Source organism: Microbacterium paludicola, from assembly GCF_015235415.1.
GTDB classification, from domain to species: Bacteria; Actinomycetota; Actinomycetes; order Actinomycetales; family Microbacteriaceae; genus Microbacterium; species Microbacterium paludicola.
In genome coordinates this window covers 1-56785 of record NZ_JADGLL010000010.1, presented here as the reverse complement: position 1 = coordinate 56785, position 56785 = coordinate 1, and the positions used below count along the sequence as shown (strand labels likewise).

Annotated in this window: 49 protein-coding genes, 1 tRNA gene and 1 pseudogene (1 of these 51 cut by a window edge); 21 read left to right on the top strand and 30 right to left on the bottom strand. The window is 70.9% G+C overall.

What is annotated here, in order from left to right; translation table 11 throughout:
• Nucleotides 1-537 carry the 3' portion of a factor-independent urate hydroxylase gene (pucL, locus tag IR155_RS06360; RefSeq protein ID WP_135114008.1) on the top strand. Its footprint begins 396 nt before the window's first position, so the window shows 537 of its 933 coding nt (coding positions 397-933); the start codon falls outside the window, past its left edge; its stop codon occupies nt 535-537.
• A gap of 47 nt (nt 538-584) precedes the next feature.
• Here pucL and IR155_RS06355 read toward each other — a convergent pair whose 3' ends face one another.
• The 5 genes from IR155_RS06355 to IR155_RS06335 form a co-directional block, all read right to left on the bottom strand.
• Nucleotides 585-1430, bottom strand: coding sequence for an ABC transporter permease (locus IR155_RS06355; protein ID WP_135114007.1), 846 nt, complete (start codon nt 1428-1430; stop codon nt 585-587).
• Between the two features lie 2 nt (nt 1431-1432).
• Nucleotides 1433-2245, bottom strand: coding sequence for an ABC transporter permease (locus IR155_RS06350; protein WP_135114006.1), 813 nt, complete (start codon nt 2243-2245; stop codon nt 1433-1435).
• Nucleotides 2235-3059 (bottom strand): ABC transporter ATP-binding protein, encoded by an 825-nt coding sequence (locus IR155_RS06345; protein ID WP_135114005.1) that lies wholly within the window; start codon nt 3057-3059, stop codon nt 2235-2237. Before IR155_RS06345 ends, IR155_RS06350 begins: the two co-directional genes overlap by 11 nt.
• Nucleotides 3060-3096: 37 nt before the next feature.
• The gene (locus IR155_RS06340; RefSeq protein ID WP_135114004.1) at nt 3097-4155 is read right to left on the bottom strand and encodes an ABC transporter substrate-binding protein; all 1059 of its coding nucleotides are present in this window, start codon (nt 4153-4155) and stop codon (nt 3097-3099) included.
• A gap of 247 nt (nt 4156-4402) precedes the next feature.
• The gene (locus IR155_RS06335; protein WP_135114003.1) at nt 4403-5074 is read right to left on the bottom strand and encodes an arsenate reductase ArsC; all 672 of its coding nucleotides are present in this window, start codon (nt 5072-5074) and stop codon (nt 4403-4405) included.
• Nucleotides 5075-5190: 116 nt separating this feature from the next.
• Between IR155_RS06335 and IR155_RS06330 the strand changes: the two genes are divergently transcribed.
• Complete coding sequence (locus IR155_RS06330) at nt 5191-5916, top strand: aquaporin (RefSeq protein WP_135114002.1); 726 nt, start codon at nt 5191-5193, stop codon at nt 5914-5916.
• 74 nt (nt 5917-5990) lie between these two features.
• The gene (locus IR155_RS06325) at nt 5991-7361 is read left to right on the top strand and encodes an HNH endonuclease signature motif containing protein (protein WP_135114001.1); all 1371 of its coding nucleotides are present in this window, start codon (nt 5991-5993) and stop codon (nt 7359-7361) included.
• Nucleotides 7362-7441: 80 nt separating this feature from the next.
• Here the strand turns inward: IR155_RS06325 and IR155_RS06320 are convergent, their stop codons facing one another.
• Nucleotides 7442-7954 carry an adenine phosphoribosyltransferase gene (locus tag IR155_RS06320; RefSeq protein WP_233441127.1) on the bottom strand — a complete coding sequence of 171 codons (513 nt, stop codon included), beginning with the start codon at nt 7952-7954 and terminating at the stop codon, nt 7442-7444.
• 31 nt (nt 7955-7985) lie between these two features.
• Here IR155_RS06320 and IR155_RS06315 point away from each other — a divergent pair, with 31 nt between their 5' ends.
• Together IR155_RS06315 and IR155_RS06310 are read left to right on the top strand one after the other, a co-directional pair.
• Nucleotides 7986-8576, top strand: coding sequence for a hypothetical protein (locus tag IR155_RS06315; RefSeq protein WP_135113999.1), 591 nt, complete (start codon nt 7986-7988; stop codon nt 8574-8576).
• Nucleotides 8577-8709: 133 nt separating this feature from the next.
• Entirely contained in the window at nt 8710-8979 is a 270-nt protein-coding gene (locus IR155_RS06310; protein WP_135113998.1) for a GlsB/YeaQ/YmgE family stress response membrane protein, read from the top strand.
• A 230-nt stretch (nt 8980-9209) separates the two neighbouring features.
• Here the strand turns inward: IR155_RS06310 and glgB are convergent.
• The 3 genes and pseudogenes from glgB to IR155_RS06290 all read right to left on the bottom strand — a co-directional run bounded on the left by glgB (nt 9210) and on the right by IR155_RS06290 (nt 16592).
• Nucleotides 9210-12871 (bottom strand): annotated as a pseudogene (glgB, locus tag IR155_RS16330) (1,4-alpha-glucan branching protein GlgB).
• Nucleotides 12868-14628, bottom strand: coding sequence for a maltose alpha-D-glucosyltransferase (gene treS, locus IR155_RS06295; RefSeq protein ID WP_135113995.1), 1761 nt, complete (start codon nt 14626-14628; stop codon nt 12868-12870). The pseudogene glgB and the gene treS overlap by 4 nt, the downstream one beginning before the upstream one ends.
• Complete coding sequence (locus IR155_RS06290) at nt 14625-16592, bottom strand: maltotransferase domain-containing protein (protein WP_135113994.1); 1968 nt, start codon at nt 16590-16592, stop codon at nt 14625-14627. Before IR155_RS06290 ends, treS begins: the two co-directional genes overlap by 4 nt.
• A gap of 122 nt (nt 16593-16714) precedes the next feature.
• Here IR155_RS06290 and glgP point away from each other — a divergent pair, with 122 nt between their 5' ends.
• Nucleotides 16715-19285, top strand: a complete 2571-nt coding sequence (glgP, locus tag IR155_RS06285; RefSeq protein WP_135113993.1) for an alpha-glucan family phosphorylase — start codon at nt 16715-16717, stop codon at nt 19283-19285.
• Between the two features lie 671 nt (nt 19286-19956).
• Here the strand turns inward: glgP and glgX are convergent.
• The 5 genes from glgX to dnaK all read right to left on the bottom strand — a co-directional run bounded on the left by glgX (nt 19957) and on the right by dnaK (nt 26211).
• Nucleotides 19957-22107 carry a glycogen debranching protein GlgX gene (gene glgX, locus IR155_RS06280; RefSeq protein WP_135113992.1) on the bottom strand — a complete coding sequence of 717 codons (2151 nt, stop codon included), beginning with the start codon at nt 22105-22107 and terminating at the stop codon, nt 19957-19959.
• Entirely contained in the window at nt 22104-22559 is a 456-nt protein-coding gene (locus IR155_RS06275; RefSeq protein ID WP_135113991.1) for a heat shock protein transcriptional repressor HspR, read from the bottom strand. The genes glgX and IR155_RS06275 overlap by 4 nt, the downstream gene beginning before the upstream one ends.
• Before the next feature lie 105 nt (nt 22560-22664).
• Nucleotides 22665-23645: a DnaJ C-terminal domain-containing protein gene (locus tag IR155_RS06270; RefSeq protein WP_135113990.1), complete on the bottom strand. Its 981-nt coding sequence runs from the start codon at nt 23643-23645 to the stop codon at nt 22665-22667.
• Between the two features lie 11 nt (nt 23646-23656).
• Entirely contained in the window at nt 23657-24352 is a 696-nt protein-coding gene (grpE, locus tag IR155_RS06265; protein ID WP_135113989.1) for a nucleotide exchange factor GrpE, read from the bottom strand.
• A complete protein-coding gene (gene dnaK, locus IR155_RS06260) occupies nt 24352-26211 on the bottom strand; it encodes a molecular chaperone DnaK (protein WP_135113988.1) in 1860 nt (619 codons plus the stop codon). Before dnaK ends, grpE begins: the two co-directional genes overlap by 1 nt.
• A gap of 207 nt (nt 26212-26418) precedes the next feature.
• Here dnaK and IR155_RS06255 point away from each other — a divergent pair, with 207 nt between their 5' ends.
• Entirely contained in the window at nt 26419-27855 is a 1437-nt protein-coding gene (locus tag IR155_RS06255; RefSeq protein WP_135113987.1) for an MFS transporter, read from the top strand.
• 64 nt (nt 27856-27919) lie between these two features.
• Nucleotides 27920-28867, top strand: coding sequence for a helix-turn-helix domain-containing protein (locus IR155_RS16215; protein WP_135113986.1), 948 nt, complete (start codon nt 27920-27922; stop codon nt 28865-28867).
• A gap of 3 nt (nt 28868-28870) precedes the next feature.
• Here IR155_RS16215 and IR155_RS06245 read toward each other — a convergent pair whose 3' ends face one another.
• On the bottom strand, nt 28871-30085 hold the full coding sequence (locus tag IR155_RS06245) for an MFS transporter (RefSeq protein ID WP_135113985.1): 1215 nt from the start codon (nt 30083-30085) through the stop codon (nt 28871-28873).
• Between the two features lie 83 nt (nt 30086-30168).
• The gene (locus tag IR155_RS06240; RefSeq protein ID WP_233441126.1) at nt 30169-30684 is read right to left on the bottom strand and encodes a MarR family winged helix-turn-helix transcriptional regulator; all 516 of its coding nucleotides are present in this window, start codon (nt 30682-30684) and stop codon (nt 30169-30171) included.
• Between the two features lie 89 nt (nt 30685-30773).
• On the opposite strand from IR155_RS06240, the gene IR155_RS06235 reads away from it, so the two are divergent.
• The 4 genes from IR155_RS06235 (at nt 30774) to IR155_RS06220 (ending at nt 35544) form a co-directional block, all read left to right on the top strand.
• Entirely contained in the window at nt 30774-31400 is a 627-nt protein-coding gene (locus IR155_RS06235; RefSeq protein WP_135113983.1) for a hypothetical protein, read from the top strand.
• A 206-nt stretch (nt 31401-31606) separates the two neighbouring features.
• A complete protein-coding gene (locus IR155_RS06230; protein ID WP_135113982.1) occupies nt 31607-33898 on the top strand; it encodes an immune inhibitor A domain-containing protein in 2292 nt (763 codons plus the stop codon).
• Between the two features lie 257 nt (nt 33899-34155).
• Nucleotides 34156-34524, top strand: a complete 369-nt coding sequence (locus IR155_RS06225; RefSeq protein ID WP_135113981.1) for a YchJ family protein — start codon at nt 34156-34158, stop codon at nt 34522-34524.
• A 153-nt stretch (nt 34525-34677) separates the two neighbouring features.
• Nucleotides 34678-35544 carry a glycerophosphodiester phosphodiesterase gene (locus tag IR155_RS06220; protein WP_233441125.1) on the top strand — a complete coding sequence of 289 codons (867 nt, stop codon included), beginning with the start codon at nt 34678-34680 and terminating at the stop codon, nt 35542-35544.
• A gap of 61 nt (nt 35545-35605) precedes the next feature.
• Here IR155_RS06220 and IR155_RS06215 read toward each other — a convergent pair whose 3' ends face one another.
• The 3 genes from IR155_RS06215 to dcd form a co-directional block, all read right to left on the bottom strand.
• Nucleotides 35606-36778 (bottom strand): zinc-binding dehydrogenase, encoded by a 1173-nt coding sequence (locus IR155_RS06215; protein ID WP_233441124.1) that lies wholly within the window; start codon nt 36776-36778, stop codon nt 35606-35608.
• Between the two features lies 1 nt (nt 36779).
• A complete protein-coding gene (locus IR155_RS06210; RefSeq protein WP_135113980.1) occupies nt 36780-37505 on the bottom strand; it encodes an HAD family hydrolase in 726 nt (241 codons plus the stop codon).
• Nucleotides 37506-37824: 319 nt separating this feature from the next.
• Nucleotides 37825-38427, bottom strand: a complete 603-nt coding sequence (gene dcd, locus IR155_RS06205; protein WP_135113979.1) for a dCTP deaminase — start codon at nt 38425-38427, stop codon at nt 37825-37827.
• A 163-nt stretch (nt 38428-38590) separates the two neighbouring features.
• Here dcd and IR155_RS06200 point away from each other — a divergent pair, with 163 nt between their 5' ends.
• The 3 genes from IR155_RS06200 to IR155_RS06190 all read left to right on the top strand — a co-directional run bounded on the left by IR155_RS06200 (nt 38591) and on the right by IR155_RS06190 (nt 40052).
• A complete protein-coding gene (locus IR155_RS06200) occupies nt 38591-39091 on the top strand; it encodes a hypothetical protein (protein WP_135113978.1) in 501 nt (166 codons plus the stop codon).
• 201 nt (nt 39092-39292) lie between these two features.
• Nucleotides 39293-39366: transfer RNA gene (locus IR155_RS06195), tRNA-Gly, on the top strand.
• Nucleotides 39367-39434: 68 nt separating this feature from the next.
• The gene (locus IR155_RS06190) at nt 39435-40052 is read left to right on the top strand and encodes a hypothetical protein (protein ID WP_135113977.1); all 618 of its coding nucleotides are present in this window, start codon (nt 39435-39437) and stop codon (nt 40050-40052) included.
• 4 nt (nt 40053-40056) lie between these two features.
• Here the strand turns inward: IR155_RS06190 and IR155_RS06185 are convergent, their stop codons facing one another.
• Both IR155_RS06185 and IR155_RS06180 read right to left on the bottom strand, forming a co-directional pair.
• Nucleotides 40057-40956, bottom strand: coding sequence for a carbohydrate kinase family protein (locus IR155_RS06185; protein ID WP_209306741.1), 900 nt, complete (start codon nt 40954-40956; stop codon nt 40057-40059).
• A 194-nt stretch (nt 40957-41150) separates the two neighbouring features.
• A complete protein-coding gene (locus IR155_RS06180) occupies nt 41151-42089 on the bottom strand; it encodes an NADP-dependent oxidoreductase (protein WP_135113975.1) in 939 nt (312 codons plus the stop codon).
• A gap of 131 nt (nt 42090-42220) precedes the next feature.
• Here IR155_RS06180 and IR155_RS06175 point away from each other — a divergent pair, with 131 nt between their 5' ends.
• Nucleotides 42221-42739, top strand: coding sequence for a MarR family winged helix-turn-helix transcriptional regulator (locus IR155_RS06175; protein ID WP_135113974.1), 519 nt, complete (start codon nt 42221-42223; stop codon nt 42737-42739).
• 9 nt (nt 42740-42748) lie between these two features.
• Here IR155_RS06175 and IR155_RS06170 read toward each other — a convergent pair whose 3' ends face one another.
• A complete protein-coding gene (locus IR155_RS06170) occupies nt 42749-43657 on the bottom strand; it encodes an alpha/beta hydrolase (protein ID WP_233441123.1) in 909 nt (302 codons plus the stop codon).
• 147 nt (nt 43658-43804) lie between these two features.
• Between IR155_RS06170 and IR155_RS06165 the strand changes: the two genes are divergently transcribed.
• Nucleotides 43805-44116 (top strand): hypothetical protein, encoded by a 312-nt coding sequence (locus tag IR155_RS06165; RefSeq protein WP_135113973.1) that lies wholly within the window; start codon nt 43805-43807, stop codon nt 44114-44116.
• Here IR155_RS06165 and IR155_RS06160 read toward each other — a convergent pair.
• Together IR155_RS06160 and IR155_RS06155 are read right to left on the bottom strand one after the other, a co-directional pair.
• Nucleotides 44023-44508, bottom strand: a complete 486-nt coding sequence (locus IR155_RS06160) for a hypothetical protein (protein ID WP_135113972.1) — start codon at nt 44506-44508, stop codon at nt 44023-44025. The two genes, IR155_RS06165 and IR155_RS06160, sit on opposite strands and share 94 nt — an antisense overlap.
• Nucleotides 44509-44548: 40 nt before the next feature.
• Nucleotides 44549-45343 carry a glutamine amidotransferase gene (locus tag IR155_RS06155; RefSeq protein ID WP_233441122.1) on the bottom strand — a complete coding sequence of 265 codons (795 nt, stop codon included), beginning with the start codon at nt 45341-45343 and terminating at the stop codon, nt 44549-44551.
• Between the two features lie 201 nt (nt 45344-45544).
• On the opposite strand from IR155_RS06155, the gene fdhA reads away from it, so the two are divergent.
• From fdhA to IR155_RS06140, 3 genes are all read left to right on the top strand, one after another.
• Complete coding sequence (gene fdhA / locus IR155_RS06150; RefSeq protein ID WP_135113969.1) at nt 45545-46765, top strand: formaldehyde dehydrogenase, glutathione-independent; 1221 nt, start codon at nt 45545-45547, stop codon at nt 46763-46765.
• A 94-nt stretch (nt 46766-46859) separates the two neighbouring features.
• On the top strand, nt 46860-47363 hold the full coding sequence (locus IR155_RS06145) for a MarR family winged helix-turn-helix transcriptional regulator (protein WP_135113967.1): 504 nt from the start codon (nt 46860-46862) through the stop codon (nt 47361-47363).
• A gap of 75 nt (nt 47364-47438) precedes the next feature.
• Entirely contained in the window at nt 47439-47792 is a 354-nt protein-coding gene (locus tag IR155_RS06140) for a hypothetical protein (protein WP_135113965.1), read from the top strand.
• A gap of 62 nt (nt 47793-47854) precedes the next feature.
• On the opposite strand, the gene IR155_RS06135 is transcribed toward IR155_RS06140, so the two are convergent.
• The 5 genes from IR155_RS06135 to IR155_RS06115 form a co-directional block, all read right to left on the bottom strand.
• Complete coding sequence (locus tag IR155_RS06135; protein ID WP_135113963.1) at nt 47855-48586, bottom strand: glutamine amidotransferase; 732 nt, start codon at nt 48584-48586, stop codon at nt 47855-47857.
• A 5-nt stretch (nt 48587-48591) separates the two neighbouring features.
• On the bottom strand, nt 48592-49512 hold the full coding sequence (locus IR155_RS06130) for an NAD(P)H-dependent flavin oxidoreductase (protein WP_135113962.1): 921 nt from the start codon (nt 49510-49512) through the stop codon (nt 48592-48594).
• Between the two features lie 76 nt (nt 49513-49588).
• Nucleotides 49589-50473, bottom strand: coding sequence for an EamA family transporter (locus tag IR155_RS06125; protein WP_135113960.1), 885 nt, complete (start codon nt 50471-50473; stop codon nt 49589-49591).
• Nucleotides 50470-51723 carry a serine hydrolase domain-containing protein gene (locus tag IR155_RS06120; RefSeq protein WP_233441121.1) on the bottom strand — a complete coding sequence of 418 codons (1254 nt, stop codon included), beginning with the start codon at nt 51721-51723 and terminating at the stop codon, nt 50470-50472. The genes IR155_RS06125 and IR155_RS06120 overlap by 4 nt, the downstream gene beginning before the upstream one ends.
• Nucleotides 51724-51781: 58 nt before the next feature.
• On the bottom strand, nt 51782-53164 hold the full coding sequence (locus IR155_RS06115) for an ATP-dependent RecD-like DNA helicase (RefSeq protein WP_406917666.1): 1383 nt from the start codon (nt 53162-53164) through the stop codon (nt 51782-51784).
• 118 nt (nt 53165-53282) lie between these two features.
• On the opposite strand from IR155_RS06115, the gene IR155_RS06110 reads away from it, so the two are divergent.
• The gene (locus IR155_RS06110; protein WP_135113954.1) at nt 53283-54398 is read left to right on the top strand and encodes a hypothetical protein; all 1116 of its coding nucleotides are present in this window, start codon (nt 53283-53285) and stop codon (nt 54396-54398) included.
• Nucleotides 54399-54617: 219 nt separating this feature from the next.
• On the opposite strand, the gene IR155_RS06105 is transcribed toward IR155_RS06110, so the two are convergent.
• Nucleotides 54618-56618, bottom strand: coding sequence for a cytochrome c oxidase assembly protein (locus IR155_RS06105; RefSeq protein WP_135113952.1), 2001 nt, complete (start codon nt 56616-56618; stop codon nt 54618-54620).
• Between the last annotated feature and the right edge of the window lie 167 nt (nt 56619-56785).

Here is a 56785-nt window from a genome sequence, read left to right as displayed (position 1 = left end):
GGGCAGGGAACCCGCCTCGCCGCCGTGCAGGTCATCGACGGCGCGACGCACGTGATGGGCGGCGTGAAGGACCTCACGGTGCTGAAGTCGACCGGATCCGAGTTCTGGGGCTACCCGAAGACCGAGTACACGACCCTGCCCGAGACGACAGACCGGATCATGGCCACGTCGGTCACCGCCCGCTGGCGCTACCTTCCCGACGCCGTCGCCGCCGGCATCGACTACAACGCACTGCACAACGAGGTGGTCGCGGTGCTGCTGGAGCAGTTCGCCGTCGTGCACTCGCTCGCGCTGCAGCAGACGCTGTTCGAGATGGGCCGCGCCGCGATCGCCGCGCGACCCGAACTGGCGGAGATCCGCTTCGCGATGCCGAACAAGCACCACTTCGTGTACGATATCGCCCGTTTCGGCCTCGACAACGCGAACGAGGTGTTCATCGCCGACGATCGTCCCTACGGGCTGATCGAGGGAACCGTCGTGCGCGACGGAGTGGCGGACGCGCCCGACGCCTGGCGCGACGTCCCGAGCTTCATCTGACGGGTCGGCCGCGCGCCGACCGAGGCGCGGCGCGCGGGCGACCGGCCTCAGACGTTCTTGAGCGGGTGCATCCCCATGCGCGTCAGCGCTACGTCCTCGATGACCTGCATGAGGTTGTACAGGATGAGCGCCGCCGCCGTCACGAGCACAACCGACGCCCACACCTCGGGGAACTTCGACTGCGAGATCGCCGGACCGATGCCGCCGCCGATGCCGTCGCTCGTCGCGAGCCATTCGGCCAGCAGCGCGCCCGTGATCGCACCGGGAACGGAGATCCGGACCGCCGCGAAGAACGCCGGAAGCGACGACGGCAGCGCCACCTTGCGCAGCGCGGTGAACGCGGATCCGCCGTAGACGTGCACCACGTCGGTCATCTGCGGCGAGGCCGAGCGCAGTCCGAACACGATGTTCACGAGCGCCGGGAAGAGCACGACGATGCCGCCGATCACTGCGACGGTCCAGAGGTCGCGGCCGAAGACGAGCGTGATGACGGGCGCCATCGCGACGAGCGGCACCGAGCGCAGCAGCATCGCGAGCGGCATGAGCGCGTGCTCGACGCCGCGGTTCAGCTGGAACAGGATCGCCGCGGCGAGCGCGACGACGAGTCCCGCCGCGAAGCCGATGAAGGCGTGGCCGAGGGTCACCCAGAGGCGGCCGAGGAGCAGGTCCCGGTTCTCGGGCGTCGCGGGAGCCGTGACGAGGAACGCCCAGATGTCGGCGGGTCCCTTGCCGACGTAGGCGTTGACGCCGAAGGCCCACAGCAGCACCTGCCACAGCACGGTCACCACAACGAGCGTCACGGCGAACATCAGCAGGCCCCGGCCGAGGACGCGGGCGGTGGAGGTGGCGACCTCGCGGCGGAGCGAGGTGGGAGCGTCTGCGATGTCGGTCATCCTCATGCCCCCTTCGACCAGGGTGCGGCTGCGCGCGCGACGAGCCCGACGATCCAGTAGCCGACGAGCGCGACGAGTCCCGAGAGGATCGCGAGCGCCCACACGAGCGGCGGGTTGAAGTCGACCTGGGCGATCATCATCGCCCGCCCGACACCTGCCTGCACCTTGCCGAAGAACTCCCCCAGCACGGCGCCGAGGAACGCGGCGGGCACCGCGATCTGCAGGGCGTTGAGGATGGCCGGCAGCGCCGCGATCAGTCGCACCTTCCGCAGCTGCGTGAAGCGGGATCCGCCGTAGACGGTCACAACGTCGAGCGCGCTGCGGTCGGCGGCCTTGAGCCCCAGCAGCGAGCCCACGACCGTGGTGAAGAACACACTCAGGGCGGCGAGGATCACCGACGTGAGCGACGGGTGCCCTGCCTGCGGGATCGGCAGCATCACGATCAGCACCATCCCGATCGCCACGATCGGCAGGCAGTAGGTGATGGTGGCGAGCTGCATGACGAGGCCCTCGAGGCGCGGCACAACGAGCACGAGTGCGGCGAACACCAGCGCGAGCCCGTTTCCCCACAGGTAGCCGAGGCCCGCCTCGGCGAGCGTCACGCCGAACTGCGGCGCGAAGAACGACCAGCCACGCTGCACGGTCTCGGCGAGCACCTGCGCGGGCGTCGGGATCGGCTGCGCGCAGTTCGGGCCGAGGCACGACAGCACCGTTGCCGCCAGCACCCACCACAGGGCGACGATGCCGGCCACACCCGCGACGCCCCAGACCCACGCGGGGACGGGGCGGCGCGCGGGTCGCGCGTCAGTGCTCATCGGCGTACGCGGCGGCGGGCGCGCCGAACAGCAGGTCGGATGCGTGGTCCACGTACGCGTGGAATTCGGGGGTCCGCATCATCTCGGGCAGGCGGGGACGCGGCAGGTCGATGTCCATGACCTCCTTGATCCGGCCCGGCCGAGGCGTCATCACGGCGACCTTGTCGCTCAGGAAGATCGCCTCGGAGATGCCGTGCGTGACGAGCAGCGTGGTCGCCGGCTTCTCGGTCCAGATGCGCAGCAGCTCGAGGTTGAGGCGCTGGCGCGTCATGTCGTCGAGCGCGCCGAACGGCTCGTCGAACAGGAGCACCTCGGGCTTCATCACGAGCGAGCGCGCGATCGAGACGCGCTGGCGCATGCCGCCGGACAGCTGCGCCGGCTTCGCCTTCTCGAAGCCCGTGAGGCCCACGAGGGCGATGAGCTCGGCGACGTAGTCGCGGTCGACCGGCTTTCCCGCCACCTCGAAGGGAAGCTGGATGTTGGCCTGCACGCTGCGCCAGGGAAGCAGCGCCGAGTCCTGGAACGCGATGCCGAGACTGTTCGACGCGCGCAGCTCCTTGGGCGACTTGCCGTCGACGCGCGTGGTGCCGCTCGTCGGATCCTCGAGCCCGGCGAGGATGCGCAGGATCGTCGACTTGCCGCAGCCGGACGGCCCGAGAAGCGACAGGAACGTTCCCTGCTCGGTGTGGAGGTTCGCATCCTGCAGGGCGACGACGTCGCGACGTCCCTGCCGGAAGGTCTTGTTCAGTCCGCTGATGTGCAGACCGGTGCCCAGGACGTCCTGGGCACCGGTCGCGGTCTCCGTGTGGGTCACGGTGTGGATCTCCGTTGGTTCTGGCGAAGGCCCGGGGTCAGCCGGCGTAGTCGACGAGCTCGGGGTTCTCCGCGTAGACCTCGTCGAGGAGGCTCAGGTCGAAGATGTCCTCGACCGCGACGTCGATGCCGGCGCCGGCGAGGCTGTCGACCGTCGCCTGCTGCATCTCCTCGGTGATGGTGAACAGGCCGTTCGCCTCGGTGTCGGGGGTCGAGATCAGCTCGGCCTGGGCGTTCATCGCCTCGAGGGTCTTGACCGGGTCGAGGTCGGTGCCGAAGTCGGCGACGACGTCCTCGGCCGCCTGCTCGGGGTCGGCGAGCACGTCGGTCCAGCCCTTGATCTCGGCGACCAGGAAGTCCTTGAGCAGCTCGCGGTTCTCGGCGAGGTACTGGTCGGTGACCGAGACGGTCTCGGCGACGAGCGGGAAGCCGTTGTCGGCGAGCGGCAGGTTGGTGATCTCGTTGCCCGCGAGCTTGACGGTGAGGGCCTCGTTCGTCAGGTAGGCGTAGAAGCCGTCGACCTCGCCGTTCGTGAGCGGCGCCGGGTCGTACTGCACGGCGACGATCTCGAGCTCGTCCTGGCCGATGCCGTTCGCCTCGAGGAACGCGTCGAACGCGGCACGGTTCGAGTCCTGCACGCCGATCTTCTTGCCCTTGAGGTCGTCGACCGTGGCGATGTCGGCACCGTCCTTGAGCGACAGCACGGTGAAGGGGTTCTTCTGGAACGTGGCGCCGATCATCTTGATCGTGGCGCCCTCGTTCGCGACCGCGGCGCCGACGGCGAGCGGGTCGTTCAGGGCGACCTGGACGGTGCCGCCCATGAGCTCGGCGACGCCGGTCGAGGGACCCTCGAGCAGCGTGACCTCGTCGAAGCCCGCCTCCTCGTAGTAGCCCTTCGTCGTGGCGTAGAACTCGCCGGCGAACTCCTCGTTCTTGATCCAGCTCTGCTGGACGGTGATCGAGCCGTGACCGGCGTCCTCGCCCTCGGCCTCGGCGGCCGGTGCTGCGCCTCCGGCGCAGGCGGACAGCGCGATGGCGCCGGTCAGGGTGAGGCCGGCGGCTGCGAGGCCACGACGGATGTAAGGGCTGCGGATCATTCGGGTTCTCCACTCATGCGGGGATGGGGCGCGATCCGACATCCGGATGGTACCGGGGGGTCTCGCGCCGGGAGGGACGATCGGCGTGACGTCGGTCGGTCACTCCACCGTAGGTGCGGCGAAAGAAGTCGACCGGACACCAGCGTTTCGGCGATGTAAAACATTCTGCCGGTGCGAAATACCGCCGAACGCCAAATCCGCCGCCCCGCGGTCACAGGTGCATATCGAAGCGCCCGGAGGCGTGCGGTCAGCCCCTCGCGGTCGGCGCGATCTCCGCGAGGAGCTCCTCGACGTGCCGGCGGATCTCGTCGCGCACGCGGCGCACGCCGTCGACGTCGAGCCCCTCGGGATCCTGCAGGTGCCAGTCGAGGTAGCGCTTGCCGGGGTACAGGGGGCAGGCGTCCCCGCAGCCCATGGTGATCACGGCGTCGGCCGCGCGGACCACGTCGTCGGTGAGGGGCTTGGGGAACTCTGCCGACACGTCGGCGCCGATCTCGTCGAGCACCTCCGTGACAACGGGCAGGATCCGCTCGCCCGGCTGCGATCCGGCGGAGCGCACGTGCACCCGGTCGCCGGCGATCATGCGGGTGATCGCGGCCGCCATCTGCGAGCGGCCCGAGTTCTGGACGCACACGAACAGCACCTCGGGCACGGCCTTGTCGATCAGTCCCTTCGACTGCGCGAGCGCGAGCAGCCGATCCTGCGCGAAGTTCTCGGAGAGCGCGGGCAGCAGCCGCGTGACCTTCGCGGTGCGCGCGAGAGCCGCGTACGACTCGAACACCACGCGCTCGACGGTCTCCTCGTTCACGATGCCGTCGAACCGGACGGCGAGGCGCTCAGCCGCGCGGTGGAGCACCGCGTCTGGCGAGAGGAGCCCGCCGCTCTCGTTCGCGCTGCGCCCATCCTGGATCTGAGACATCGGATCCTCCTCGATCGTCGACTCTGCGAGAAGCATAGATCAACATCTATGTATTGGGAATGGCTTCCTCCATCGCTGAGCGAATGTCGGCGCAACCGACCCATAGACTGTTGTCTATGCATCCGGATCGAGTCTCCTCCCGGCCGCTCGTCGGCGAGTTCCTCGGCAGCGCGCTGCTCGCGGCGATCGTCGTGGGGTCCGGGATCATGGCGCAGCGGCTGTCGCCGGGCGATGCGGGCCTGCAGCTGCTGCAGAACGCCTTCGCCACGGCGCTCGGCCTCGGCGTGCTGATCGCGCTGTTCCAGCCGATCTCCGGCGCCCACTTCAATCCCGTCGTGACGATCGCCGACGCCGCCCTCGGCGCCCGCCGCTGGCGCGAGGTCGGCCCCTATGTTCTGGCGCAGATCCTCGGCTGCGTCGCGGGCGCGATCCTCGCCAACGTGATGTTCGCCGCGCCCGCGGTCTCCTGGAGCACAACGGCACGCGCGACGCCCCCGAACCTGATCGCCGAGGTCGTGGCGACCGCGGGACTGGTGCTGGCGATCTTCGTCCTGGTCCGGACGGGGCGGGGCTCGATGGCCGCGCCCGTCGTCGGCGCGTACATCGGCGCCGCCTACTACTTCACGGCGTCGACGAGCTTCGCGAACCCCGCGATCACGATCGGCCGGATGTTCTCGGACACGTTCGCGGGAATCGCGCCGGCCTCGACGCCGTCGTTCATCCTGGCTCAGCTCGTCGGCGGCACGGTCGGTCTCGCGCTGGCGGTGTGGCTGACGCCGCAGCAACGGCCGGCGGTGACGACACGGCATGCCGACCTCGCCCAGGCATCGCCCGACCGATGATTTCTTCGATACTTCTTCTCCACAGGCCCATCTGACATCGAACGAATGTCTGAGGTCCCTGGCAGACTTGTCGCATGGCCGGGACGGGCTTCGCGCAGAGATGGGACCTCGATCCCGCGCGCCGTGACGCACTGAACGCGATCATCGACGGCGTCGCCGCGGCCGACCAGATGATCGCCGGCGTCACCGCGATCAAGGCGAACCTGCTCGCGCGGGCGCAGCTGATGGCCGAAGATCTCATCCACGAGGCGCAGGCTCCGGCGAGGTGGGACCTTCCGGTGCGGGCGATCGCGGCCGACATCGCCGTGGCGACGAATGCCTCCGACCGCACGCTGCGCGCGCGGATGGAAGACGCCACCGTGCTGATCTCGAAGTTCCCAGCCACCTACAGCGCACTGTGCGAGGGGCGGATCTCCCCCGCTCACGCCACCGTCATCGTCGACGAGGGCGAGCGTCTGGACGACGCACACGTCCGCTCCCGCTACGAACGCGTCGTCGTCGAACGCGCCGCCGAGACGACACCCGGACGGCTGCGCCCGATCGCGCAGGCGGTCGCCGAAGAGCTCGAACCGATCCCGTTCGTCGAGCGGCATGAGGCCGCCCTCGAGCAGCGTCGCACCTGGGTCGACGACCTCCCCCAGGGCGTCAGTCACTTCAACGCCATCATCGAGAGCGTGCGCGCGCACGGCATCCAGGACATGCTGACGCAGATGGGGCTGTCGATCATGGATGCCGGTCCACTCCCCGACGACGTGCCTCTCGGTGACGAGAGGGCGGCCGCGACGAGCGCGGACACCCGCACCCTGCAGCAGCTGCGCGCCGACGCGTTCGTCGACTCGATGCTCGCCGGCGCCGCGAAGGCGCTCTCCGGTGATGGCGCGGCCGACACGACGGCGTGCTTCCGGCCGCGTGTGCAGATCACCATCCCGGTCGACACCCTCCTCGGCATCGGCGACGAACCCGCGTTCCTCGCCGGCCACGGCCCTGTCTCACCCGAGGTCGCGCGCCGCCTCGCGGGGCGCACTCACACCTGGGCGCGGCTGTTCGCCGATCCCGACACCGGATGCCTCCGCACCGTCGACACCTACGTCCCGACGGCCGATCAGAAGCGGTTCCTCGCCGCCCGAGACGAGCACTGCCGCTTCCCGGGCTGCCGGCAGCCGGTGTATCGCTGCGACCTCGACCACACGGTCGCGTATGCGGAGGGTGGTCGCACCGAGGTGGGCAACCTCGCGCCGCTGTGTCGCAGTCACCACGTGCTGAAACACAACTCCGACTGGGATGTCGAACAGGGGTTCGACGGGCTGATGGCCTGGATCAGTCCAACCGGACGCCGGAAGACCGACGTGCCTGCCCGGACGGTGAGGTTCGTCGCCGCGATCGAAGCCTCCGCCGACCCGGATCCGCCGCCGGAGCCGGCCTGGCGTGACCCTGCTCCGTTCTAGGCGCCGGGGACGGGGGTCGGCCGGCGCCGCTGAGCCGCGTGAGGCGGTGAACCGAGGCACTGAGCCCAGGCGGTGTGAGCTCAGGCGGTGAAGACCGTGTGCACGTCGCCCACCACGGCGCGGCCGCCGAGGTCGGTGAGCTCGAGGACCACGGCGGAGCCGGCGACGACCGCGCCGAGCTCGGTGACGAGACTCTGCGCCGCCGCGAGCGTCCCGCCGGTGGCGAGCACGTCGTCGAGCAGCAGCACGCGCTCGCCCTCGCGCAGCACTCCGGGCGCCTCGATCGTCGCCGTGCCGTACTCGAGCTCGTACGACACCGCCGCCGCCGGGCGCGGCAGCTTGCCGGCCTTGCGGATCTGCAGCATGCCCACGCCCCCGAGGGCCGCGGCGTAGCCGGCGAGCAGGAAGCCGCGGGCCTCGATACCCGCGACGATGTCGTAGGTGCCCTCGAAGGGCCGGATCAGCTCCTCGATGACCGCGCGCAGCGCCGGGCCGTCCGCCAGGAGCGGCGACACGTCGCGGAACAGCACGCCGGGCTCGGGATAATCCGGGGTCAGGGCGATCAGGGACTCGGCGCGCGTGAGGGCATCCACTCCCCCATCCTCCCGCACGTACCCTGGTGACATGCCCCGACTTCAGGCCGATGCCGACCCCTCGCGCTGGGTCGCCGTGACCGGATCGCTCGGGCTGCGCGGGCGTCGGCACCGCAAGGCGGCGATCCGGATGCTGCTGGGCCAGGGCTCCCGGATGATGGGCGGCCAGGGCCGCGGCAGCGGCCTGCTCGCGTGGACGCTGAGCCAGGCGGCGCCCCTGATGCTCCGCCGTGCCGACGGCCGCGTGCTGGTGTGGGTCTGGAAGGACGATCCCGAGCTCGTGGTGGTCGCGGCGCAGGTTCAGGAGATCACTGCGCAGCTGCGCGCCGCGCGCGCGATGATGCCCATGGAGTACGACGACACCGAACCGTTCCAGGGCGCCTACCTCGGCATGGGCGAGAAGCTCGTGCTCGACCGCCCCGACGCCGCCGGCGCCCCGCCCATGGCGGAGTACACGTGGGACACCGGCGCGCACTTCGTGACGGTCACCGCCCTGTGCGGCGACCCGCAGCGCTTCGGCACCGTGATAGCGGAGGTGGATGCGCTCGCGCGCATCGTCCGACTGACGGACGACCTCCGCGTCACGGAGACGACGGGCGTCCTCCGACTCGGTCCCGCCTGACCTCGCGACCCAAACTCCCGCTCAGCGGAACGTCTAAGCGCATGTTCCCAGCGGATGTCAAGCCCCTGCCGACCTCATCCGCATCTCCGTAACGTGATTGTCGCGGGAGATCCCCGCAGGAAGGGAGCGCGTCATGGGCTTCATCGCATTCATCATCCTCGGACTCATTGCCGGAGCGATCGCGAAGGCGATCCTGCCTGGACGGCAGGGCGGCGGCTGGATCGCAACCCTCATCCTGGGCGTCGTCGGCGCACTGCTGGGTGGTTGGCTCGGCGGTCTGATCTTCGATGCGAACCTCGAGGGATTCTTCGATATCACCACGTGGCTCCTCGCCATCGGTGGCGCGATCATCGTGCTGCTGATCTGGGGCCTCATCACGGGCCGCAACAAGACGGCTCGGTAACACCCAACAGACGTCGGCGCACCCCCTCGTGTCCGACCGCAAGGGGATCCCTCCTTCACGAGCCACCTGACCCCGCGGATCGCGGGTCGGCCCCGGAGGGGCGAGGATCCCGGCAAGCGAACGCCCGTCGCAGATGCGACGGGCGTTCTGCCGTGCACGGGCACGTGCGAAGCACACGGGAGGCACGAAGAGAGCCCGGAGAGGACATCCTCTCCGGGCTCTCGCGCGGATCAGTCAGCCAGCCGGAACCAGACCGTCGCGAGCGGCGGCACCGCGATCTCCGCATGGCTGTCCGCGGGCACGTCGACGCGGCCGAGGTTCCCGACGCCCGAGCCGCCGTAGCCGGAGGCGTCGGTGTTGAGCACCTCGTCCCACGCGCCGGGCTGCGGGAAGCGCAGCCGGTAGCGGTCGTGCGGCTGGGCCGAGAAGTTGCTCACGGCGACAAGCCGCGATCCCTCGCCGTCGGTGCGGGCGAACGCGAACACGTTCGCCCCCGCGTCATCCGCGACGAGCCATTCGAAGCCGGCCGGCTGGGTGTCGAGCGCCCACAGCGCCGGCGTCTCGCGATAGCGCCCGTTGATGTCGCGCATCGCGTGGTGCACGCCGCGGTGGTCGGGAAGGTCGAGCAGCCACCAGTCGAGCTCGCGGGCCTCTGCCCACTCCGACTCCTGGGCGAACTCGCTGCCCATGAACAGCAGCTGCTTGCCGGGATGCGCCCACATGTACGCAAGATAGGCGCGCAGGGTGGCGAGCTGCCGCCAGCGATCCCCCGGCGCCTTGCGCAGCAGCGATCCCTTGCCGTGGACGACCTCGTCGTGCGAGATCGGCAGCACGTAGTTCTCGGACCAGGCGTACACGAGCGAGAACGTCATCTCGCCGTGGTGGTGCATGCGGTGCACGGGATCGCGCTTGAGGTAGCCGAGCGAGTCGTGCATCCAGCCCATGTTCCACTTGAACCCGAAGCCGAGCCCGCCACCGGAGGTCGGTCCGGTGACGCCGGGCCACGACGTCGATTCCTCGGCGATCGTCACCACGCCGGGGACCCGGCGGTAGACGGTCGCGTTCATCTCCTGCAGGAACTGCACCGCCTCGAGGTTCTCGCGGCCGCCGTGGATGTTCGGCGTCCACTCGCCGTCCTTCCGGGCGTAGTCGAGGTAGAGCATCGAGGCGACCCCGTCCACGCGCAGACCGTCGGCGTGGAACTCCTCGAGCCAATAGATCGCGTTCGCGTAGAGAAAGTTGCGCACCGGCGGATTGCCGAAATCGAAGATGTGAGAGCCCCACTCCTTGTGCCAGCCGCGCTGCGGGTTGGGGTCCTCGTACAGCGGGGCGCCGTCGAAGCGCGCGAGCGCCCACTCGTCGGTGGCGAAGTGGCCGGGCACCCAGTCGAGGATGACCCCGATCCCCGCCTGGTGGAGGCGGTCGATCAGGTAGCGGAGGCCATCCGGATCGCCGAAGCGGCTGTCTGGGGCGTAGTACGACGTGACGTGGTAGCCCCAGGACCCGCCGAACGGATGCTGCATCACGGGCATGAACTCGACGTGCGTGAAGCCGAGGTCGCTGACGTAGCCGACGAGCTCGTCGGCGAGCTGCGCGTACGTCTTGTCGCGGCGCCAGGATCCGAGGTGCACCTCGTAGATCGCCATCGGCTTGTCGGTGTGCCCCCGCGCGGCGTCGGCCGCCCGCCGGTCGAGCCACTCCGCATCGCCCCAGCGGTAGGAGGACTCGTGCACGATCGACGCGGTCAGCGGCGGCTTCTCGGCGTAGCCGGCCATCGGGTCGGCCTTCTCGCGCCAGACGCCGTCGACGCCGAGGATCTGGTACTTGTACCTGGTGCCGATGCCGACGTCCGGCACGAACAGCTCCCAGACTCCCGACGAGCCGAGGCGGCGCATCGGGTGCTCGCGGCCGTCCCAGTCATTGAAGTCGGCCTTGACGCGCACGGCTCGGGCGCGCGGCGCCCACACGGCGAACGCCGTGCCGGTGACATCCGGCGCATCGCCCCAGCCCTCGTAGCGGTGCACGTGCGCTCCGAGCACGCGCCACAGCGCCTCGTGGCGCCCCTCGCCGATCAGGTGCTGGTCGACCTCGCCGAGCGTGGGAAGGAAGCGGTACGGGTCGTCGCGGTCGGTGACGATCCGGTCCTCCCCCTCGCCGTACGCGGTCTCGACGCGGTACGGCGGCACGTCACCCGAGGCGACGCCGGGAAGCACCCCGACCCAGATTCCCTCGTGCTCGTGCTCCAGCTCGACCGCTGCCCACCCGTCGGGGAAGCGCCGAGTGGGCGCCGTCTTGTACCGCACCGTCACGCCCGCGGCGAGCGGCTTCAGCACGCGCACCGTCACGCCGCCCTCGTGGGGATGCGGCCCGAGCACGGAGTGCGCGTCGTGATGCAGGCCCGCGGCGACCGCGGTGAGCGTCGGCTTGTCGACGGGCAGGATTGTCGCGTCTGTCATCATCCACCGATCCGTTCCAGCGCGGCCAGCGGGATCGCGATCCACGACGGCCGGTTGCGCTTCTCGTAGACGGCCTCGTACACGGCCTTGTCGGCGACGTACGCGTCGAGCAGCACGCTCTGCTGCGGGGAGAGCTCGGGGCCGTTGCCGAGCGCGGCAACGTACCCCTCGAGGAAGTGGCGCCGCGCGCGGGCCGACCATTCCCGGGCCCGCTGGGCGCGCAGCGGCGCATCCGGATCCTCCCCGCCGCCGGTCGACATCTCGACCACGCGCGCCGCGTAGTCGAACGACCGCAGCATCCCCGCGACGTCGCGCCAGGGCGAATCCGGGAGCGCGCGCTCGGCGAACGGACGTCCGGGCTCTCCCTCGAAGTCGACGATCTTCCAGCCGTGCGAGGTGCGCAGGGTCTGCCCCAGATGCAGGTCGCCGTGCACGCGCTGCACGTCGAGCTGACCGAGCGCGGCGACCGCGTCGTACGCCGCGCTCAGCCGCGCGGCGTAGGGCTCGACCTCCGGCACGACCCGGCGGGCCTGCTCGAGGCGCGCGATCATCGCGTCGGCGAGCTCGCCCGTCGAATCCTCGCCTCGACCCTGCTTCGGGAAGCTGTCGCGCAGCATCCTGTGCACCTCGGCGAGCGCCTCGCCGAGCCGAGTCGCCTCGCCGGCGAAGTCGCCGCCCGACTCCTCGACGCTGAGGTCGAGGTGCGCGAGCAGCGTGCGGACGCTGCCCGTGGCGAGCTCGAAGCCGTCGCTCGCGGTGCGGAGGAACTCCTGCAGCATCGCCAGCTGGAGCACGCCCTCGTCCTCCGGCAGGTCGATCTCGATCCAGCCGTACAGGTCGGCGACGTACTCGGACCCGCCGCGCGTGAGCACCTCGTGGATCTCGATGTCGGGGTTCACCCCGGGCCTCACCTTGCGGAACAGCTTCATGATCGCGGTGTCGTCGAACTTCACCGACGAGTTCGACTGCTCGCCCGTCAGCGGCGCCGACTGCAGCTCGGGGTTCAGCGCGACGCCGGGCACGCGGCGGAACCGCATCCCGCCGAGCTGGGCGGTGCCGGTCGCCTCGGCCTCGACGAAACCCTCGAGCCACAGCGTCATGGCCGCGCGGTCGTGGGCGGCGTCGTACAGGTGGACGGGGTGGCCGTCCTCGCCTTCGACGGATCCCACGAAGGCGTATGCGATGCGCTCCTGCACCTCGTCGTAGCGCGACAGCGGCACGTGGTACTGCTCGGCGCCGCCCTCGTCGTCGGAGTAGTCGACCGTGACGAGGTAGACGGTGACGCGCCCCACACCCTCCGGTGCGGGGTCGACCGGGAGCTCGGCGAACGGGCGGACGCCGCTGACGTGGAACGGCCGGCCCTTGCCGCCGAACCACCGGGTGCGCGACAGATAGCCCTGCCAGAGGGCGTCCTCGTTCTCCAGGGACTCGCTCACAGCAGGCCCACCTCCTCCTCGTCGGCCGGCGCGTGCAGCTGGAACCAGTAGAACGCGTGCCCGCCGAGTGTCAACAGGTACGGCAGCTCCCCGATGCGCGGGAAGGGAACCCCGCCGATCAGCTCGACCGGCACCATCCCCTGAAACCGCCGCAGGTCGAGCTCGACCGGCTGCGGGAACTGCGACAGGTTGTTGACGCACACGATCACGTCGACGGATCCGTCGGGATTCGTGTGCTCACGCGAGTACGACAGCACCGCCGGGTTCGACCCGCCGAGGTCGTTGAAGCTGCCGAGCCCGAACGCCGGGTGGCGCTTGCGCGCCTGGATGATCTGCCGCGTCCAGTGGAGCAGCGATGAGCGGTTCTCCTGCTGCGCCTCGACGTTCACCGACAGGTAGCCGTAGACCGGATCCTGCACCACCGGCAGCGACAGCTTGCCGGGGTTCGCGGTCGAGAACCCGGCGTTGCGGTCGCTCGTCCACTGCATGGGCGTGCGGACGCCGTCTCGGTCGCCGAGCCAGATGTTGTCGCCCATGCCGATCTCGTCGCCGTAGTACAGCACCGGCGATCCTGGCAGCGACAGCAGCAGCGCGGTGAACAGCTCGATCTGATCGATGTCGTTCTCGAGCAGTGGCGCGAGACGGCGGCGGATGCCGATGTTCGCCTTCATCCGCGGATCCTGCGCGTACTCGTTCCACATGTAGTCGCGGTCCTCGTCCGTGACCATCTCGAGCGTGAGCTCGTCGTGGTTGCGCAGGAAGATCCCCCACTGGGTGCCGGACGGGATGGGCGGCGTCTGCGCCAGGATCTCGCTGATCGGGTAGCGCGACTCGCGACGCACCGCCATGAAGATGCGCGGCATCACCGGGAAGTGGAAGCACATGTGGCACTCGTCGCCGCCGGCGTCCGGATTGCCGAAGTAGTCGACGACGTCGGCCGGCCACTGGTTCGCCTCCGCCAGCAGCACCCGCCCGGGGTACTCCTCGTCGACGATGCGTCGCACCTTGCGCAGGAACTCGTGCGTCTCGGGCAGGTTCTCGCCGTTCGTCCCGGGACGCTCGTAGAGGTACGGCACCGCGTCGAGACGGAAGCCGTCCAGGCCCATGTCGAGCCAGAACCGCATTGCGTCGAGCATCGCCTCGTGCACCCGGGGGTTGTCGAAGTTGAGGTCGGGCTGGTGCGAGAAGAACCGGTGCCAGTAGTACTGCTGGCGCACCGGATCCCACGTCCAGTTGCTCGGCTCGGTGTCGACGAAGATGATGCGGGCTTCCTCGTACAGCTCGTCGGTGTCGCTCCACACGTAGAAATCGCCGTAGGGGCCATCCGGATCCGACCGACTCGCCTTGAACCACGGGTGCTCGTCGCTCGTGTGGTTCATCACGAAGTCGATGATCACCTTGATGCCGCGCGCGTGGGCGGCGTTGAGGAACACCTGGAAGTCCTCGACCGTGCCGAGCTCGGGCAGCACGCCCGTGTAGTCGGAGACGTCGTATCCGCCGTCGCGCAGGGGCGACGGAAAGAACGGCGGCAGCCACAGGCAGTCGACCCCGAGCCACTCGAGGTAGTCGAGCTTCTCGATGAGGCCGCGGAAGTCGCCGATGCCGTCGCCGTCGCCGTCCTTGAACGACCGCACGAGCACCTCGTAGAACACGGCGGTCTTGAACCACTCCGGCTCGGTGGCGTCCGGGCTGTCGGGGAAGGGCTCCTGCGAGAGCACAGGGATAGACGAGGTGAACGGGGCCGGCTCGGGGGTCATCCGGCGCTCCTCACGCTCAGGATGTGCGCGACGTCGCCCGCGGGATCCAGCCGCACGTAGTTGTCGGCGCCCCACACCCATTCCGCCCCGGTGAGCTCGTCGCGGACGACGTAGCTCTCGGGAAGGCCCGCGGCGGCGAGGTCGAGGCGCACCGTCGTCTCGTGCGCACCGTGCGGGTCGAGGTTGATCACCACGATGACGGTGTCGTCACCGTGGGTCTTGGAGAAGCACAGGATGTGCTCGTCGTCCGTGGCGTGCACGACGAGGTTCCGCAGCAGCCCCAGGGCGGGGTGGCTGCGGCGCAGCTCGTTGAGGGTGCGGATGTGCGGCATGAGCGTCTTGCCCGACCGCTCCGCGGCCTCCCAGTCGCGGATCCGGATCTGATACTTCTCGCTGTCGAGGTACTCCTCGCTGCCGGGCTTGACGGCCACATGCTCGAACAGCTCGTACCCCGCGTACATGCCCCACGCGGGCGTCGCCATCGCGGCGAGCGTCGCCCGGATCGCGAACATCGCCGGCCCGCCGTACTGCAGGGAGGCGTGCAGGATGTCGGGGGTGTTGACCCAGAAGTTGGGGCGCATCAGGTGGTCGCTCTCGCGCGACACCTCGCGCAGGTAGTCCTCGATCTCGCCCTTCGCCGTGCGCCACGTGAAGTACGTGTACGACTGGTGGAAGCCCACCGATCCGAGCGTGTGCATCATCGCCGGACGCGTGAACGCCTCCGAGAGGAACAGGACATCCGGATCCGTCTCGCGGATGTCGCCGAGCAGCCGCTCCCAGAACGCGACGGGCTTCGTGTGCGGGTTGTCGACGCGGAAGATGCGCACGCCGTGCGACATCCACAGCCGCACCACGCGCGTGACCTCGGCGACGACGCCCTCGAAGTCGTCGTCGAAGTGCATCGGGTAGATGTCCTGGTACTTCTTCGGCGGGTTCTCGGCGTACGCGATCGTGCCGTCGGCGCGCGTGCGGAAGAACTGCGGATGCGTCCTCACCCACGGATGATCGGGCGCCGCCTGCAGGGCGAGGTCGATCGCGACTTCGATTCCCAGCCCGTTCGCCCTCTTCACGAACGCGTCGAAGTCGGCGAACGTGCCGAGATCCGGATGGATGGCGTCGTGCCCGCCGTGCTTCGACCCGATCGCCCACGGCGATCCGGTGTCGTCCGGGCCGGGGGTCAGCGTGTTGTTGCGCCCCTTGCGGTTGATCTCGCCGATCGGGTGGATGGGCGGCAGGTACAGCACGTCGAAGCCCATCGCGGCGACCCGGTCGAGGCTCTTCGCCGCGGTTGTGAAGCTGCCGCTCGTGACCTTGCCGGTCTTCGGGTCGAGCGTCGCGCCCTCCGAACGGGGGAAGAACTCGTACCAGCTTCCCGTCAGCGCCCGCCGGCGGTCGGCGTAAAGCGGGAACGGGCCGGCGACCGTGAGCAGGTCGCGCAGCGGGTGACGCGCGAACATCGCCTGCGTCTCGGGGCTCTCGAGCACCGCCAGCCGCGCCTCGACGGGCCGGATCTCGTCGGTCGCCGCGTCCTCGGCGGCGGTGAGCGCCGCCTCGTCGTCGGCGCTCAGGTCCGTCGCCTCGGCTCGGATGCGCTCGAGCAGCAGACGGGCTTCGAGGAACATCAGCTCGACGTCGACGCCCGCCCGGATCTTCAGGCCCGCGTCGTGCGTCCAGGTCGCCAGCGGATCGGAGAACCCGTGCACCTCGAACGCCCAGTCACCCTCGGCATCGGGCGCGTCCCACGCCTCGTAGCGGTCGGTGCCGCGGACGAGCTCCTTCATGCGCACCGGGGGCCGGCGTTCGCCGTCCGGGCCGATCAGCACGAGCTCGGCGCCGAGCTGGTCGTGCCCCTCGCGGAACACTGTCGCCCGCACCGGCAGCGGCTCGCCGACCGTGGCCTTCGCCGGGCGCGCGCCGCCCTGCACGACGGGGTGGACATCGATGACGGGAATGCGTCCGACCATGTGCCCAACTTGTCACAGACAGGTCACGGGGGCCACCTGGGACGGGGGTCTTGCCACAGACTTCACGAGGGTGTAACCGATCACGACCTGTCGGCGCCGGGTGCTCCCACTAGCGTTGCCCTATGCGTGCGATCCGACGATTCACCGTTCGTCCCGTGCTGCCCGAGCCGCTCGCCGCGCTGGGTGAGCTTGCCGGGAATCTGCGCTGGTCATGGCACCTCGAGACGCAGGATGTCTTCGCCCACGTCGACCCCGAGCTCTGGCGGCGACTGCAGGATCCGGTGCGCCTGCTGGGATCCGTCAGCCCGTCGCGCTTCGAGGAACTCGCCGCCGACCACGCGTTCCTCGAGCGGCTCGGCCGCGTGCGCGACGACCTGCGCGGCTACCTCGCCGACGACCTCTGGTACCAGCGCGAGGTGCCGGATGCGCCGCGCGCGATCGCGTACTTCTCGCCCGAGTTCGGCATCGCCGCCGCGCTGCCGCAGTACTCGGGGGGCCTCGGCATCCTCGCCGGCGACCACCTCAAGGCGGCGAGTGACCTCGGCGTCCCGATCATCGGCGTGGGGCTGCTGTATCGCCACGGCTACTTCGCCCAGTCACTGTCGCGCGAGGGCTGGCAGCAGGAGTCGTATCCGGTGCTCGACCCCGACGAGCTGCCGATCACGGCGCTGCGCGACGGCGACGGAACGCCCGCCGAGATCGCGCTCGCGATGCCCGGGGGCCCCGACCTCCGCGCGCGCATCTGGGTCGCTCGTGTGGGGCGCGTGCCGCTGCTGCTGCTCGACACCGACGTGGATCAGAATCCGGATCACTACTCGGACGTCACCGACCGGCTGTACGGCGGAGGAAGCGAGCACCGGCTCCGCCAGGAGCTGCTCTTGGGAGTCGGCGGCGTGCGCGCGCTGCGGGAGTTCAGCCGCCTCACCGGGGCCCCGGTGCCCGAGGTCTACCACACGAACGAGGGCCACGCCGGGTTCCAGGGGCTCGAGCGGATCCGCGAGCTGACCGTCGGCGAGGACGCCGGGCTCGGCTTCGACGACGCCCTCGAGATGGCGCGCGCGTCCACCGTCTTCACGACGCACACGCCGGTTCCCGCCGGCATCGACCGCTTCGAGCGCACCCTCATCGCCCAGTACTTCGCGACGGAGGGCGGTGTGCTCCCCGGCGTGCCGACCGACCGGGTCCTGGCGCTCGGCGCCGAGGACTACGACGGCGGCGACCCCGCCGTGTTCAACATGGCAGTGATGGGCTTCCGGCTCGGCCAGCGCGCGAACGGCGTCTCGCAGCTTCACGGCCACGTCAGCCGCGACATGTTCAACGGCCTGTGGCCCGCGTTCGACGAGTCGGAGGTGCCGATCGGGTCGATCACCAACGGCGTTCACCTTCCCACCTGGCTTGCACGTGAGTTCCGGGAGCTGCTCGACGAGGCGGGCGCCGACATCGACGGCGACCTCGGCGCGTTCGCGCAGGCGCTCGACACCGTGCCGTTCTCGCGCGTGTGGGAGACCAAGCGCGACCTGCGCGAACGCCTCGTGATGGATGCCCGCACGCGGCTTCGCGCGTCCTGGAGCAAGCGGGGCGCCGTCGACGCCGAACTCGGCTGGATCGACGAGGCGCTCTCGCCCGACGTCCTCACGATCGGCTTCGCGCGCCGTGTCCCCTCCTACAAGCGCCTGACGCTGATGCTGCGCGACAAGGACCGTCTGAAGCGCCTGCTGCTGGATCCGGAGCGCCCGATCCAGCTCGTGATCGCCGGCAAGGCGCATCCGGCCGACGAGGGCGGCAAGCGACTGATCCAGGATCTCGTCCGCTTCGCGGATGCCGCCGACGTGCGCCACCGGATCGTGTTCCTGCCCAACTACGACATCGGCATGGCGCAGCAGCTGTACCCCGGCTGCGACGTGTGGCTGAACAACCCGCTGCGCCCTTACGAGGCGTGCGGCACGAGCGGCATGAAGGCGGCCCTGAACGGCGGCCTGAACCTGTCGATCCTCGACGGCTGGTGGGACGAGTGGTACGACGGCGAGAACGGCTGGGCGATCCCCTCGGCCGACGGCGTCGCCGACCCCGACAAGCGCGACGAGCTCGAGGCCGCGGCGCTCTACGACCTGCTCGAGCGCGAGATCGCACCGCGGTTCTATGACCGCAACAGCGAGGGCGTCCCCGTCCGCTGGATGGAGATGATGCGGCACACGCTCGAGTCGCTCGGCCCGAAGGTGCTCGCGACCCGCATGGTGCGCGACTACGTGGGGCAGCTCTACGCGCCGGCGGCCGCGTCGGCGCGGGCGCTCGACGGCGACTTCTCTGGGGCAATCGAGCTCGCCGCGTGGAAGCGGAGGGTGCGCGACGCCTGGCAGGGAGTGCGCGTCGAGCACGTCGAGTCGCACGGCGTCGACGAGGCGGCCGAGGTCGGCGCCGAGCTCAACGTGCAGGCGCACGTCGCGCTCGGCGGACTCACGCCCGACGACGTCGAGGTGCAGCTCGTCTACGGCCGCGCCGACGCCGACGACCAGCTGCGCGCGGTGCACTCCGCCGCGCTCGCGCCGATCGAGGCGTTCTCGGGCGGCCGCTGCGCGTTCACGGGCACGGTGCGTCTCGACCGCGCCGGCCCGTTCGGCTACACGGTGCGCGTCGTGCCGAGGAACCCCCACCTCGCCTCGACGGCCGAGCTGGGCCTCGCCGCCCTGGCGTAGTCACCCGAAGCGACCAAGGCGGAGACGCGCAAAGGTGCGGCGAACGCACCGAATGAGGCGCGTGAAGGTGCACACGCCGCACCTTTACCCCACCGGTTGCTGAGCGAGCTTGCGAGCCGAAGCGACCCACCCGAACCCGCCAGCCCGTGCGCGCCGTCATCTCGACTCGCTTCGCTCGCTCGATAACCGGGGTGGGGCGCACGCAGAGGTGCGGCGAACGCACCGAATGAGGCGCGTGAAGGTGCACACGCCGCACGTCTACCCCCACCCGGTTGCTGAGCGAGCTTGCGAGCCGAAGCGACCCACCCGAAGCGGCCCATCCGTGCAAGCCGTCATCTCGACTCGCTCCGCTCGCTCGATAACCGAGGGGTTGGGTACGGACCTGTGCCGCCCGACCGGTTGCTGAGCGAGCTTGCGAGCCGAAGCGACCGGCCCCAAGCCGCCCACCCGTGCGAGCCGTCATCTCGACTCGCTCCGCTCGCTCGATAACCGACGGTGACTACAGCACCTGTGCCCCTGTGCGAACGAAGTGAGCGTGGAGCGAAGCGACCAAACGCAGCGCGAAGCGCTGCCGCAACGGAGCGCCAGCGACGTTGCCTCGCTCGCGAGTGCCGGCGCGGAGCGTCGGCGCGAGCGTGCGAGCCGCTTCTGAAAAGAACGGCGAGCCGCTCTTAAATAGAACGCACCACAACGACGGTGTGGGCGTCGAGCCGCATCGAGGTGCCGGCCTCGACGCGGGCGCCCTCGGCGATATCCGGATCGGTGGACAGCACGACCTCGCCGACGCGCACCCACTCGTTCTCGGGGAGCGCGACATCGATCGCGTGGTCGTGGGCGTTGAACCAGAGCAGGAACGACGCGTCGAGCATCTGCTGGCCCTGAGGCCCCGGCTCGCGCAGGGGGCGGCCCGAGACGAACATGCCGACGGCCTTCAGCCCGGCGTCGCCCCAGTCGCCGTCGGTCATCGGGCGTCCGGCGGGGTGCAGCCAGACGAGGTCCCTCGGCCCCGCGGCGATCGTGGGGCGCCCTTCGAACCAGTGTCGCTGGCGCAGCGCGGGGTGCTCGCGGCGCAGGCGCAGCGCGGCCTTCGTCACCTCGTAGACGTCGAGCCACGCGTTGTCGGCGCCCCAGTCAAGCCAGGAGATCTCGTTGTCCTGGCAGTACGCGTTGTTGTTGCCGCCCTGCGTCCGGCCACGCTCGTCGCCTGCGGTGAGCATGGGCACGCCGTTCGACAGGCACAGGGTCGCCATGAGATTCGCCGCCTGGCGGCGCCGCAGCGCCACGATGCCGGGGTCGTCGGTCTCGCCCTCCGCGCCGTGATTCCAGGACCGGTTGTTGTCGGTGCCGTCGCGGTTGTCCTCGCCGTTTGCCTCGTTGTGCTTGTGGTCGTAGGACACCAGGTCGCGCACCGTGAACCCGTCGTGCGCGGTGATGAAGTTGATGCTGTTCGAGGCTGTGCGGCCGTCGTCGGCGTAGAGGTCGCTCGATCCGGCCAGGCGCGTCGCCACGGCGTGGATCGGGGCGTTCCCCCGCCAGAAGTCGCGGATCGTGTCGCGGTACTGGTCGTTCCATTCCGCCCACTGCGGCGGCATCCGGCCGACGAGGTACCCGTCCATCGACACGTCCCACGGCTCGGCGATGAGCTTGACGTGACGCAGGATCGGATCCTGGTCGATCGCGATCAGCAGGGCGCAGTTGAAGTCGACGTCGTAGCCGGTGCGGGTGAGGGCCGACATCAGGTCGAAGCGGAACCCGTCGACATGCATCTCGGTCACCCAGTACCGCAGCGAGTCGAGGATGAGGCGCAGGGCGAGCGGGTTCCACGCGTCGACCGTGTTGCCGCAGCCGGTGACGTCCCAGTAGCGGTCGTCGAAGCCGCCGTGGGCGGGGTCCGGCAGCACCCGCTTGTAGAAGCCGCGGTCGTCGAGACCGCGGAACGACAGCGTCGGGCCGTCGGGGCCCGCCTCGGCGGTGTGGTTGTAGACGACGTCGAGGATGACCTCGATGCCCTCGCGGTGAAGCGCCTTCACCATGTTCTTGAACTCGGCGACCTGGCCGCCGCGGTCGCCCGACGAGCTGTACGACGCATCGGGCGCGAAGTACGAGATCGTGTTGTAGCCCCAGTAGTTCGTCAGTCCGCGATCGAGCAGCGCCGGCTCGGAGAAGAACTGCTGCACGGGCAGCAGCTCGACCGCCGTGACGCCGAGGTCGCGAAGGTACGAGGTGACGGCGGGGTGCGCGAGCCCGGCGTACGTGCCGCGCAGCTCCTCGGGGATGCGGTCGTGGAGCTTCGTGAAGCCCTTCACGTGCAGCTCGTAGATCACCGTCTCGCGCCAGCGCGTGACGAGAAGCTCGTCGCCCTCCCAGTCGAAGGACGGATCGACCACGACGCTGCGGGCGGTGTAGCCGGACGAATCGGTGAGGTCGCGGACGGCCGGCTCGCCCTCCCGCGCGCCGTAGATCGGCTGCTCGGCGATGATCGTGCCGCTGGTCGCGAGACCGTACGGGTCGAGCAGCAGCTTGTGCGGGTTGAACCGGTAGCCGTTCTTCGGGTCCCATGGCCCGTCGACGCGGTATCCGTAGCGCTGCCCGGGGCGGATGTCGGGAAGGGCGCCGTGCCAGATCCCGAGCGTCTGCTCGGTCAGCTCGTAGCGCGTTTCTCGGTCGTCTTCGTCGAACAGGCAGAGCTGCGCGCTCGTCGCGTTCGGCGCGTAGACGGCGAAGTTCGTCCGCTCCGGCGTCCAGGTGGCGCCGAGGGGCCATTCCCGGCCCGGCCAGATCGGCGCGGTCTCGCCGAGCGTCCGCCAGGTGACAGGGCTCATCGGTCTCCATCCTCGTGCGAGCGCTGCTGCGGGGGCGTCCACAGCACGAGCTCGGCGCTGCGGCGCACGCGCGTGCCGGCGCGCAGCGTGACGACGGATCCCGTCGCCCCGGCCGCGAACACGCGCGCGCCGGGGCGGGCGGCGCGTTCGGCCTGCAGCTCGTGCTCGAGGTCGCGCACGCGGCGCCGCAGGTCGCGCACCTCGTCCTCGAGATCGAGCACGCGCGCGATGGCGGCGAGGCTCATCCCCTCACCCGACAGCTTCGCGACCTCGCGCAGCTGCGCGATGTTGCGGGCCGAGTAGCGCCGCGAACCGCCGCGCGTGCGGCCCGGCACGACCAGGCCGATCCGGTCGTACTGACGCAGGGTCTGCGGATGCATCCCCGCGAGCTCGGCGGCGACGGCGATCGCGAAGACGGGCGCGTCCTCGTCGATCTCGTACGTGTCGCTCATTCCGTCCTCCTCTCGCTCGTGCCGTGTGTCCAACTATCCGTTCGCCGAGCGAGCGAAGCGAGTCGAAACGCGGTGATCATCGCCGCTCCCTCGCTCAATGACCGATCAGCCCGACGCCTTGCCCATCAGGTCGGCGCGCGGGTTGCCCTGCGGGCCGACCTCGACGAAGCGCGCGAGCGCCTCGCGGGCCTCGTCGCTCAGGTGGCTCGGCACGACGACCTGCACCTCGGCGAGCAGGTCGCCGGTGCCCTTCTGCGAGACGATGCCGCGGCCCTTGACGCGCAGCACGCGGCCGGACGGGGTGCCGGGCGCGACGCGCAGCTTCACCGGATCGCCGCCGAGAGTCGGCACCTCGATCGTCGCGCCGAGCGCCGCCTCGGCGAACGTCACCGGCACGACGACGCGCAGGTTGAGCCCCTCGCGCGTGAACACCGGATGCGGTCGCACCGCGATCTCGACGACGATGTCGCCGGGCTCGCCGCCGTCGGGCGAGGGACGGCCCTTGCCGCGCAGGCGGATCTTCTGCCCGTCGGCGACGCCGGCCGGGATCTTGATCTTGAACGGCTTGCCGTCCTCGCTCTGCAGCGAGATGGTCTCGCCCTTGGCCGCCGTGACGAAGTCGATCGTCGTGCGGGCCCGGACGTCGCCGCCCTTCTGCGGCCCACCGAAGCCGCGGAAGCCGCCGCTCGGCTGGCCGAAACCACCCGAGCCGAAGCGTCCGCCGCGACCGCCCTGGTTGAACATGGCGAAGATGTCGTCGAAGTCCTGAGCGGATCCGCGGTTCTGCGTGAACGCGCTGAACACGTCGTCGAAGCCGCCGTTCGAGCCGCCCGCCGTGAAGCGCGCGCCCGATCCCATCGCGCGGAGCTGGTCGTACTCCTCGCGCTGGGTCGGGTCGGAGAGCACCGAGTACGCCTCGCTGATCTCCTTGAACTTCGCCTCGGCCGCCGTGTCGCCCGGCTTGGAGTCGGGGTGATACTGCCGCGCGAGCTTGCGGTACGTCTTCTTCAGGTCGGCCGCGCTGACGTCCTTCGACACACCCAGGACCTTGTAGAAGTCCTTCTCGAACCAGTCCTGACTGGCCATGTCAGCCTGCCTTACTCCGCCGGGACGGCGACGACGACCTTCGCGGCCCGCAGCTCGATGTCGCCGAGGCGGTAGCCGAGCTCGACGACCTCGAGGATCGTCGCCTCGGTCGTACCGGGGACCGGCTGCTGGAAGATCGCCTCGTGCTGCTGCGGGTCGAACGCCTCGCCCGCGGCGCCGTAGGCGACGAGGCCCATGCGCTCGGCGACGCCGCGCACCTTCTCGGCGATCGCGGTGAAGGGCGTGCCCTCGCCGAGGTCGCCGTGCTTCTCGGCGCGGTCGAGGTCGTCGAGCACGGGGATGAGGCCCTTCACTGCCTCGCCCTTCGCGCGCGCGATCTCGATGTGGCGCTGCTCCTCGGTGCGGCGGCGGTAGTTCGCGTACTCGGCCTGGAGGCGCTTGAGGTCGTGAAGCAGCTGCGTCTCGTAGTCACTCTTGTCCTGCTCCTCGGCGTCGTCGCTCTGGCCGATGTTCAGGATGTCCTCGACGGTGAGCTCGGGCTCGCCCTGCTCGGATCCGCCGGGGCCGTCGGCCGTGTTCGCCGCGTCCTCGTCCGCGGGAGCGGCATCCTGCGCGGGCTGCTCGGAGGTGCCCTCCTGAGGCGCCTCAGGGGCGGTCGCGTCCTGCGCGCCCGCCCCCTCGGCCTCAGGCTGGACCTCGTCGCCGTTGTTCTGCTCGTCGGGCTGCTCGAAGTCCTTGCGGGTCATCAGCTCTTCTTGTCCTCGTCGTCCTCGACCACCTCGGCGTCGATCACGTCGTCGTCCGCGGCGGGCTGCTCACCGGCCGGGGCGTCGCCGGCGGGCGCGGCCTGCTCGGCCTGCGCCTGCGCGTAGATCGCCTCGCCGAGCTTGGTCTGGCTCTGGTTCAGCTTGTCGAACGCGGTCTTCACGGCCTCGTCGTCATCGCCGGCGAGAGCCTTCTTGAGCTCGTCGACATCCGCCTGCACCGACTCCTTGACGTCGGCGGGCAGCTTCTCGTCGTTCTCCTTGATGAGCTTCTCGATCGAGTACGAGAGCGTCTCGGCCTGGTTGCGGACCTCGGCCGCCTCGCGGCGCTTCTTGTCCTCGGCCGCGTGCTCCTCGGCCTCGCGCACCATGCGCTCGATGTCGTCCTTCGGCAGCGACGAGCCGCCGGTGATCGTCATCGACTGCTCCTTGCCGGTGCCCTTGTCCTTCGCCGAGACGTGGACGATGCCGTTCGCGTCGATGTCGAAGGTGACCTCGATCTGCGGCACGCCGCGCGGCGCGGGAGCGATGTCGGTCAGGTCGAACGTGCCCAGCGGCTTGTTGTCGCGCGTGAACTCGCGCTCACCCTGGAAGACCTGGATCGACACCGACGGCTGGTTGTCGTCGGCCGTCGTGAACGTCTCGCTGCGCTTGGTCGGGATGGCCGTGTTGCGCTCGATGAGCTTGGTCATGATGCCGCCCTTGGTCTCGATGCCGAGGCTCAGGGGGGTGACGTCGATGAGCAGGACGTCCTTGCGCTCGCCCTTGAGGACGCCGGCCTGGAGGGCGGCACCCACGGCGACGACCTCATCCGGGTTCACGCCCTTGTTGGGCTCCTTGCCGGTCTCGCGCTTGACGAGCTCCGACACGGCGGGCATGCGGGTCGAACCGCCGACGAGCACCACGTGGGCGATGTCGGACACCTTGATGCCGGCCTCGCGGATGACGTCCTCGAACGGCTTGACGGTGCGCTCGAGCAGGTCCTTGGTGAGCTCTTCGAACTTGGCGCGCGTGAGCGTCTCGGACAGCGACACCGGGCCCGACTCGGTCAGCGAGAGGTAGGGGAGGTTGATGGACGTCGAGGTCGAGCTCGACAGCTCCTTCTTCGCCTGCTCCGCGGCCTCCTTGAGGCGCTGCAGGGCGATCTTGTCGCCGGAGACGTCGACGCCGGTGGTGTCCTTGAACTGCTTGATCAGGTGGTCGACGACGCGCTGGTCCCAGTCGTCGCCGCCGAGGCGGTTGTCACCGGCGGTGGCGCGCACCTGGATGGTGGAGAAGTCGTCGTCCTTGCCCACCTCGAGGAGGGACACGTCGAACGTTCCGCCACCGAGGTCGAAGACGAGGATGAGCTCGTCCTCCTTGCCCTTGTCGAGGCCGTAGGCGAGCGCCGCGGCAGTGGGCTCGTTGATGATGCGCAGCACGTTGAGGCCGGCGATCTCACCGGCGTCCTTCGTCGCCTGGCGCTCGGCGTCGTTGAAGTAGGCGGGCACGGTGATGACCGCGTCGGTCACCGTGTCGCCGAGGTACTGCTCGGCGTCGCGCTTGAGCTTCATCAGGATGCGCGCCGAGATCTCCTGCGGCGTGTACTTCTTGCCGTCGACGTCGAAGGACCAGTCGGTGCCGATGTGGCGCTTGACCGACGCGATCGTGCGGTCGACGTTGGTGACGGCCTGGCGCTTGGCGGTCTCGCCGACGAGCACCTCGCCGTCCTTGGTGAACGCGACGACCGAAGGCGTGGTGCGGAAGCCCTCGGCGTTGGCGATGACCTTCGGCTCACCGCCCTCGAGGACGCTGACGACCGAGTTGGTCGTTCCGAGGTCGATACCCACAGCACGTGCCATGTGATGCTCCTTCTTCTGGACGTTCAGGAACTGACTGTTCCGACAAGCCGTCTCGCGAGTTGAGCCGCGATGACTCAAGGATAGACCAGGGCCGTTCCGTTGTCAATCGAACTTGATACGACCAGACTCAACTTTGCTTCCGGATCCCACGGATCACGCGCTGTGTCGGAGTACCGGATGTTCACCCGGCACCCCTAGCGTGTGGGCATGACGTCCGAGCACGACTCCGCCCCCCTCACCCCGCCGACGGTCGCCCGCACCGGCGCCCTCGGCCAGATCGGACGCGGTGTCGACCCGGAGCCCGCCCCGCGCAAGGTCGTCGTCTCGTGGGCGATGTGGGACTGGGCGATGCAGCCGTTCAACACGGTGATCCTGACCTTCGTATGGATCGCGCTGTACCTGACCTCGCGCCAGTTCCTCGATCCGGCGGTGCGGGAGTCGGGGCTTCTCGCCGACGGCAGCTACATGAACTGCAACCAGTCGGAGTACATGGGCAGCGCGTACTGCCAGGGACTCACCGACCTGTCCGAGTGGTGGGGCTGGGCGAACTTCGCCGCGGGCATCCTCATCCTGATCCTCGCGCCCGCGCTCGGACAGCAGGTCGACGCCCGCGGCACGAAGAAGAAGTGGCTCATCGGCGCGACGATCGCGATCGCGCTCATCCAGTTCGCCCTCTTCTTCGTCGAGGCCGACCCGAAGTACTTCTGGTACGGCGCACTCGCCGTCGCAATCGGCGCCGTCGTCTCCGAGATCGGCAACGTCAGCTACTACGCGATGCTCTCCGAGGTCTCGACCCCGCAGACCGTCGGCCGCATCTCGGGCCTCGGCTGGGGTCTCGGCTACATCGGCGGCGTCGTCGCGCTCGTCGTGTGCATCCCGGTGCTCTTCGGGCTCGGGCAGGACAACCCGCTCTCGTACAAGCTCGTCGCGGTCGTCTGCGCCATCTGGACGGTCGTGTTCTCCATCCCGATGTTCCGCAACGTGCCCGAGTCGCCGGCCTACGCCGAGGCCGAGAAGGTCAGCTTCCTCCGGTCGTACGTCGTGCTCGCGAAGAACCTCGCGAAGCTGTTCCGGACGAACCGCGCGACGTTCTGGTTCCTCCTCGCCGCGGCCGTCTACCGCGACGGCCTCGCCGGCGTGTTCGCCTTCGGCGCCGTGCTCGCGGCACAGGGCTTCGGCTTCTCGTTCCTCGAGGTCATCATCTTCGGCCTCGCCGCGAACCTCGTCGCCGGCATCTCGACGATCATCGCCGGCCGGATCGACGATGTGATCGGCCCGCGGAACCTCATCATCATCGCGCTGTGCGGTCTCGTCGCGATGGCGTTCGTCGTCTTCCTGATGCGGGATCTCGGCACGATCGTGTTCTGGATCTGCGGACTGCTGCTGTGCGCCTTCGTCGGTCCGGCCCAGGCCGCGAGCCGCGGCCTGCTCACGCGTCTCACGCCGCCGAGCATGCAGGGCGAGATCTTCGGCCTGTACGCGACGACGGGACGCGTCGCCTCGTTCCTCGCGCCGCTGGCGTGGTCGCTGTTCCTCGCCTGGTTCGGCGGCATCGTCTACGGCGTGCTCGGCATCGCGACCATCCTGCTGATCGGCCTGATCCTGCTGCTGTTCGTCAAACTGCCGCCGCACGTCCGGGCCTGATCCACGCGCCGGGGGCGGTCGGATCCGGAATACGCGCCGGACGGGGCAGGTTGCGCCTGGCGTGGTGATCCTCCTCCCCCAGGCGCCGCCGATCCCTCCGGCGGATCGCGACGGCGCCCGCGACGCGCGCCCGCCCCGGGATGAGGGCGCGGTCGAGCGGCTGCTCGAGACGCTTCACTGGAGCGTGGGCGCGATCGAGCGGGTCGCGCTCGGGGATGCAGAGAGCCTGACGCTCGAGGCGGGCACCGCCACCCTCGTGTACGTGATCGAGGGCGCGGTCCGCCGCACCGGTGAGGACGCGACGCACGCCATCCCGCAGTTGCGGAATCGGCCCGCGCTCACCCAGGGCGCAGTGCTGTTCGCCGTCGGCCGCCGGCCCGTCGCCCTGCGCGCACGGGGCGACGCGCAGCTCGCGGTCGCGCGCCTGCGTGCCGCCGAGGACGCCGAGCGCGTGCTGTCGGCCGTCCCGGACGTGCTGTGGGTCGACGACTTCTCGGCGCTCGAGCCCGGTGTCGCGGCGATGGCGGCACACCTGGGCGCCAAGGCGACGGGCGAATGCGAGGCCGACGGCGGCCGCATCGTCTGCCGACTCATGGCGACCACTCTCGTCATCGCGACGCTGCGGGCGTGGGCCGCCGCCGGATGTGCCCCCGCCGACTGGGCGGCCCGCGCGCAGGATCCGTTCCTCGCCCGCGCCGTGGACGCGATCCACGCCGATCCGGGCGCCGCTTGGAGCGTCGACCGGCTCGCCGCGCGCGCCGCGATGTCGCGCTCGGCGTTCGCCGCACGCTTCCGCGCCACCTTCGGCAGCGCCCCCGCCGAGTACCTCACCGGGGTGCGCATGGACCTCGCGAAGTCGCTGCTCCGCGATCCGGATGCGAGCGTCTCGGCCGTCGCCCGGCGCCTCGGCTACGAGTCCGACGAGGGATTCAGCCGGGCGTTCCGCCGGCACACCGGCGAGACGCCGTCGTCGTGGCGGGCCCGCTCGGCGGGCCACGCCACGACCGCCTGACGGTCAGTCGGCGCGGCGGGCCGCCGTTCCGAAGATCAGCGCGCCCACCGCGACCGCGATCACGCCCGTGATGTAGGTGACCTCCACGCCCGAGAGGTCGACGATGAGCCCGCCGATTCCCGCGGCGAGCATGATGGCGCCCTGGAATCCGGCGACGACGAGGCCGCCGCCCTCCTCCAGCCGGTCGGGCAGGCGCCGGCCGATCCAGGCGTTCAGCACGATCAGCCAGGCGGCGAACGACGCGCCCCACACGAGCACGGCGGCCGCGACGAGCGCGAGCGAGTGAGGCCAGAGCACGATGGCCAGGATGGGCAGCCCCACGAGCACGGGGACGACGCCCGACAGCAGGGCGAGGTGGCGATCGACGATCGCGGCCGTCACGACGTTGCCGATGAGGCCGCCGGCACCGAACACGGCGAGCAGCAGCACGATGGCGCCCTCGTCGAGGCCCGTCGCGGCGGGACCCACCTCGATGCGCTCGAGCGCGAGGCGGATGTACGTGTAGGCGGTGATGTGCCCGAACACGATCAGCACGTGGCCGGCGAGGCCGAGCGCCACCCCGGGGTGCATCAGCGCCGCGCCGAGGTCGCGCAGGCCGGCCGCCCCCTCGGCGGGCACGCGCGGAAGCAGCAGCCGCAGCGCGATCGCGACGGCCGCGCTCACGACGGCCGCGCCGACGAACACGGTGCGCCAGTCGGCGAGCGCGCTGAGCAGCACCCCCAGGGGCACGCCGGCCACGGTCGCGAGCGAGACGCCCGCGGTCGTGAACATCACGGCGCGCCCGAGGTGCTCGGGCCCGGCGATCCGCGCCGACACCGTGAGCGACATCGACCAGAACCCGCTCAGCGCGGCGCCGAGCAGGATGCGCGCGGCGAGCACCGTGACGAGGTTCGGCGCGATCGCGACGAGGAGGTTCGACACGGCGGCCCCGACCGTGAGCCAGACGAGCAGCGTGCGGCGGTCGAGGCGGGGCACCAGGAGCCCGATCGTCGGGGCGACGAGGAAGCCCACCAGCGCCGTCACGGTGACGGCCTGCCCTGCCTGGCCGGGCGTCACCCCCAGCCCGTCGGCGAGCTCGACGAGCACGCCGTTCGGCAGGAACTCGGCGGTCACGAGCACAAAGCTCGTCACCATCATCGCCACCAGCGCGGCGTACCGGATCCGGTGCGGCGAGGCGGATCCCTCGTGGATCGTCGAAAGCGAGGCGGTGTTCGTCATGCCTCAACGCTCACAGACGCCGACGCCCGGCGCCCGACCGCGCGTCCGTCGCATCCGACCGATCGTCCGGGCGGGGCACCGGATCAGCGGGGCCAGGCGTCGGCGAGGCGGGTCAGCAGCGCGGCGAGCTGCGCGCGTTCGGCGGGAGTGAAGCCGTCGAGCGCCTGCTCGACCGCGCCCGCGCGCGCGCCGCGGCTGCGGTCGACGATCACGCGCCCCTCGTCGGTGAGCGCGACGAGCGTGCGCCGGGCGTCGGCCGGATCCGCCTCGCGTCGCGCGAGGCCCATCTGCACGGCGGCCTGCACAAGTCGGCTCGCGCGCGGCTGGTCGACGCCGAGCGCCTCGGCCAGCGCGCCGACCGACTGCGGGGCGCCGGCGCGGGCGAGCGCCTCGAGCAGGCGCAGCCGTGCGATGCCGCGGCCGAGCGGGCCTCCGTGCGGCGGATGCGGGTGGTGCTCGTGACCGTGGTGGGGGCCACCGCGCGGCCCGAGGTCCCAGGGGCCGCGCCCCGCCCACGGCGGGCCGCCGGGTCGGCCCGCCACGCGCAGCCGGGCGAGCGCGTCGGCGATCTCTGCCACGGGATCCGTCTGCTCGGTCACACCCCAACGATACATGCGTGTTGACATGCAATCAGTTCCATGTCATCCTGCATATACATGCATTGAGACATATATCTGAAGGAGCTCCCATGGAGAACACCACCGACTTCCCCACCGACCACCGCCCGCTCGGCTTCTGGCTGCGCGCCGTCGACGGCCTCATCAGCCGCGAGTTCGCGACCGCCTTCGAGGGCGAGCCGATCGACCGACGCGACTGGATGATCCTGAACGCCCTCGACGGATCGATCGACTCCGCCGTCGCGGAGCGCATCCGCGAGCGGATCTCCCGCCGCCCGAAGCGCGTCGTCCACCTCGCCGAGCTCGGCTGGATCGCCGCGGCCGATGGCCACTGGAATCTGACAGAGGAGGGGCGCGGCGCCAAGGAGCGCCTCGCCGCCAAGGTCGACGCGGTGCGCGAGCGGATCGCGGGCGCCGTGCCGGCGGACGACTTCGCCACCACCCAGCGCACCCTCGAGGCGATCGCCCGCGAGCTCGGCGGCGACGACGCCGAGGCCCTGCGCTTCGGCATCCGCGGACGCCGCCACGGCTTCGGCCGGCAGGGCTTCGGCCGGCACGGCTTCGGCCATCACGGCGAGCCGCAGGACGACGGCCACCACGGTCGCCACGGACACGGTCACGGCCGGTTCGGCTTCGGGCCGCGCGGATCCGTTCAGTACGGCCGCGGATTCGGACCTCACGCGCACCACGCGTGCTGATCCCCCTCCGGGCGATATGGCAAGCGGGATGGGGACTGCTCCCCATCCCGCTTCCACTCACCGGATGCGTCACGCCGCTGTAACAGGAAACCTGTGAAGATTCTGGGATCGGTCGCGCGTCCCCACCGGTGCCCCCGGGCATCATCCACGCGCGATCCGATCGGGCGGCCATCCGACCGCCCGATCGTTCTATCCCCGGAGGAACAGTGAAGAAGAGCACCACCTGCGCGCTCGGCACAGCGGCGATCCTGCTGGCCGGCTCGCTCCTCGTGCCGACCGCGGCATCCGCCGCCCCGGCATCCGACGCCGACGTCCATGCCGAGGCGCACGGCGACGAGCACAAGCACAACCGCCCCGACGCGCTGGCCGAGAAGCGCAGCGCCGTCAAGAAGCGCGCCGCCGAGCTCGTCGCCACCGGCGATGCGACGGTCAAGAGCACCGGCAAGGGCGCGACCAAGAGTAAGGTCGTCGAGATCCGCCCGGGCGAGTTCGTCGAGTACGGCACCGCCGAGACCGCTCAGCTGTTCACGATCCTCGCCGAGTTCAGCGACCAGTCGCACAACGAGATCCCCGAGCCCGCGGCCGACGACAACTCGACCTACTGGGAGCCCGACTTCTCGAAGGCCCACTTCGAGGAGATGTTCTTCGGCGAGGGCGAGTCGTTCAAGAACGTCTACGACGAGATGTCCTCCGGACGGTTCGACGTCGAGGGCGGCGTGAGCAACTGGGTGCAGCTGCCGGGCACGGCGGCGACCTACGGCGCGAACGACATCGACCCGGAGACCGGAGAGGACCTCGGCGAGTCGAACGCGCGGATGACGCAGTTCATCAAGGACAGCGGCGACGCCTGGTACGAGGCGCAGCTCGCCGCGGGCCGCACCGAGGCCGACATCGTCGCCGAGCTGCAGTCGTACGACGTCTGGGACCGCTACGACCAGGACTTCGACGGCATCATCAACGAGCCCGACGGCTACATCGACCACTTCCAGGCGGTGCACGCCGGTGAGGGCGAGGAGGCCGGCGCACCGGCCGACGCCATCTGGTCGCACCGCTGGGCGGCGAACCCGCGCACCGGCGTCGCCGGCCCGTCGGCCCACCCGAAGCTCGGCGGCGTCGAGATCGGCGACACCGACATCTGGATCCGCGACTACACGACCGAGCCCGAGAACGGCGGCCTGGGCGTGTTCGCGCACGAGTTCGGCCACGACCTCGGTCTGCCCGACTACTACGACACCGCGGGCGGCGACAACGGCTCCGCCTTCTGGACCCTGATGAGCTCGGGCTCGTGGCTCGGCCACGGCGACGGCTCGATCGGCACCACGCCGAACCACATGGGCCCGAGCGAGAAGCTGTTCCTCGGCTGGCTCGACTACGAGGTCGTCGACGCGGGAACGACCGAGTCGGTCAAGCTCGGCCCGTCGTACCACGCCAACACCCTCGGCGCGCAGGCGGTGATCGTCGACCTTCCTGACGGCACTCACCTCGCCGAGCTCGAGGCATCGCCGGAGGGCGCCGAGCACCTGTACTCGGGTTCGGGCAACGACCTCGACAACACTGCGACGAGCCCCGCTTTCACCGTGCCGGAGGGCGCGACGTTCGCCGCGCAGGTCAAGTACGAGATCGAGACGGACTGGGACTACGCCTTCCTCGAGATCTCGACCGACGGCGGCGCGACGTGGGACCAGGTCGAGACCAACCTCTCGTCGACGACCGACCCCAATGGCCAGAACGTGGGCTTCGGTATCACCGGCTCCGTGGCGGACTGGACGGCCCTCACGGCCGACCTGTCGGCCTACGCCGGCTCGGAGGCCCAGGTGCGCGTGCGCTACTGGACGGACGTCGCCGCGGTCGAGGCGGGCTTCCAGATCGACGCGATCCAGGTCTCGGGCCTGACCGCGACGGATGGCGCGAACGACTGGACGCTCGACGGCTTCCAGCGCGTGGTCGACGGCAAGTACGCGCAGGCCTACTCGCACTACTACATCGCGGAGAACCGCGTGTACGGCGGGTACGACACGACGCTCAAGACCGGTCCGTACAACTTCGGCTGGGCGCTCACGGCGCCCGACAAGGTCGAGCACTTCCCGTACCAGGACGGCCTGCTCGTCTGGTACGTGAACAGCCTGTACGGCGACAACAACACGTCGCAGCACCCCGGCGGCGGCGAGGCGCTTCCGGTCGACGCCCGCGCCAAGGCGCTGACGTGGTCGGACGGCACGGTCGCGCGCAACCGCATCCAGTCGTTTGACGCGACCTTCGGCGTGCACAAGACCGATGCGATCTCGCTTCACCGTGAGACCGAGGCGGGGATGACGACGTTGAAGGTCGGATCGCAGAAGGCGATGCCGACATTCGACGACACCGACCCGAACCGCTACTACGACGAGACCAACCCGCAGAACTCGGTGAAGGTCGGCGGCACGGGAACGAAGATCACGGTGACAGATCAGAACGTCAACCGCGGCACGATGACCGTTCTGGTCGACGCCGCCGGCTGATCCAGCCGCATCACGACAGGCCGCGCCCCGGGCAACCGGGGCGCGGCCTTCATTCTTTTTTAGAAGAGGTCTCACGCCTCGGGCGACGCTCCGCGCCGCCACTCGGCGAGAGAGGGACGTCGCTCCGCTCCATCCCGGCGTGCGCTTCGCGCCCGCGGGGTCGCTTCGCTCCACGCTCACTTCGTTCGCACGCGGGGAGTGCCGCGAGGGTACTGTCACACGGCGCCTGGCTCCCGGGGCGCGCATACGCTGAGGGGGTGAGCCTGCTCGAGCCCTGCCCCTGCGGAAGCGGGCAGCCGTACACCGCCTGCTGCGGGCCCCTTCACACCGGCGCCCGGTTGGCCGAGACGCCCGAGCAGCTGATGCGCTCGCGCTACAGCGCCTTCGCGCGACGCGACGCCGACTACCTGCTGCGCACCTGGCATCCGGGCACCCGGCCGAAGACGGTCGAGTTCGAGGAGGGCCTGCGCTGGGCCGGTCTCGAGATCGTCGACGCCTCTGGGGACGAGGTCGAGTTCGTCGCCGTGTACGAGACGCCGCTCGGGATGGGCGCCCTGTCCGAGCGCAGCCGCTTCGCGCAGCGCGGCGGCCGGTGGGTCTACGTCGACGGCGACGTCAAGGCCTGACACACCTTTCCGACGGATCTTCGACGCCACGTCACCCGCCCGCCACCCCGCCGGGCGAGTCGTCGCCAGGTCGTCAGCCTGCGGTCATCCGCGGCGCGCTCGCGCCCGGAAGCGTGGAGGAGGTCAACGCTCCCCATCGAAACGGAGATCCTCGTGCGCATCCGCCACCTCACCGCCGGCGTCGTCGTCGGCGCCCTCGCCGCCGTCGGCGCATCCACCCCCTCGTTCGCTGCCCAGCCCGAGAAGGTGTCGGCGGTGACCACGGCCCACCGCGGCGCCATGGCCTATGCCCCGGAGAACACGCTCGCCGCCTTCCAGCTCGGCATCGAGCAGGGCGCCACCTGGATCGAGTCGGACGTCCAGCTGACGAAGGACGGCGAGACCGTCCTGATCCACGACACGACCCTCACGCGCACGACGAACGTCGAGGAGGTCTTCCCCGACCGCGCGCCGTGGAACGTCAAGGACTTCACGCTCGCCGAGATCAAGCAGCTCGACGCCGGCTCGTGGTTCGGCCCGGAGTTCGCGGGCGAGCCGGTGCCGACCCTCGCCGAGATGATCGAGCAGGTCCGCAAGAGCCGCGCCGGCATCATCATGGAGCTCAAGTCGCCCGAGCTGTACCCGGGCGTCGAGCAGAAGGTCATCGACGTGTTCGACTCGTTCCCCGGCTACGTGAACTCGGCCCTGGCGAGCGGGCGCCTGTCGGTGCAGAGCTTCAACTGGACCTCGATGAAGACGTACTCCGACCTCGCGCCCGAGACGCCGGTCGGCCTGCTGGGCAAGCCCGCCGTCGCCGATCTTCCCGCGTACGCCGAGTGGGCCGACCAGATCAACCCGAGCGCCGGCCAGACCACGGAGGACTACATCGACGCGGTGCACGCCCTCGGCCTGGACGTCAACGTCTGGACCGTCAACGACGTGCCGACGATGACGCGCCTGCTCGACTGGGACGTCGACGGCGTCATCACCAACACCCCCGACGTGCTCGAGAACCTGCTCCACGAGCGCAACCAGGGCTGATCCGACGTCGAAAGCCCTCGGCGGCCATCGGTCGCCGGGGGCTTCTCGCGTCGGAGGTGGGTCAGCGCCGCCGCTGCGCGTCGCGCGGGTCGACGCCGACCCGCACCGCGGCTCCCGAGGCGGCCGCGGCGAGCGCCTGGTCGATCTGCGTCAGCGGGTAGCGGGCGCTCACGAGCTCCTCGAACGGGCGCTCCCCCGCGTGCTCGCACAGCCAGCGGATGGCGCCGTCGAGGTCACGCGGGGCGTAGTTGTGGACGCCGCGGATCGTCACGAGTCCGCGCACAAGCCGCTCCGGGTCGAGCTGCAGCGGCTCGGTCGGGAAGACGCTGCCCACGAGCAGCACCACGCCGCCGACGCCCACCGCGTCGATCGCCGACCGCACCGCCCTGGGCGATCCCGACGCCTCGAGGCCGACGTCGTACTCGGGCCGCCCCGTGGCCGCAAGCGCCGCCGTCAGGCCGCGCGCATCCGTCGGATCGGCGACCTGCGCCGCCCCGAACCGCACGGCGAGCGCACGGCGGGAGGGATCCGGATCCGCGACGACGACGGTCGCGCCGCGATCGGTCGCCATCGCGCACGCGGTCAGGCCGATGAGACCGGCGCCCAGGACGAGCATCGTCGCGCCGTCGAGATCCACGATGTCCTCCGCCCGCTCCAGCGCGGCCCAGGCGGTCGCGCCACCGCAGGCAGCCGGAGCGGCGACCTCGGCGCGCAGGGCCTCGCCGATGCGCACGATCGCCGTGCCCGGCCGCAGGTGCGCGTGCGTCGCGAAGCCCCCGGTCAGCTCCCAGTGCACCTGGATGCGCTCGTGGCCGTACTTCAGCAGCGACCGGCACTTCTGCGGCAGGCCGCGCCGGCAGCGATCGCAGTCGCGGCAGCCGGCCATGATCGACCAGACGACGCGATCGCCCACGTGCACGGGTGCGCCGTCCACCGCGCGCACCCCGTCGGAGACGTCGATCACGCGGCCCACGTACTCGTGACCGAGCACCAGCGGCGCCGGCGCGGGACGGCGCCCCTCGACGGTGTGGACATCGGAGCCGCAGACGGTGGCGAGCTCGATCGCCACGAGCGTCTCGCCGGGGGCGAGCACAACACCGGGGACGGCGACGATCTCGTGCGGGCGTCCCACGCCCGTCCACACCATGGCGACGGCCGGCGGCTCGAGGACGACGTCGCGCGTGACCGGGGCGGATGCCGGGGTGGGCGTCGGGATGAGGGCCGGCGTCGCCACGTCAGACACCGCCCGAGGTCGCCACGGGCGCGACGGCGGGCAGCCCGATCAGCGCACGCAGGCCGGAGACGTCGTCGATCACGTGGTGGGCGCCGGCGGCTTCGAGGGTGGCGCGGTCGTGAGCGCCACTCAGCACACCCACCACGAGGCCAGCACCGGCCGAGAGGCCCGACGCGACGTCGCTGGCGGTGTCACCCGCCACGGCGACGGCCGCGATGCCCGACACCTGGGCGAACAGCGCCGCGCCGAGCACGAGGTCGGGGGCGGGACGGCCGCGTCCCACGTCGATGGGCGACAAGGCGGCGTCGATCAGGTCGGCCCAGCCGAGGCCCTCGATCAGGGCGTCGCGGGTCACGGGCGCGAAACCCGTCGTCAGGACGACGGCGATGTCGGCGTCGCGCAGGTCCTCGAGCAGCTCGCGCGCGCCCGGGATGGGCTCGACGCCCTCCTCGACGATGAGCTCGGAGTAGGCGCGCTCGAACGCCGCGGTCGCCTCCTCGGCGCGGACGAGGTCGCCGCCCGCGAGGTGGGTGAACACGTCGATCTTCGACTGCCCCATGGTGTCGCGGACGTACTGCAGGGCCTCGTCCCAGCTCATCCGATCCGCGACTCCGGTGCGCTCATGGGCGCGCTGGAAGGCGCGCTCGACGACACCGTCGTCGCGCACCGTCGTGCCTGCCATGTCGAGCACCACGAGCTCGAACGAACGCGTTCCGGAATCGGCCATGGGGTCCCCCTCTCGAAGCCGATCCGGCGGCTTCGCCGGATCGAACACCCCAGCCTGACACCCGGTTTCGTGCGGTTTTTTCCACTCCGGGCATTGTTCAGGTGCCGTTAACCGAGCCTTCCGCCGGCACCGGGAGAGCCTTCACGCGCCCGCCTTCTGCTTCCCTACCCGCAGAGGCACCTGCGCCCCGAATCCGGCCCCTTGACGCCCCTCGTCGTGGAACCCCACCGGTCGTTGAGCGGAGCGAAGCGGAGTCGAAACGGGCTGAGCGGAGCGCAGCGGAGTCGAAGCCATCGGCCGGGCGTGATCGGCTCAGGCCTCAAGCCCCCGAAGAGCTCCCCGTCCCCGACACATCCGTGCGGTGGAAGCTCTGGAACGAGCGCGACGCGGTGGGCCCGCGCTGACCCTGGTAGCGGTTGCCGTACGCGCCCGAGCCGTAGGGGTTCTCGGCGGGCGAGGTGAGGCGGAAGAAGCAGAGCTGGCCGATCTTCATGCCGGGCCACAGCTTGATCGGCAGCGTCGCGACGTTCGACAGTTCGAGCGTGACGTGGCCCGAGAAGCCGGGGTCGATGAATCCGGCGGTCGAGTGGGTCAGCAGGCCGAGGCGGCCGAGCGACGACTTCCCCTCGAGGCGCGCGGCGACGTCATCCGGCAGCGTGACCGTCTCGTACGTCGAGCCCAGCACGAACTCGCCGGGGTGCAGGATGAACGGCTCGTCCGGCGCGACCTCGACCAGGTGGGTCAGATCGGGCTGATCCTCGGCGGGGTCGATGAAGGGGTACTTGTGGTTGTCGAACAACCGGAAGTAGCGGTCGAGCCGGACGTCGACGCTCGACGGCTGCACCATCGCGGGGTCGTACGGGTCCAGGCCGACGCGGCCGGAGTCGAGCTCGTCTTTGATATCGCGGTCCGAGAGCAGCACGCCACCACTGTATTGCCAAGCGGGTGAGGCCATCCGCCGACCGCCCCCGGCAGAGCGGACGCGCCGCCTGGCACACGTTCACCGGGCGCGTCAACCCGCGCGCGCTTTGCACCGGATCGGCGTTAGATCGGAGGCAGAGTTCACGACGCCGGAAGGAGACGCCATGTCCCAGAACGAGACGAGCAGCGCAGACACCGGGGCGAAGCCGACCACCGCCACGGGCGCGAAGAAGGCGGCCGCCGCGGCCGCCGGCACCACGACGCCGGACGAGACGAGCACCACGCCGGCGAGCGACACGAGCACGACCGGGGCGAGCGCCGCGGGAGCGGGCGACCCGGTCGGCGACACGTCGTCGTCGTCCGAGCAGTACCTCACCGAGCCGAACGCCGCGCAGCAGAAGGTCGCCGAGGGCCTGCGCACCGCCGGCGAGAAAGTCGCCTCGCTCGCCGGCAGCGAGGGCGTCGTCGGCGACATCGCCGGCAAGGCGTCGGAGGGTCTGAAGCACGCCTCCGACTGGGTGTCCGAGCAGGATGCCGGCGCGATGCTGACCGAGACGAAGTCGTTCGTGCGCCGCAAGCCGTGGGTGGCCGCGGCCATCGGCGTGGGAGCACTGATGGTGCTGAACAAGCTGACGCGCGCCATCACGAGCGGCGGCAAGCGCTGACACCGAGCCAGCGGAGGCGGCATCCCCCCCCGATGCCGCCTCCGCTCCTGCGCGTGATCACATCCGGTGCGCCGGGCGCACATCCCCGCCGTGAGCGCACATCCCGCAGGCCGTTCGGTCGCGCGGAGGATGTGCACTCGCCGATGCCGGGCTGACATCCGGAGCGCTGTTATGCTGGCTCTCACGCGCTCCGGCGCGTACGGGGCTGTAGTTCAATGGCAGAACTTCTGCTTCCCAAGCAGACAGCGCGGGTTCGATTCCCGTCAGCCCCTCCACTGCCTCGCCGGCTCGACCGGCCAAAGAGATGATGGCCCCCGGGCCCGGGCTTCTCTAGTGTCGGAGCATGCCGCGCCGTGACCTGAAGAAGATCGCCGTTGCGGCATCCCTCCTCGCCCTCGCGGGATGCACGGCGACGCCGGAGCCTGATGCCGCAGAGGCGCCGTCGTCTTCCTCTGCGACACCCGCCGCGCCGGGGGCCGTCCCCGCCGACGTCGCCCTGACCGATCCGCCGACGTACACGCCCACCGACTTCGACGCGCTCCTCGCGTCAGACACTCTCTCGGAGAGCGCCGGGGTCGCGGATGTCGCCTCCTACCAGCAGATCCAGGCCGAGTGGGAGCGGGTGACGAGCGCCTGGCCCCTGCCCGTCCCCGAGTCGCTCCCCTTCCCGGCGCGGGTCGACGAGATCCCGCATGGAACGACCTACTCGGTCGGGTACGCGCTCGACGAGGCAGACCGCTGGTGGACGTGCGCCGCCGCCACCGCGGCGCTCGACGCGCGCGTCGAGGGCGACGCCACGACCGCCGCGTACTGGCTCGAGGCGCTGCACCTGTGGTGGACAAGCGACGCGAAGGCGGACATCTTCGCCAACCCCGAGGCATACGTCTCCGAGGTGCTGGATCCGGCCGTCGAGGGCGACTGGGCGAAACTCGAGCAGCAGTCGGGCTGCGAGCCCTCGTAGTGCCCTACTGCAGCTCGTGCGAGGTCGGCGGGTTCGCGCCGGCGCGCGAGACGGTGATCGCGGCCGCGCGCGCAGCCCGCTCGAGATGTGGGGCGACGTCGCCCGCGGCGAGTGCCTCCCGCAGGCCGGCGCCGAGGATCCCGTCCCGGTGGAGGCTCGTGAGCAGCGCGGCCATGAACGAGTCGCCGGCGCCCACGGTGTCGACGACCGTCGTCGCGACAGCGGGGACCTCGAGACGCTGAGTGCCGACCCGGGCCATCGCACCCTGCGAGCCTCGGGTGACGACGACCAACGCCCCGCGCTCCGCGATCCGGTCGAGGACCTGCGCGAGGTCCTGCCCCGGATAGAGCCAGGCAAGGTCCTCGTCGCTCGCCTTCACGACGTCGGCGAGCGCGACGAGCTGCTCGAACCGGGCCACAGCCGCGCCGTGATCCCCCAGCAGGGCGGGGCGGATGTTCGGGTCGATGCTGATGCTGCTGTCGCCGCGGGCGTCGGCGAGCAGCCCGAGCACGGCGTCCGCCCCGGGCTGGAGGAACGCCGCGATCGAGCCGGTGTGAAGATGGCGCGCCTCGAGGGGGACGCGGGTGGCGGCGAGCGTCCATCCGATCTCGAAGTCGTACTCCGCGGATCCGTCCGGCCGGATCCGCGCGGTCGCGCGCGGGGTGCGCGGCACCGCGGTCGCGCCGTCGCCGAGGACAGTGGCTCCGGCCCCCTCCAGGTGATTCCGGATGAGCGCGCCGTCTTCGTCGTCGCCGAGCTCCGTCAGCAGCGCCGCGCCGACCCCCAGCCGGGCGAGGCCGAATGCGACGTTCGCCGGGCTTCCCCCGGGGTGCGTCACGGACGAACCGTCGGGCTGCCGGATGACGTCCGCGACGCTCTCGCCGATGACGAGGATGTCTGTCATGTCGATCACGCCTCCGGGGCGTCGCCCACCGCGATGGCGGCGAGAGGGGAAGGGGGGAAGACGACCTGCGTCAGCACACTACGTCCCCCGGCGGCGAAGAGGGGAACGCCGACGGATCGGATCGCGACGGCCGCCGGGCCCTGACGACGGGGCCGCCGCGCCGGCGGCCCCGTCGTCACTCCGGCTCGGCACCATCACGCCGACTCCGGCACCGCGACGACCTTTCCGCGCAGGCCGCCGGTCGCGGCCTCCGCGTGGATCGCGGGGAGCTGGCTCAGCGGCACGCGCCGGGACACCTCGACCCGCAGCTCGCCGCCGTCGACAAGCGACACCAGACGCGACAGCTGATCCGCATCCGAGCGCACGTAGATGCCGGCGGCGCGCACGCCGCGCTTCTCGTCACCCGGCGTCGGCATCCAGGCGGTCGTCGCCGCGACCACACCGCCATCCCGCACCAGGTCGACAAGCGCCGCGAACTCCGCCTGCTCGATGGGAGCGAGGTTGAGCAGCACGTCGACCTGCCCGTCGACCGCATCCCTCACGGCCGTTGTCGTGTGGTCGATCACCTCGTCCGCCCCGGCGGTCCGCACGCGCTCGGCGCTCCGCGGGCTCGCCGTCGCGATCACGTGCGCCCCGGCGCGCTTGGCCAGCTGGATGGCGTAGTCGCCGACCGCGCCGCCCGCTCCGACGATGAGCACGCGCTGGCCGCTTTCGAGGCCGGCCTCGTCGAACAGCGACTGCCAGGCGGTCAGCGCCACCGAGGGAATTGCCGCCGCGTCCACCAGCGGGATGCTCGTCGGAGCCGTGGCGAGAGCATCCGCCGGCGCCACGACGAACTCCGCCGCGGCACCGTCGTCGGTCATCGGCAGGAAGCCGATGACCGCGTCCCCCACCGCGAACGACTCCACCCCCGCGCCGACGGCCTCGACCGTGCCGGAGACGTCGCACCCGGGGATGTGGGGCAGCGACACCGGGATCGGCAGGTTGCCCGACCGGATGCCGCTGTCGGCGGGGCTGAACGCCGACCCCGCCACGCGGATCAGCACCTGACCGGCGCCGGGAGCGGGCCGCTCGACGTCCTCGTAGCGGAGCACCTCGGGGCCGCCGAACTCGTGGTAACGCACTGCCTTCATGTCGAACTTCCTCTCATCGGGCCCCTCTCGGGCCATGTGTTGCTTCGAATCCGAAGCATCTGCGATCACCGTAGCATTGCTTTGGATTCGTAGCAACTGTTTCAACTTCGCAGCATTGCTAGAATGGGGCGATGAGCTCCGATCCCACCCTCACCCCCACCCAGCTCGGGGCGTACTTCGCGCTGATCGAGGTCAGCAGCCTGCTGCGGCACGCCGTCGAACAGCAGCTGCGAGAGGCCGGAGACCTCAGCTACGTGCAGTTCCAGCTGCTGGCGACGCTCGGGGACGCCCCGCGCGGCACCCAGCGGATGACCGACCTCGCCGACGGCGTCGTCTACAGCCGCAGCGGCCTGACCTACCAGGCCCAGCTGCTCGAGCAGCGCGGTCTCGTCAGCCGCGCCCCCTCACGCGAGGACGAGCGCAGCATCGACGTGACGATCACCGACGCGGGGCGCGAGGTGCTCTCGGCGGTGTTCCCCGGGCACATCGGACTGCTCCACGAGCTGTTCCTCGAGCCGCTGTCCGACCGGGACGTGGAGGCGGTCGCGGATGTGCTCACCCGAGTGCGCGACCACATGCGTGCCACACCGCCCCGCTCCGCGGCGCCGCGGCGTCGGCGGGCGAAGGGCGGCGCGGGCGACGCGGACTGACGGCCGGCGTCACGCCGGAGCGGTCACCCCGCGGAGCCACTCCTGCGCGCGTGCGACGAGCGCGCGGGCGACCGGCGCATCCTTCGCCCAGTTCTCGAAGCCGTGCGGCGCGCCCTCGACCACGTCGGTCGTCACGGACACCCCTGCGGCACGCAGCGCCTCGGCGTAAGCGAGGTCCTCCCCGGCGAACAGCTCGATGTCGCCCCACGTGAGGAACGCGGGCGGCAGACCGCTCAGGTCGGTGCGGCGCGCGGGCACGGCGTAGTCGGGAACCGTCGCGGCGCCGGGTTCGGCGCCGAGGTAGCCGGCCCACCCCTCGCGGTTGCGCCCGTTGTCCCACACGAAGTGCTGCTCGGCATCCAGCTCGCGGCGGGCGGCGGTGCGGTCATCCAGCATGGGAGCGAACAGCCACTGCCCGCACGGCTGCACCCCGCCCTCGTCGTGGATGCGCTGCACGAGGGCGGCCGCGAGGCCCGCCCCCGCGCTCTCGCCCCCGACGACGACGCGCTCCGGATCCACGCCGAGCTCCGCCGCGTGGGCGATCAGCCAGCGCCACGTGCTCAGGACGTCCTCGTGCGCGGCGGGGAAGGGATGCTCGGGGGCGAACCGGTAGTTCGCCGAGACGATCACGAGCCCCAGCCGCTCGGCCGTCGACAGGCACAGCGCCTCGTCCTGCTTCGCGTCGCCGAAGAGCAGGCCGCCGCCATGGATCCACAGCAGGCCGGCCCCGCTGCGCGCCCCGGTCGGCGTGTAGACGCGGACGCCGGTCGACCCGGCACGATCCTTCGTCACGCTCACCGTGGCGGACGTCGGCACCCGAAGCATCCGCACGGCGATCCGGATGAGCCAGCGCGGCAACCGCACCTGAGCGCGCATCATCGGTTCGCGCAGCTCCGGCAGTACTCGCTCGATGTCCACGGAATGGCCTTCCTCGGGTGGGTGAGTCCTCTCACGATAGGGCCATCCGGACACGGTTGTCCGAATCGCGGATCCCATACCGTGGTACCCCCGGATGACACCTGCAGGATGATTCGCGACCCCGGGTGCGCGCCGTACGTTGCACACATGGAGATCATGGATGTCGCGCGGCAGCCGCGCGTGAACGCCTCCCCCGCCGCGGCGGATCCGCCGACGCCCGCCGCGGCCGCATTCGGCCTCGTGCTGCTTCACATCGCGTTCTTCGCCGTCGGCAGCGTCCTTCTCCTCGCCGGCTTCGCGGCGGCGGCCGCGCAGCGGCTTGCATCCGCGCTGCGCGGGAGGACGACGCCGGTTGCGGTCGCGACCTACGCCGCGACCGGCTCGGGGGACGGCCGTCCGCGCAAGGCCACCACGCCGCCGATGACCAGCACCAGCGCGGCGAGCGCGCTCACGCCGTAGAGCGCAAGCGGCGCGGGCTGGTGGCTGCCGCCCGAGACGAGGAACGCGTCGGCGACGGCCATGCCCATCGGGAAGCTCGCCGCGAAGTACACGGGCGCGCCGCACACAAGCAGGCCGAGCTGCCATGCCGCCGCGGTCGACCAGCGCAGGCGACCGGCGACGGCGACCGCCGACAGCACCGCGGCCACGATGACCCCCGGCGCGAACAGCGCCAGTGGGATGACGACGCCGGTCGTCCAGCTCTCGCCCGATCCTTCGACGCCGGCGACGACCTCCGCGTGGCTCGCTCCCGGCACGGCGGCCATCGGGTCCCACACCACGATCGACAGCACTCCGACCAGCGCGTACGCCGCCACCGCGAGCGCGCCGGCGACCGGGAGGATCCTCGTCATGCGGTCAATCCAACCGCAGACGAGGATCCTCCGCCACGGATCAGACGACGGGCTCCCACGGGCCGTTCGCGTCTCCCGGTGCCGCCCTCCGGGCTCGGCGCGCAAAGAGCTCGACGAACCGTCGCAGGATGCGGCCGGTCTCCGTGACGGGCACCCGCGCGGCGGCCGCGAGGGTGTCATCCAGCTCCTCGGGGGCGAAGTACCCGTGACCTGCGTACGCGCGGATGCGCGTGGTGATGCCGTCCACATCCAGTTCCGGATGGAACTGTGTCGGGTAGACGTGCCGGCCGACCCGGAACATCTGCACGGGGGAGTCGGGGGACGACGCCAGCAGCACGGCGGACGCCGGCAGCGAGCTGATCGCCTCCTTGTGCCCCACGAAGGCGTCGAAGGTGGGCGGCATCCCCTGCAGCAGCGGATCCGCCGTGCCCGCCTCGGTGAGCGTGACGGGCACGACCCCGATGGGCTCCCCGAACTCGCGGCCGATCGCCGCCCCGATGTGGGAGCCCAGCGTCCCCACCCCGTAGCACGCGCCGAGGAACGGGAAGTCGCGCGCGACGACCTCGCGCAGCAGCGCGTCGAACTCGGCCTCGACCCGGCGCTGCACCGCCGACTTGCGCTCATCCGGATCCGACGCGTTGAACGGGCTGCCGCCGACGAAGATCCCCGAGATGGCGTCGAGGTCGAGCTCGGGCATCGGCCCCGCTTCCAGCCGCACCCGGATCAGCTCCTCGGGCCGAAGCCCGCCGTACCGCAGGAACAGCTCGTACTCCTCGTCCGCCGGCCCGTCCTCCGGGCGAGTGGCGAGAAGAACGAAGGGGCGGGTGCGGCTCACGATGCCGGACACTAGCACTGCACATCGGCGACTGCTCGAGGCGAGCAGATGCGCGGCTCCCAGCCCGTCGGGCGTTCCCATCCACTGGTGGCAGCGTTCCCGTAGAGCGGCCACCCCCATTGCGACCCCGGGACGCTGCGAGGAGGCTCGGGGTGCTGGTCATCCGCCAGCGAACACGCCTACGGAGACAGGAGGGCGAAGATGCCCGGAAACAGAGCTGTTGTCTACAAGGGTCCCGGCGAGGTCGAGGTCGTCGACACCGCATACCCCGAGTTCGAGCTGAAGGACGGACCAGGCGTCAACCCGGCCAACGTCGGGCGCAAGGTGCCGCACGGTGCCATCCTTCGCACGGTGAGCACGAACATCTGCGGGTCGGATCAGCACATGGTGCGTGGCCGCACGACCGCACCGGCAGGCCTCGTGCTCGGCCACGAGATCACCGGCGAGGTGGTCGAGGTCGGGCCGGACGTGGAGTTCATCAAGGTGGGCGACATCGTCTCCGTGCCGTTCAACATCGCCTGCGGTCGGTGCCGCAACTGCAAGGAGGGCAAGACCGGCATCTGCCTGAACGTCAACCCCGACCGGCCCGGATCCGCGTACGGCTACGTGGACATGGGCGGCTGGGTCGGCGGCCAGGCCGAGTACGTGCTCGTGCCGTATGCCGACTGGAACCTGCTGAAGTTCCCCGACCGCGACCAGGCGCTCGAGAAGATCCTCGACCTGACGATGCTGTCGGACATCTTCCCCACCGGCTTCCACGGGGCGTACAGCGCCGGCGTCAAGCCCGGATCGACCGTGTACATCGCCGGAGCCGGGCCCGTCGGGATCGCCGCGGCCGTAGGCGCGCAGCTGCTCGGCGCCGCCGTCGTGATCGTGGGCGACCTCAACGCCGACCGGCTCGCTGCCGCGCGCGCCATCGGCTGCGAGACCGTCGACGTCTCGCAGGGAGACCCGAGGGACCAGCTCGAGCAGATCCTGGGCGTGCCAGAGGTGGACGCGGGCGTGGACGCCGTCGGGTTCGAGGCGCGAGGGCACGGGGCGGACGCATCGCACGAGGCCCCCGCGACCGTGCTGAACTCGCTCATGGAGCTCACCGCGGCCGGCGGCGCGCTCGGCATCCCCGGCCTGTACGTGACCGGCGACCCCGGCGGCGTCGATGAGGCCGCCCAGGTCGGTTCCCTGTCGATCCGGCTCGGGCTCGGCTGGGCGAAGTCGCTGTCGTTCACGACCGGGCAATGCCCCGTCATGCGGTATAACCGCCAGCTGATGATGGCGATCCTGCACGACAAGGTGCAGATCGCGAAGGCCGTGAACGCGACGCCGATCTCGCTCGAGGACGCGCCGCGCGGTTACGCCGAGTTCGATCAGGGCGCCGCGCGCAAGTACGTGCTGAACCCCAACGGGTACATCAAGGCCGCATAGGCGGCGGAGGAGACGGCGACCCCCGGGCGCCCGGCGCCACCCGCGCCACGGCGCCCGGGGCGCCGCCGCGACACGCGCCCGGTAGCGTAGGAACATGACCCCGGCCGACCGTGACGACGAGGTCGACCTCCTCATCGACGCGTGGTCGCGCCGACTTCCGGACATCGACCTGACTCCGCTCGATGTGATGTCGCGACTGCGGCGCGCGGCGAACAGGCTCACGCGGCTCCGTGCCGACGCGTTCCGCGGCGCGGGGCTCACCGCGTGGGAGTTCGACGTGCTCGCCGCGCTCCGCCGCGAGGAGCCGCCGCACGAGCTCAGCCCCATGCAGCTGGTCACGGCGACCATGATCGGCAGCGCCGCCATGACCAACCGCATCGACAAGCTCGTGGCGCGCGGACTCGTCGAGCGGCGACGTCACCCCAGCGACGGGCGCGGCGTCCTCGTGCGGCTGCTGCCCGAGGGCATCGAACGCGCCGACGCCGCCATGACGGCCCTCGCGCAGCACGAGGCCGAGGAGCTCAGCGCGCTCAGCCGCGCCGACCAGGCAACCCTCGCGCGCCTGCTGCGGGTGCTCGCCAGCACCGAGCGCGGCTAGTCGGGCGCTGTCAAGCCCGTGCCGCGGCGGCGCGGCCGGCCATAGCGTGGTGCTCCCGAGCAAAGGAGGCGCGTCATGGTCGAGCCGGGACCCGCTCGCCGCGGCCGCACGCCCGCTGACCCCACGCGGATGCGCAACCAGCCCGCCCTCCACACGCCAAAGCGCTGGATCTGGCTCGTGCCGGGACTGCTGCTGGCGGTCGTCGCGATCGTCGCCTTCGCCCTCGCGCTGCCGTCGAACTGGGCGCTCGCATGGATCGGCATCGCGTTCGTGGTGGCCTCGTCGGTCGGCCTGATCACGGCCGCACTGACCATCCAGGTCGACCGCACCCGCAACCTCACGATGGCGGGACTGATGGCGATCATGGCGGCGATGTCGCTCATCCTGCTGCTCGCGATCCTGTGGCAGACCCAGCTGCCGAACGTCTGAGGGGACGCGGGGGGGCTCATCGGATCGGACGTCCTCCCAGTCCTCGGAGCCCGGCCGCGCACTCAGCGCGCGAACAGCTCGACGAACCGTCGCAGGATGCGGCCCGTCTCAGTGACCGGTACCCGCGCGACGGCCGCGAGGGTGTCTTCCAGCTCGTCCGGGGCGAAGTACCCGTGGCGGGCATACGCGCGAATGCGCGTCGCGATGCCGTCGACGTCGAGCTCCGGGTGGAACTGCGTGGCGTAGACGCGGCGACCGACCCGGAACATCTGCACCGGCGAGCCGGGGGACGACGCCAGCAGCACGGCGGAGCCCGGCAGCGAGCTGATCGCCTCCTTGTGCCCGACGAAGGCGTTGAACGTCGGCGGCATCCCCCGCAGCAGGGGATCCGTCAGGCCCGCGTCGGTGAGCGTGACGGGGACGACCCCGACCGGCTCCCCGAACTCCTGGCCGATCGTGGCCCCGATGTGGGAGCCGAGCGTCCCGACGCCGTAGCAGGCGCCGAGAAACGGGATGTCCCGGGCGACGACCTCGCGCAGCAGCACCTCGAACTCGGCCTCGACCCGCCGCTGGACCGCCGGCTTCCGCGCATCCGGATCCGAGGCGTTGAAGGGGCTGCCGCCGACGAAGATCCCCGAGATGGCGTCGAGATCGAGCACGGGCATCGGTCCTGCCTCGAGTCGCACCCGGATGAGGTCCTCGGGGCGAAGCCCGCCGTACCGCAGGAACAGCGCGTACTCCTCGTCCGCGGGTCCATCTTCCGGACGCGTGGCGAGAAGGACGAAAGGGCGCATGCGGCTCACGATGCGTGGCCAGTCACACTCTCTCCGGCGAGCGCGGCGAGCACCTCGGCGGCGGTGCGCTCCTCGCGTAACTCGCCGACGCCGAGGCCGGCGTTGATCGACATTCCGCGCGGGTCGTCGGCGGCGTTCGCGGCCGCGAGCTGCTCGGCGGCAGCGCCCTCGACGCCGTCGGCCCAGCGCCGCGTGAAGTCGTTGTCGAGCACTCGCTCGGGGATGTCGGCCGGCCAGCCGTAGCCGGCGGCCTGGTCGAACGCGGAGGTCAGGATGGTGTCCTCGGGCCGCGCCTCGATCAGCGCCCGGCGCGTTCCCGGCGAGGCGAGCGACTCGCGGCACGCGGCGAACGCCGTTCCCACCCACACTCCGCTCGCACCACGGTCCATGGCGCGTCGCACATCCGCCGCCGTCGCGATCGCCCCGGCAGCGAGCCCCGGCCGCGAGGTCAGGTCCGCTGCCGCGTCGAGCAGCGCATCACGGTCAGCGAGCGGGCGCCCGTGGCCGCCGGCCTCCCGCCCGCGCACGACGATCAGGTCGGCACCGGCGGCATCCGCACGCTCGACACCGGCCGCGTCGAACACCTGGGCCGCCGCGAACACACCGCGGTCGTGGGCCCGGGAGATCCAGTCAACGTCGTCGCCGAAGCTCACCGACAGCACCACGGGCTCGGCGTCGAGGGCGAGATCGAGCAGCCCAGGCTCCTTCCGCACGACCCAGTCGACGAGGCCGATCCCTACGCGCACGCCCGCGGGCACGAGAGGCAGCTGCCGCTGCAGCGATGCGACGCTCCCCGAACTGCCCATGCCGATCATCCCGAGCCCGCCCGCCTGGGAGACGGCGGCGGCGAGCGCCCCGCCGGCGATGCCGCCCATCGGCGCGTTCAGGATCGGGACCCGGATGTCAAGGGGAAGCGCGGCGACCATGCCCGATTCTCTCAAGGCCGAGCGCTTCGCGGATCCGGATGACGGTGCACGTCGCCGGGACCAGCCGCCGCACACGCTACGCCAGCGGCTCCGCCACCGGCTCGGGCCGACGTCGCCCGCGCGAGGTCCACACGGCGCCGGCGCTCGCGCACACGACGAGCACCAGGCCGAGGATCTCGAGCCAGGCGAGCTGCTGGCCGAGCAGGATCCAGCCGGCGAGCGCGGCGGTTGCCGGCGCCAGGCTCATCAGGATGCCGAAGGCCGCCTCGGTGAGCCGGCGCAGCGCGATCAGCTCGAGCGCGTATGGGATGGTGGACGACAGGATGGCGACCGCCGCGCCGAGCGCCAGGAGGTCGGGTCGCAGCAGGGCCGGCCCGGCCGTCACGATGCCGAACGGCAGGGAGATCAGGGCGCCGATCGCCATCGCCAGCGCGAGCCCCTCGAGCTTGGGGAACGCCCGCCCCACGCGCGCCTGTCCGCGGATGTAGAACGCCCAGCTCACCGCCGCGCCCAGCGCGCACAGCACGCCGACGGGGTCGAGCCGCTCCCATCCCCCGCCGCCCAGGGCGATGACGCCGGCCAGGGCGAGGCCGGCCCAGACCCACGCCGTGCGAGTGCCGGCGACGAGGATCGCCAGCGCGAGCGGACCGAGCACCTCGATCGTCACTGTCACTCCGAGAGCGAGGCGCTCGAGCGCCACGTAGAAGAAGCCGTTCATCACCGCCAGGGCGATGCCGAGCCGCGCGACCGTCGCCCACTCGTGACGCGTTCGGCCGCGCACGGCCGGCCGCGCGATCGCGAGCAGGATGAGCGCCGAGAACACGAGCCGCAGCATCACCATCCCGAGCGGGCCGGTGTGCGGGAACAGCAGCACCGCGATGGCGGCGCCGATCTCCTGGCAGGCGAGGCCGAGGGCGACGAGCCCCGCCGCGAACCCGGACGACGAGCCGCGCGCCGTCACTCTGCCGCGTCGTCGATCGGGCAGATCGCGCGGTCGGCGACGCGCTGGTGGTAGTCGTCGGCGGTCCAGGGAAGGCCGAACTCGGGGGCGGTCTCACCCTCACGCGCCGGCACCTTCGACACGATCGCCGCGAGCTCCTTGGCGAGATAGCCGACGAGCGACTCCGGGGCCGCCGAGTTGTTGAGCACCACGGCGACGGTGAGACCGTTGTCGACGTCGGCGTACGCGCTCGTCAGGTACCCGGGCGTCGCGCCCTGCTGGCCGATCATCGAGCCCGCGATGAAGGTGCCGCCGGCGTACTGGTACCAGGAGTCGCTCTTGGTGCTGACGGGCTTGGCGCCGCTCCAGCGCGGCGCGAGGCCGTCACCCTCCTTTGCCCGGGCGGCGAGGGAGGCGGTGTACACACCGAGCTCATCGATCGTCGACACACCACCCGAGTCGGTGAAGCCGAAGCTCGACGACAGCACGGTGTAATCGCGCGGAGCGGTGCAGCCCGCGTCGCGGTCCGCCTGGTCCGAGAAGTACCCCGGCAGCGCGGGATCTCCCGGAGCCGCGGCCGCCGCCCCGGGAAGGCCGGTCGCCTGCAACCCGAGCGGCTGGGTCACGTACTCCCGGATGAGCGCCGGCATCGACTCGCGCGCTGCGTTCTGCAGCGCCATGCCGAGCAGCAGGTAGCCGGTGTCGGAGTCGGTGAACGCCACGCCCGCCTCGCTGCTCTCCTTGCCGAGGCCCGCCGCGGCGACCTCGCGCGGGTGCCACTGGCGCTCGGGGGTGCGCAGCACGTCGTGGATCAGCGTGTCGCTCGACCGCCCGAGGCCCGAGCTGTTGTCGCACAGGTGCCGGAGCGTGACCTCGCCGAGGTTCGGCGTGCTCGGCACGTACTTGGCGACGCTGTCGTCGAGCCCGACGATCCCGTCCTCCACCATCCCGTAGAGCACGTCGCATGTCATCGGCCGGGTCATCGAGGTGATGCGGAACGCCATGTCGGTCGTGACCGGGGTGTCCGAGTCGTGGGCCGTCGTACCGAGGCCGCTGACCCAGGCGCCCGCCCAGGGAACCCACACCCCGACGATCGCACCGGAGGATCCGGTCGCCGCCATCGCGTGTTCGACCGCCGACTGGAGCTGCTCGACAGTGTCGGCGGGAAGCTCCCCCGCGACCTGCTGCGGCGTCCCCGCCAACGTCGTCTCGCCCCCCGTGCACCCGCTCAAGGCCACGGCAATCGCCGCGGCCGCCGCGAGCGCTGCCACTGCGCGACGTGCTCGATCCGTCATCCGCATGACACCCCCGATCGCCCGTCCACAGAGTCTACGGTGTGGCGGCCGCCGTCCCCGTTGCGGCTGCGGCCTGCCGCTGCTCCCACACGGCGCGCATGAACCGGCGCACATCCTGGTCGACGCGGATGTCGCTCGGCCGCAGCGGTCGCGAGAGGTACAGGCCCTCGAGCGAGGTCAGCCGGCTGAGCGCGACGTAGGTCTGCCCGGGGGCGAAGGCGCCGGCGCCGAGATCCACGACGGCCCGGTCGTACGTCTTCCCCTGCGACTTGTGGATCGTGACGGCCCACGCCAGACGCAGCGGGAACTGCGTGAACTCCGCGACGACCTCGCGCGTGAGCTTGCGGCCGATCGGGTCGTACGCGTAGCGATACTTCTCCCAGACGGCCGGCTCCACCTCGACCTCCTCGCCGTCGACGTCCACGCGCACGGTCTCGCCGACGATCCGGGTGACGGTGCCGATCGTGCCGTTCACCCAGCGCGGCGGCTCCCCCGGCGATCCGGTGTCGTTGCGGAGGAACATCACCTGCGCGCCGATCTTGAGCTTCAGGTCGGGGTCGGCGGGGTACACGTCCCCACGGCCGAAGTCGCCGCTCACCTCGGCCTTCGCGGTCTGCTCGCGCCCCGGCAGCTGCGCCAGGTGCTTCGCGTTGATCGCGTTGACGCGGTCGTTGCGCGTCGCGAGCGTGATGATCGGATGATCCGGATCCTCCGGGGGCGTGCGCGCGCCCTTCGCGTTCAGGATGTCCGCGATCTCCTTCGTCACCCGGCCGTAGCGGACGGCGTTGAGCATCGCCTTGAACGCGTCGTCGTCCTGCCGATGGATGTGGGTGAGCTCGCGGATGTGGAGCTCGGCGCCGTGCCGGCCGAGCTCGATCAGCCCGTCGCCCTCCGGCTCGCGCCCGGCCCAGACGTGCGCGTCGAAGAACCAGAACGACCGGTAGTGGTCCTGGATGTACCGCGCCTCGTCGCCGCGCGGCGGCACCGGGGCCAGCTGGTACGGGTCGCCGAACATCACGATCTGCACCCCGCCGAACGGCTCGCCGCGGCGTCCCCGCGCCTGGCGCAGCGAGCGGTCGATCGCGTCCATCAGGTCGGCGTTGACCATCGAGATCTCGTCGATCACGAGCGTGTCGATCGCGTTGAGCAGCTTGCGGGTCGCGTCGTTCTGCTCGATGTCGCTGTCGGCGATCAGTCCGATCGGCAGCTTGAACAGCGAGTGGATCGTCTGCCCCTCGACGTTCAGCGCCGCGACGCCGGTCGGCGCGCAGACCGCGATCTGCTTCTTCGTGTTCCACGAGAGGTGGTTCAGCAGCGTCGACTTGCCGGTGCCGGCGCGTCCGGTGACGAAGACGTGCTCGCGCGTGTCCTCGATGAGGCGGAAGAGCTCCTCCTGCTCGGGGGACAGCGCGGGCATGACATCCATCCTCCCATCGGATGCCGTGTGACGCGGTCAGCTGTGCACTCTCGCCGCGCATCGGGCGCCGATGACACCATTCAGGATGAGCCGGAACGGGCTTTCGTAGACTGGCCCAATGGATCAGGCGACCGCGACGGCGACCCCGGCCGCGGCGGCGCCCGGCGGCACGGCGGAACCGGCGGAGCGCCGGGCGCGCTCCCGGCTCACGCGCGACCTGCTGCTGCTCGGCATCGTCGGCGTCCTCCTCGCCGCGGCGATCTGGGCGGGCTTCTCGTCGCTGTACCGCCTGTTCTGGGGCCCCAGCGCGTTCGTCGAGCGGTACATCGGGATGATCGCCGACGGGGACGCCGCCGCCGCGCTCGCCGTCCCCGGCGTCGCTCTGGACGACACCGATCTCGAGGCCGCGGGGCTGCCCATCACGTCGTCCGACGCGCTGCTGCGCAGCGCCGCCCTGACGTTCGAGCTGACCGATGTCGCCGTCACCGAGAAGCCCGTCGGCGACGAGGAGATCGAGGTCACCGCGACCTACGCGATCGACGGCGTCGCCGGGAAGACGACCTTCCACGTCACGCAGGTGGGGTCGGACGGCCTCACACCGCGCTGGGGCTTCGCGACGAGCCCGCTCGCGGAGATCCGCGCGACCGTGCTCGGATCGATGCAGTTCTCGGTCAACGGCTTCGAGATGGACAAGCGCCAGGTCTCCCCCGACAGGGAGAAGGCCGATCCGGTCGCCCCGGTGTCGCTGCTCGTCTTCTCGCCGGGTATCTACAGCGTGGAGGTCGACACCGCCACCGCCGAGACCGGGCCCGTGAAGGTGCTGGCCGACGCGGCGCTGAAGAGCGTTCCGCTCGAGGTGCAGGCCGAGCCCACCAAGGCGTTCACGCAGGTCGTGAAGGAGAAGGTGTCCGCCTTCCTCGCCGAGTGCTCGACGCAGCAGGTGCTGCAGCCGAGCGGCTGCCCATTCGGCATCCAGATCGACGACCGGGTGTTCGCCGACACGATCGCCTGGAGCATCCCCTCGGAGCCGAACGTCGAGATCGTGCCCGACGGCGCCTACTGGGCGATCTCGCCCGCGACCGGCACGGCGCACATCGAGGCCGACGTGCGCTCGATCTTCAACGGCCTGATCTACCACTACAGCGAGGACGTGCCGTTCGTGATCGACGGCACGGTCGACATCCTGTCCGACGGCACGGCGTCGATCCTCGTGGGCAGCCCCGCGCTGCGCTGAGTAATCATCGATCGCGAGCGCCGGCGCGGAGCGTCGGCCGAGCGATCGATCCGGGTCACCGCCCGCTGTACCCCTCTGGGAGCGAAGCGACCGTGCCGCGGAGCGGCCCACCAGCGCGCCCCGGATGGAGCGAAGCGACAGCCAATCGAGCGCGAGTGTCGGCGCGAAGCGTCGGCCGAGCGATCGATCAGCGCGCGGCCCAAAAAGGAACCGGATCGATCAGCGCGCGGCCTTATCGGCTGCCTCATCGCGCTCAGCGATGCGGGCGAGGCGGGCGTTGTAGGCCTCGAGCTCGGCGTCGTCCGTGCGGTCGGCGTGGCGGTCGGAGCGGCGCTGCTGGCGCTCGTCGCTGCGGCTCCACTGCACGGCCACCACGATCGCCGTGATGAGCGTCGGAATCTCGCCGATCGACCACGCCACGCCGCCGCCGATGTACTGGTCCTCCATCGGCGTGGGGCCCCACGTGCGCCCCATCGCGCCGAACCACTCGGCGACCATCAGGCCCGACTGCATCATCATCGCGACGCCGAAGAAGGCGTGCATCGCCATGACCGCGATGAGCGTCACGAGACGGCCCGGGTACGGCATCCGGTACGGAAGCGGATCGATCCCGGTCAGCGACATCACGAACAGGAACCCCGAGATGAGGAAGTGCGTGACCATCCACACGTGCCCCAGATGGTCGTACAGCGACCAGCGGAACAGATCCGTGAAGTAGAAGACCCAGAGCGAGCCGACGAAGATCCCGGCCGCGACCAGCGGATGCGTGACGACGCGCGCGAAGGGGCTGTGCACGGCCCACATGATCCACTCGCGGCCGCCGCGCGTGCCGTCGTCGCGCTTCTCGATCGCCCGCAGCGCGAGGGTGATGGGCGCCCCTGGCACCAGCAGGAGCGGGATGCCCATCGTCAGCAGCATGTGGCCCAGCATGTGCAGGCTGAACAGGTAGTCCTGGTAGGCGTTGACCGGGCCCGAGGTGACCCAGAAGAGGGTCAGCATCCCGAGCACCCACAGCACCGTGCGGTACACCGGCCAGCGGTCGCCGCGCCGGCGCATCCGGATGACGCCGGCCAGGTAGAAGACGATTCCCGCCGCCGCGACGAAGGCCCACAGCAGGTCGACGTCCCAGGTGGTGAACCAGCGGTCGAACGTCAGCTCCGGCGGCAGCGGCTCGTCGGTCAGGACCTCGGCGGGCGTCGACGAGTACGGCGTCTCGGTCGCCGGCGGCGGGGTGCGCGCGAGCGCGGCGGCCGCGCCGGAGGCGATGCCCATGAAGGCGAGCTCGACGGCGATGAGGGTCCAGAAGGCGCGGCCGGCCTTCGCCGCGCGGGCCGCGTTCGCCGAATCGATCCGTCCGATCAGCAGGCGCCGGTACCAGGCGCCGAGCAGACCCATCAGGACGAGGGCCGCGACCTTCAGGCACAGGATGCCGCCGTACGGCGTCGCGAGCTGCTCCCACGCGCTGATGGCGGACAGGGTGCGCGCGAAGCCCGAGAGCGCGACGACGACGAACGCGACGAGCGCGATCGACGAGTACCTCCGCAGCACGTCCGGAACGCGCCGGGCATCCAGCACCGGACGCAGCACAACGAGCAGCACAAGCCCGCCGAGCCACACCGCGGCCCCGACGACGTGGAGGCTGAGGGCCGTGACGGTGGCGTCGTGGCTCGCCAGCTCGCCCGAGTGGCCCTGCGTCGCCATGGGAATGAGCGAGACGAGCGCCAGGATGGCCGTCAGCAGCGTCGCCGTCCACGACCGCACCGCGAAGGTCAGGATGGTCACGACGGCCGCCGCGATCATCGTCATCAGCCACGTGCGGCCGAGCTCCACCTCGGTCAGGAACCTGCCGAGTTGCGCGCCGAACTCGGGCCCGGCCGACAGCTCGGGGTTGAACGAGTCGAGGAACGTCAGGAAGCCGACGGCGCCCGACGCGACCGTGAACACCGCGGCGCCGATGGAGGAGACATCCAGTGCGCCGTCGAACTCGCGGTCGCCGGCCTTCAGGGCGAACAGCGCGAGCACGAGCGATCCGGCCATCACGGCGGCGGACACGTTCACGAGCAGCTTCGCCATCGGCAGGCCCCAGCGCACGAATGGCCCGGGATCGCCTGTCGCCAGCGGATCGGCCGCACCGCCGTAGGCGAGGGCCGCGATCGTGGTGAGCGCCGCGGCGACGATCAGGATCGCGGGCCCGGCGGCCCGCAGCGCGCGCGGATTCACCCGTTCAGCCTAGATCGCCGACCCTGTGACGGCTCTGACCCCACCGGCTGCAGTGCGTGCTTGCGAGCCGAAGCGACCGACCCCAAGCCGCCCGCCCGTGCGAGCCGTCACCTCGACTCGCAAGCTCGCTCGATAACCGGGGGTGGGCAGCGGGCCGGTACCCCCAC

What these genes read in the sequence shown, in the direction of transcription:
- IR155_RS06355 (WP_135114007.1), bottom strand. Translation starts at nt 1,430, where the DNA reads ATGACCGACATCGCAGACGCTCCCACCTCGCTCCGCCGCGAGGTCGCC.
- IR155_RS06350 (WP_135114006.1), bottom strand. Translation starts at nt 2,245, where the DNA reads ATGAGCACTGACGCGCGACCCGCGCGCCGCCCCGTCCCCGCGTGGGTC.
- IR155_RS06340 (WP_135114004.1), bottom strand. Translation starts at nt 4,155, where the DNA reads ATGATCCGCAGCCCTTACATCCGTCGTGGCCTCGCAGCCGCCGGCCTC.
- IR155_RS06335 (WP_135114003.1), bottom strand. Translation starts at nt 5,074, where the DNA reads ATGTCTCAGATCCAGGATGGGCGCAGCGCGAACGAGAGCGGCGGGCTC.
- IR155_RS06330 (WP_135114002.1), top strand. Translation starts at nt 5,191, where the DNA reads ATGCATCCGGATCGAGTCTCCTCCCGGCCGCTCGTCGGCGAGTTCCTC.
- IR155_RS06325 (WP_135114001.1), top strand. Translation starts at nt 5,991, where the DNA reads ATGGCCGGGACGGGCTTCGCGCAGAGATGGGACCTCGATCCCGCGCGC.
- IR155_RS06315 (WP_135113999.1), top strand. Translation starts at nt 7,986, where the DNA reads ATGCCCCGACTTCAGGCCGATGCCGACCCCTCGCGCTGGGTCGCCGTG.
- IR155_RS06310 (WP_135113998.1), top strand. Translation starts at nt 8,710, where the DNA reads ATGGGCTTCATCGCATTCATCATCCTCGGACTCATTGCCGGAGCGATC.
- treS (WP_135113995.1), bottom strand. Translation starts at nt 14,628, where the DNA reads ATGACCCCCGAGCCGGCCCCGTTCACCTCGTCTATCCCTGTGCTCTCG.
- IR155_RS06290 (WP_135113994.1), bottom strand. Translation starts at nt 16,592, where the DNA reads ATGGTCGGACGCATTCCCGTCATCGATGTCCACCCCGTCGTGCAGGGC.
- glgP (WP_135113993.1), top strand. Translation starts at nt 16,715, where the DNA reads ATGCGTGCGATCCGACGATTCACCGTTCGTCCCGTGCTGCCCGAGCCG.
- glgX (WP_135113992.1), bottom strand. Translation starts at nt 22,107, where the DNA reads ATGAGCCCTGTCACCTGGCGGACGCTCGGCGAGACCGCGCCGATCTGG.
- IR155_RS06275 (WP_135113991.1), bottom strand. Translation starts at nt 22,559, where the DNA reads ATGAGCGACACGTACGAGATCGACGAGGACGCGCCCGTCTTCGCGATC.
- IR155_RS06270 (WP_135113990.1), bottom strand. Translation starts at nt 23,645, where the DNA reads ATGGCCAGTCAGGACTGGTTCGAGAAGGACTTCTACAAGGTCCTGGGT.
- grpE (WP_135113989.1), bottom strand. Translation starts at nt 24,352, where the DNA reads ATGACCCGCAAGGACTTCGAGCAGCCCGACGAGCAGAACAACGGCGAC.
- dnaK (WP_135113988.1), bottom strand. Translation starts at nt 26,211, where the DNA reads ATGGCACGTGCTGTGGGTATCGACCTCGGAACGACCAACTCGGTCGTC.
- IR155_RS06255 (WP_135113987.1), top strand. Translation starts at nt 26,419, where the DNA reads ATGACGTCCGAGCACGACTCCGCCCCCCTCACCCCGCCGACGGTCGCC.
- IR155_RS06245 (WP_135113985.1), bottom strand. Translation starts at nt 30,085, where the DNA reads ATGACGAACACCGCCTCGCTTTCGACGATCCACGAGGGATCCGCCTCG.
- IR155_RS06235 (WP_135113983.1), top strand. Translation starts at nt 30,774, where the DNA reads ATGGAGAACACCACCGACTTCCCCACCGACCACCGCCCGCTCGGCTTC.
- IR155_RS06210 (WP_135113980.1), bottom strand. Translation starts at nt 37,505, where the DNA reads ATGGCCGATTCCGGAACGCGTTCGTTCGAGCTCGTGGTGCTCGACATG.
- IR155_RS06200 (WP_135113978.1), top strand. Translation starts at nt 38,591, where the DNA reads ATGTCCCAGAACGAGACGAGCAGCGCAGACACCGGGGCGAAGCCGACC.
- IR155_RS06190 (WP_135113977.1), top strand. Translation starts at nt 39,435, where the DNA reads ATGCCGCGCCGTGACCTGAAGAAGATCGCCGTTGCGGCATCCCTCCTC.
- IR155_RS06185 (WP_209306741.1), bottom strand. Translation starts at nt 40,956, where the DNA reads ATGACAGACATCCTCGTCATCGGCGAGAGCGTCGCGGACGTCATCCGG.
- IR155_RS06180 (WP_135113975.1), bottom strand. Translation starts at nt 42,089, where the DNA reads ATGAAGGCAGTGCGTTACCACGAGTTCGGCGGCCCCGAGGTGCTCCGC.
- IR155_RS06175 (WP_135113974.1), top strand. Translation starts at nt 42,221, where the DNA reads ATGAGCTCCGATCCCACCCTCACCCCCACCCAGCTCGGGGCGTACTTC.
- IR155_RS06165 (WP_135113973.1), top strand. Translation starts at nt 43,805, where the DNA reads ATGGAGATCATGGATGTCGCGCGGCAGCCGCGCGTGAACGCCTCCCCC.
- IR155_RS06160 (WP_135113972.1), bottom strand. Translation starts at nt 44,508, where the DNA reads ATGACGAGGATCCTCCCGGTCGCCGGCGCGCTCGCGGTGGCGGCGTAC.
- fdhA (WP_135113969.1), top strand. Translation starts at nt 45,545, where the DNA reads ATGCCCGGAAACAGAGCTGTTGTCTACAAGGGTCCCGGCGAGGTCGAG.
- IR155_RS06145 (WP_135113967.1), top strand. Translation starts at nt 46,860, where the DNA reads ATGACCCCGGCCGACCGTGACGACGAGGTCGACCTCCTCATCGACGCG.
- IR155_RS06140 (WP_135113965.1), top strand. Translation starts at nt 47,439, where the DNA reads ATGGTCGAGCCGGGACCCGCTCGCCGCGGCCGCACGCCCGCTGACCCC.
- IR155_RS06135 (WP_135113963.1), bottom strand. Translation starts at nt 48,586, where the DNA reads ATGCGCCCTTTCGTCCTTCTCGCCACGCGTCCGGAAGATGGACCCGCG.
- IR155_RS06130 (WP_135113962.1), bottom strand. Translation starts at nt 49,512, where the DNA reads ATGGTCGCCGCGCTTCCCCTTGACATCCGGGTCCCGATCCTGAACGCG.
- IR155_RS06115 (WP_406917666.1), bottom strand. Translation starts at nt 53,164, where the DNA reads ATGCCCGCGCTGTCCCCCGAGCAGGAGGAGCTCTTCCGCCTCATCGAG.
- IR155_RS06110 (WP_135113954.1), top strand. Translation starts at nt 53,283, where the DNA reads ATGGATCAGGCGACCGCGACGGCGACCCCGGCCGCGGCGGCGCCCGGC.